This window comes from Leptospira noguchii serovar Panama str. CZ214 (assembly GCF_000306255.2).
Taxonomy (GTDB): Bacteria; Spirochaetota; Leptospiria; order Leptospirales; family Leptospiraceae; genus Leptospira; species Leptospira noguchii.
In genome coordinates this window covers 115,343-171,277 of record NZ_AKWY02000031.1, presented here as the reverse complement: position 1 = coordinate 171,277, position 55,935 = coordinate 115,343, and the positions used below count along the sequence as shown (strand labels likewise).

Genomic DNA, 55,935 nt, shown 5'->3' with positions numbered 1-55,935 from the left:
AAAAATACCGATAATAAAACACGATTCACATGCGCGAATGATTCTGTGTTATTTTTAAAAGTCAATGATAAATTCTCAACAAAAATATGCCAAAAATAATAATCCTTCCGATCGAATCAGGATTATTTTATCAGAGACAGGGTTTCGGCAAAACCAATTGGCTGAGGCGGGAAATGTCAAGCCTCCCACGTTAAATGGGTATTTATCAGGTGCGAGGCCCGTAGGCTTTGACTTTGCGTATGCGTTAATGAAATCACTCGGATATAACCCCTTTTGGATATTATTTGGGGATGGAGAGAAAAAGGTCCCAGCGGAAATATTCTCCGAACTGACTCCGGAAAATCATGATCGGTTTGAGGAAATTGAACGGGATAGAGTTTTTATCAGACAGATCGATGAATCGGGGATAAGAAAGGATATAGAAAGAATTTTGGAACTCAGTCGATCCGACTCAAAGCTGTTTAAGATTTTTTTCGACCGACTTTTTCCTGAAAAGCATGACTAATTTTTATGTGATATATCTCGATCAGCTCTTTGAGCGAGGCTGTTTCTTTTTTTAAATCTCTTGCAAAATTATAAAGAAGAGTTTTTAATTTGTCGTCTGTAGTTTTCATAATCGTCTCACATGAGATGAGACGATTCATTTTCCTTTTCTCTTCATTGCACTTTGTCAACGTATATAACAGGATAACGTTTTTCTGCATGAGCTACGGCGATCGCTCTTCCATGAATTTGAATATCTCTCGTCCGCGCGACAAGTTTATCAAAATCTTTGCTCATCCCTGATGGAATAAAAAGCAGAAATGTGGCAATCACGTTTTTGTCAAAGTATTCGGCTTCGGCAATTGTGTAACCGTTCCAATCGTCGCCGACCTGGATTCCCTCCCAGTTTTTTAAGTTGGTTTGTAAATCATTTGCGTTCCGCATGATTCGGAACTTCAGTTTTCCGTTTACGGTTCCGCCTTCCCACTTGTCTACTCGTTGGAGCGAGCGACATACAAAGTCGAGTTCAACTATAAAATATTTTCTGTCGTTCTTCCATTCTCCGGATTCGGTGGTTCCGTCTTCGCATTTGATTTTTCCCTGGCCGTGTTTCTTGCCATTTACAAAAGAGCCTTCGTAAACACACTGAACACTTCCATCCAGATACGTTAGCTTCCCTTTTCCGTGAGGATCCATTTTAGAATCAAAGAATCCTTCGTAATGATCTCCGTTATCAAACCAACTATAAACCAGTTTAGATGTATCGATCTTTCCATTGATAAAATACATCGTTGAAATTCTTTCGAGGTTATTTGCTTCATACACTTTTATTAAACCATGAAATTTTCCGTTCTTAAAATTACCTTCTCCGATTACACCTTCTTCATTTTGTAATTTCCCTTTTCCGTTTTGACAATCTCCTTCTATACACATACGGGTTTTCTCTTCCGCAAAAATCGGATTTAAGAAAAAGATAAATAAGATAATTGTGATACTGATTGATTTCATTTTTTACTCCAGATGAAAACAATCAATATCCAACCGGACTTGACAATTCGAAAACTTAGTTTTGGTCTGCCGTATGGCCAAAAAAAGTAAGACCTCTCAGAAATCTAATAAACAAAATATTAAACAAACTGTAACAGGATATACGACCGAAGGTTCTTTGTTTAAAAACATACCGATCCAAGAGTTAAAGCAAAAACGTTCTGCTACTTTACAAACGAATCCAGCAATACCCAAAGATCCGGAAGATACCATGACGCCGCAACAAGTTGCAGCTCTACTCAAGCGAAGCGTGCGAAGAATTAGCTATTATCGCCGCGAAGGACTCTTAGGAAAATTTTGGAAGTTTTACGATGGAACGGTTCTCTATTCTCGCATTGGAGTGGATGAATTTTTTCAAAGTCGTTTTTGCGATCGAGAAGAATCATAAACGAGCGGAAATCGCGGCACTTAGGGGGCAATGCCGACGTTGTGCATTCGATATTTCCCATGTTAGCATTGGTGACATGGATGAATTAAAAGCACTTCTACAAATCGATCATATCTCTCTATTTCTTGTTTCCATAATATTATTTTTTATGGTCCTTCTGGTTTATCGAAAGCCGCTTGGATCCATTTTCGGACTTCTTTCCAAACTCATCACAAAACGACTGGATTCAAAAGATACAATCTCTGTCGTTCAAATTCAGACGAACTCTCTTCCGGGTGCGCGGTTCATTCAGGAACACGTAACGTCTATACAATTCATAAACTCACTTCGAGTCCGCGACACAGAAATGTTTTATGACTTTCTTTTTAATCTTGTCAGCGAAGTCCGGGCAAAACTCGGTAACCCGTATCCGAATGTAAAGTTGACGTTCTCTCTTTTGAATGTTGATTACATATCCTCTGCGGCAGTTAGCGCACTCTCAAAAATCTTAATCGATGTAGTTCAGAAAAACGGAATTTTCTTGAACATAAACTTTCCGAAGGATCGATTCAAAAATCACGCCACCAATTTCCGAATACTCGCTGGGGATGCTGAGCACATTTCAATTTCGACCAAAGATCACGGAGGAGCAGGATGAAAAAGATTTCAGTTATAATTTTGCTTTTAGGTGCGTGCGCGGTTTTTCAAAAACTTCCGCCAACCGTAAGAGAAGACAGTAAACAAATTAAAGAAACGAAAACGGCTTTGATCGAGGATCGTCCAGGTGCAACGGAACGAGCAATGTCAGAACTGGATCGATGCGATGCGCGTAACATCGAAAACGCGAAAGAGATACGACGACTAAACGAAGCGTTGAATCGTTGTAACGTATCGAACGAGAAGAAGGACGTGCAATTAACTAAGGTATCTAAAGAAGCCGGAAAGGGTGAAGGAATTCGTTGGACTTACTACGCAATCCTTGGGTTTGGAATCTTTCTGTTGCTCGTTCTTGTTTTGGTTGTAGCGGCAATTCTGGCCTTGAGGCGCAACGGGCTTCCAGTTGTTAGTAGCCTTTTGGGAGGAAGAATCGTATGAATCCAATATTAGATTTTTTGAAATCCGCTTCATTTAAAATACAAAAACATTTTCTTGATTTCGACGCGATCCAGAAAACACAACACTACTGGAACGATTCGACTCTATCGAAAGCAAAAACGAATCGGATCGGTTCGGAAGCAAGTCTTCCAACATTTCCTCCAGTTTTCGGTCCGGTCTTTGTATGCCCAGTCGATGAACCACACATAACGTCTCCGTTTGGTTGGAGAATTCTGAGTATAAACGGAAAACCTTCGAGACAGTTCCATTTGGGGATCGATTTAGGAGGCGAAAGGAAAATCAAAATTCCTGAAGACTGTATTATTAAAACAGTTCTCAAGAAAGACGAAAAGTATCCGGTTCGATTTCGTTATGATTACGAATCCGGAACCTGGATGGATTTGATTTCTAAAAATAAGATTCCTAAAGGTAGAGCTTGGACTCCATACATAATCGCTGTTGGAATCCATACCAGAAATCAATACAAATTCAAACATGTCGATTCCATCGTTTCCGAGGGACAAAACGTAAAGGCCGGAATGATCATCGGAAGATCTGGAAATCTCGGTTATTCCATGGGACCACATTTACATTTTGAAGTTTGGCCTTGGAATAAAAAGGAACAGTCCTGGCCCAAACCGATGGACCCGGCGAAGTTTTTAAAATCCAAAAATCTAATATAAGGAGAGTATAATTATGGAAATTTTAACTCAGGCTATCATTGGATTATTCATTCCGCTCTACGTGGCTCTCGTATTGTTTTTGAGCCAGTGGGCGTTTCGTTTTTTCAACTCCGAATTTGTCCGCCGTGATAAAGCTCGGTTTGTTCTGATTCTTGCAACTGTGATAGCGCTCGTGTTCGAACTTGTAAGATTTGCATCTGGGGATTCCATTCCCGAACTCGGATACTATGCAGTGATTCTGCTTCTTAACTTTTGTTTCACGACAACGTTTTACGAAATTCTGATGAAGCGAGTATTCGCGGCAATCAATTACGCTCACGACACTCCGGTTGCATCGGAAGAACAACCAGATTAATCGTAAGAAAATAGAAATGAGCACAGAACCAGCTATAAGAGAACGCGCTTTTTTCCTCTATGCTATTTCCGGCTCTGGGTCTTCTAAAAATAGCGTAGCGAAACAAATCCGTTCTGAATATGGAACGAAGACTACCGCAAAAACTATCGATGAATGGTCGAAGGAAAAAGACAGGGATGGTTTAACATGGGATGATAAACGGAACCGTCTCGTCGCGAGGGCAGAAAAACAAGTAGAGGCCATCGTTGAAAATCGAATGGTAGAAATTCAAAAAAGAACTAAGACGATTGCAGACTTGTTGTATAAGAAAATTACGGAAGAGACTCCGAAACTTACGAGTCTTGATAACGCTATCTATGCTTATAAAGCAATCTCAGAACTTGAATTGACGTTGCCGCAAAAATATGGAGCACAACTGAATCCAAGTGAGATAATTGGAATCGTTTTAAAAATCTTTAAACGATGTGAACCAGTTGGAAGAGCAATCAGCGACCACTGGGAAAAGAATTTGGCTCTCGAAATTCATCAAGAAATCGAAGCATTTAAACTTTCTAAAGTAAATCAGGTTCCATGATGTCTTCGGGTTTAGAAATATTAGAGTCGATTCATGAACTTGGAACAAAAGAGTTTTCCAAAGTTAAGAAGAAAGATCGCAATTTATACGGAAAAAAGTATGGCAAAGAATCCTTAGCAGCTTTCGCACGCTTTATTGATCCAAAATTCGAAGACCCTCTCCACATAAAATCGATCATTCACCTTCTCGAAAAAATGGAGAAAGGGGAAGTCACGAGAAGCATTATTAACATGCCACCACGAAGGGGCAAAAGTCAGATTTGCACTCGAATCTTCCCTGCTTGGTTTATCGGTAGGCATCCAGATAAAAACGTAATATTACTTTCCTATTCAGATGAGAAAGCCGCGCGTTTTGGTCGTTGGGTTCGAGACTGTGTAGAATCAGAACAATTTTCTCAAATATTTCCAAAAGTAAAAGTTCGTCCTGACATGAGAGCGGCTGCTGAATGGGAAACGACATCTGGCGGACTCGTCTTGAGTGCAGGACTCAAGGGAGGATTCAACGGAGACGGCGCAGATTTGTTAGTTGTCGATGATCCGTATAAGAATCGAGAGGAAGCGACATCGGAGGTAATCTCTGAAAAAATCATCGAGAATTTTATGTCTGTTGGAGAAACGCGTCTTTCTCCTAACGGGATTATCTTGATTCCTCATACTCGTTGGTTGCGCAATGACCTTACCGGAAGATTAACCGGAGAAGATAAGGAGTCCGAAATTGAAGCTGTTTGAGCCTGAGATAAAAGGTGAATGGCATGTTCTCCGTCTTCCTGCAATTTTAGAAGACGGGACTTCTCTTTGGCCTGAAAGATTTAAAATTGAGAATGTTTTGAAACTGAGGTCTCGGATTGGAGAAACCCGATTCAGTGCTCTTTATCAACAAATTCCAATGGATGTTGCCGAAAGAATTTTCAGTGACCCGAAATATGAAGAAACTCCAAATGATGTAAAGATATTTGCGTTTTGGGACCCGGCGTTTCGTGAAGCGAATAGGAAAAAAGACTTCAATGCATTTTCTGCGGGTGGACCGAACGGAGAGAAGTTCTATGTTTGCGCTGGTGAAATATGGCGTGCAGGACTTTTAGAATCTTACGATCGAGTTGAGAAGCTTTGTAAACAACATAACGTAACTCGCCTTTTCATAGAAAACAACAAAGGGGAAACAGCATTAGAAATAGAAATGAATAGGCGAAACATTTCCAGTAAGGGAATTATGAGTTCCGGTTCGAAAGAGTTTAGAATTCAACAATACGTCCGAATGAACTGGGATAAAATTCGATTTTCTCGTTTTGTCTCTACGAAGTATATCAAGCAGATTTTAGAATATTCGGAAATCATAGAACGCCACGACGACGCCCCGGATTCGTTGGCTGGTCTCATCAAAGAAACAAAATTCGGCCCCCAGGCGGAAGGAATGAAAAATCGGATCGGATTTTTTGAAATGCTCCTAAACGAAGGAAGGTGGTAATGGCTCGTAAGCGTCGCAATTATTATAAGAACTTAGGAATCGATACATCCGTCCGCGTTGCAAAATTGGACGCATCTGAATCCGTTGCCCGACTCGATACCCTGATGCACATGGCATCCGGTAAAGGCATTACAGGAAGAGATAAACTACGAGGTGTTGCACCAAATCCCGAACGGATTTTTCCAGTGACTGCACGCGCGCTTTACGAATCAAACGGTTTCCTCGCCAACATAGTTGATTCCGTCTCGGAAGATGCAACCCGCGCATGGATCGAAATCGAAACAAATCGAGATAAGGATGATCCGGACTCAGGTATCAAAGGCCTAAACATATCCAGAATTTTGATGAATGAAATGGAGGAGTTCAAGCTTCAGGAAAAAATTACAGAACATATTCAAGGCTCTCGGATGAATCACGGTGGCTCTCTGCTTTTTTGGGGAATTAAATCGGATATTCCACAGACCGATTTCATGCTTCGTCAACCAATGCCCGAAACGATTCGGAATCTCGAATTCATAAACATAATCGATGCGAGTCGCTTTTCCGTCAGGAGAAAAACGAGCGATCCGCTTTCTAAGTTCTATAACGAGCCGATTTGTTCTGTATCTGGCGTAGAGTTAGATTCTTCCCGGTCACACTGGTTGGTCAATAGCTGGAACTGGGATTCTCAGAGGGGCATTTCCTTAGTAGAAAAAGTCTACGATGGGATTGTTGCAATCGATACGGCCCTTTGGTCGACGACTTCCATGATTTTTGAGATGGCCGTAAAGGTTCTTACAACGGACAAATTGGACTCTGCTTCTCCCGAAAAAACGATGGAGTTTCTTCGGCTGTTACGACATACGCTTTCCACTCAGTCCACTGCAATGCTCGGAAAAGACGAGACTCTTACTCGTCTTGGAAACTCGGGGATTTCTGATTCACAACTCGAAACTCTGTTTTCATTCATTTTTAAAGTCTTGTCAGGTCTCTCAAAAATACCTATTTCGAAAATTTTAGGGCGAACACAATCCGTAATCAATATTGGGAATAGTGATCCATCGGACGACGTAAGTTATTTCGAGGATGTTTCTCGCTTTCAGGAACTCAAAGTCCGTCCCATCATAGACCAATTTATCAAATTACGAATCCGATCGACTGAGGGACAGATTTACAGACTTCTAAATGGCGATTTCGCATCTCTCGACTGGAAGTTTAAATTTAAAACGTTGTGTAAATCTTCCCCTGCATCCGAAGCCGATACAAACCTCAAGAACGCTCAAGCGGATCAAATCTATGTAACAATCGGTTCCCTTTCACCTGGGGAGGTTAAGCAAAAGAGATTTCCTGAAATGGAAAATTTCGATTACTCTCGAGATGATAGCGGCCACTTAGATTTTAGCGAACCGGGTCTTTCAAACCCTGAAGAATTTAATCGTCCTGTTTAACAGTAATTTTGAATGTTCCAAGAATCGAATATAAGGCCATTTTCCGGGGTTTTTGGACTTTGGGGGTATCTTTGGCCAACTTGCGGTTTGCTGAACAATGCTGAACAAGTCCTATTTAAAAATAACAACCTGCCTTTTGCCGTCGTAAACCCATTTTTCCATCCTGCACTGAAAAAGGGGAAAAAACCGTGTATCCGCTAAGTTTAGAACTACAATATTCCAAACTTTGGAGAGATGAGGTTTCCCGTTTTGCCAAACAGGTAAACTCTGTAATCCTCAACGGTGTTCAAACCTATTCTAAAGAGGCACGTGCGGATGGCTATTTCTTTGAGCCTGTTGTTCGGTTGGATGTTTCCGATCTCCGAGTCTTGCTCAACCAACTCAAAAATCAATATGGGGATTTCGCTCCTCGAAAAGAATTCGAATCCCAGATCAAACAAAACGTTCAAATGATCGATGCGTGGTCTCGGGACAAAACGAATTCGTTCATTAACAAACAATATGAAAGTATGAACTTCCCGCCTCGCGCTGGGGTTGTAGGAGGTGATCGATCGTTGTTTCGCGTTCCTGGAATTCCAGTCTCTCAAAAAGAGTCCGGCGAAATTTGGGACCGAGTTAACAAGATGATAAAGGAACAATCGAGTCTTGCGTCCAACGCTTTCCGAGACCACTTCGAAGCTGTTCAGAAAATCGTAACCGATGGACTTACCAAAAGATTGAAGTATCAGGACATTGCTACCCAAATCCAAAACGCAACTGGAGTTTCCGAACGTCGTGCGGAGTTTTGGGCGAAAGACCAAACCGGAAAATTTTTCAGCCAACAAAACAAACTCAGGCAAACAAATGCCGGATTTCCCGGCTTCGTTTGGAGAACTCAAAAAGACTCTAAGGTTCGAGATTCTCATTCACATGTCGCAGATAAATTTTACAAGTGGGGAGAACTTCCCTTTGTTAATCGCAAAGGTGGGCTGCCTGCTCGACTGGCTCCCGGTGACGATTATCGTTGTCGGTGCTGGGCAGAACCTTCATGGGGACCACAGGGATCTAAAAAGAATAATCCGAAGCCTTCTGGTTCTTCCCCCAAAATTATACTTCCCCCACGTCCTCAAACTCAATCAATCGTTCCGATTTTACATTCAGTAAATCTGAATCTTCCCGATCCGACAGTTCACGCCAACATTCAAAAAACGATTTCCGATCTGGATTCCATTTTGAAATTTCCAAAGGATCGAACCAACATCGGAGTCCATTATCTCGCCGGATCTAATTTAAAGAAAAACATCGCGGGCCTTTTTAATCCGAATACGAATCGAATTGAAATCAACAGCGGATTGAAATTTAAAGACACATACCAATCGACTTTTGTTCACGAGTTCGCGCATGCAATGGACTATCGTTGGTTGGGTAAGGATGGACGATATGAAAGTCATTCCGGGCCTGATTTCGCGGAGTTTAAAAACGTAGTTCAAAAAACGGAGTTGTATAAGCGACTACAACAAATCGGTAGAGAGGGGCGAACAAAAGTTCCCGGCCTCGATGTTCCTGTTGCATTGAGCAGAACTCAAAAAAGCTTGATTCCTTATTTTCTTACGACGGAGGAGCTCTTTGCGAGAGCGACGGAGATTTGGACAGCAGAAAGAACCGGTTCTAAAAATCTCCTTGCTCAAATTCAAAAAAAGAATAGTATGAATTTCGTAAATCATTACTGGGATGAAGACGACTTCAAACCTGTCTTATCGGTTCTTGATAAGATATTTAAAACGATGGGTTACTTGAAATGAAACGAGTTTCAGATATACTTCCAACTTTAACACCGGATAAGGTCGCTGAACTTTATGGAAAACTGGGCGACCCCAGTGCACAAAGAAACGAAGTGGTCGCAGCAATTATGAAAGTTAAAAACGTTTCCGAAGACGAAGCCCAAAACATTTTTGATTTCAATCTCTCAATGGTATCTCAGATGGAATCGGATCTCGATTCTCGTAAGTAGTTTCCATCTCTAAAAAATCTTCCTCACCTCCACTAAAAACGTCGGAAATTGCGGTCTCTTGTGTGACCTTGCGACCTTGTTTCTCTGGTAGGTTTACGTTATTATTCAATGCGTGAAACCGGAAAACGGAATTCGTTACGATTCTGCAACTGTCGAGCTGGAAGGACTTATAGAGGATGAAGCCGTTCTTCGGTGCCCTCTCGTCCTCGCTCGTGTCGGTGTATTCCCTTATACTCACTCTGATGGAAGAATTGTTCGAGAGGCAAAATTACCGGAAGAACTTTTCTCTCCGGAAACTCTCGCGTCTATACCGGGGAGACCCATTACTAAAAATCATCCTCCTATTTCAGACAACGACGGGCTGATCAACGATACGAACTATTCGTTATATGCGAAAGGCTCTCTTGGTGACTCTGTAAAAGTGAAGGGCGACGGAATTTGGGTCAATGAAACTATCTGGGACGCAAAATTAAAAGATTCGTTAAAACGACGTGATAAGGTGCAAATATCGTCGGGCTTTCGTTCGAAACTCGATTGGACGCCAGGCACCTTCAGGGGACAACAATACGATGTAGTTCAGAGAGATATTCGTTTTAACCACGCCGCTCATGTTGACAAAGGCCGCGCGGGTGATTCCGTTCGCGTCTACCTCGACCATGCCGATTTTCCGGAAGATATAAACTTTGCCGTCATTGCGACGGATGAAAATCAAACAGGAGAAAATATGTCTGAAAAACGAGACCTGATAAAAGAATTTCGTAATTTTCTAAAGAACTTAGGAGTCGCTCGAAATGATTCCGAGCCTTCTACGGCAACAACTGAACCCGCACCGGAACCTATCGATAAAGGTAAGCAATCGCCTTCACAGGAACAAGAGCAAAATAAGACAAAAGATGATCTTATCAAATCTCTAACAGCACAAGTTGCAACTTTAACCGATGCCCTTGCGGAAATGAAAAAACTTCTGGCTTCCGCAATGGCACCAGCAACTCAGGACTCGATTGCTCAGAGCCGGATAAAGTTGATCGAGACTGTTAAGTCGATCAAGCCGGACGCGACGACGGACGGGGTTTCTGCAAGAGATCTAAAGACGCTGGTCATCAAAGAAACGTTACCTTCTGCAAAGCTTGATTCAATCGACGATCAGGAATTGGACATTCGCTATGAATCTGCCGTAGAGCTTGCTCGCGAAAAAGCGTCTGTTCGAGGCGGTTCGAATAACCAGGAACAACAAAAACCAACTCCAAGGCAAGATGCTGATGATTTGAAGAAAATTCAGGAAGCACGGCTGAAAATGAACAAAAGAGGAGATAAGTAACATGAATCTGAAAATTTTGTTAAGTTTTCTAACCTTGTTTTACATTGTGATTTTCGGGATTTCATATTTCGAAGTAATTCCGTCCGAATTCCTACAAGTATTTTTCCCAATCGGTGCATTATTCGCTCTCATTGGAGCTCCGGTTCCTGAAGGCGGATTGTATAACGAACAACCCGGACTATTGGGAACCTCCTCCAGAGATTCGAAAGACGAGCGTAAGCGAGGAAGCGTTGTTTCAATCGGCAAATTACCTTTTGGTTCCGCAGTGATGCTCGTCTCTGGCGGAGAAGGTATTTCTGTTATAGGTGCTGACGCGGTTCAAGTCTCTTCCAATTTGCGATTTGATGGGGTGACATCCTATTCTAATGCCGCAGGAGACCTGAAAAATCTTTCTTACGACGACGGTGAACTTTGCACCTTCTTTGATAAAGGATACGTTTGGGTTCCTTGCGAGGAAGCAACTACGGAATTCGATACGGTTCGTATTCGAGTTGTTCAAGAAGGCACAAATGTCGTCGGGTCGTTTCGTAGAACCGCTATCCCTGGAAAGACTGCCGTTATCACAGGGGTTAAGTTTGCATCAAACCAAAATGTCGGAATAGCGGAACTGAACCTCGTGTCAGGTTTCACAATCACATTGGATAACTAAGGAGATTATCGATGCCTGAAGCAATATTTAGAAAAGAAGACTCAGAACACATTAAGACAGAACTCTTGACTCCAAGAAAAAACGAACTTGTAGCAAGAAATGTTTTCAACGTGAATTCAGATACGCCAACCTACTCACATGCCTATTCGGCTGAAGGTGTAGAGGATACCGGTTCAGCAAGGATCAGGGAATCCGGTTCGGATTCAGACGGTTTGCCCTTAGTTGGAGAAAAAGCCACAAAGGAAACTGACAAGTTGTTGGTTATCGAGGCCGGCTTTCGGATCACACAGGATGATTTAGACGCGGCGGAAGCGCGTAGGCAATCCGGCAAAGGTAGCGAATACCCAGTGTCCGAAAAACGACTCAACGGAACGAGACGTTATATTGCCGAGAAGGAAAATCGGGTTATTTTTCACGGCTGGAGTCTGGCTGGTAAGAAAATTAAAAGCGGTCTTTTTAACTGGCCTGGAATTCAGGAAGATCAGATTTCTGAAGTAGAAAATGGCAAGACTGGAGTTTCTAAACGCATCTGGAAATATAAGACTCCAGAGCAGATCCTTGCAGACATCGTTGATGCTAAGGCGGAGTTGGAAGGAAGTGGTAAATTCTCAGCAGCAGGAATCCTGATCGATGATGAAGATTATCTTCGTCTACTCATGCCGGTTTCTAGTAGCTCAAACGTAACAACGCTGCAGTGGCTTCTTCAGAATAAAGAACTCTTTTTTCCGCGTGGTTTTATTCGAACGAAGGATTTGTCCTACAACATCCTGAACAAAAAAATCGGGAACGACTCCGTCGGTGGATTTTGCGTTTTCGACGATGCTTCCGATGTTGCGGAAATCATCATCGCAAGAGACTTGGAAGTGGCAGAAGAACCGTTCAGTTCTTACGCCGGACAAATGAAAGTAAGGGCCTATGAAAAGATCGGCGGAATTCACGTTTACCAATCCAAAGGTATCGTGATGCGCTATGGAACTCATACGGTTAAAACCGTATAAGGATCGTCAACCATGCCAAGAGCAAGTATAGCACAGCTTAGAGCGTATGTCGGAGATCCAATCGCGGACTTAACAGATTCAGAACTCCAGTTGTTTCTTGATGATGCTGTCGCAAGCGTCATTGGTAACACTACGCTTTCTGAATCTCACCCGCGATTCAATGAGCTTCAACGTGCCCGAGCGGCTTACTTGCTCTTCAATGCAAATCGTATGAAGAACGAAGTGATGGCAGAATCGGCGGACGGAATTTCTCGTAACTACGATACGAATATTTCACCGGGTATGCAAGTATCTTGGCTGGATCTATATAACCAAAAACGAACTGAAATCCTTGGATTCAGGGGACGAATCGGATAATGCCAGCGATAATTGAAGATAATACGAATCTGGATCAACTCATTAAGGATTTGGAATATATAGAATCGGCAACGATCACAGTCGGCCTTGTAGGTTCCGTTGATAGTGATTTATTGAAGAGTGCCGGGGCCAATGAATTTGGCGCAGTGATCAGGCCAAAGAATTCAAAATGGCTGACGATTCCTTTACTTCCGGAACTTCGCGGAAAGAGTCCTCGGAGTATCTCAGGTCTTAAATTCATTCCTCCGAAAAAAGGAAAATCATCGGCAATGCTCGCAAAGTCGGAAGGTGGTCATTTGGTCCCTCTCTTCATTCTTACTAAAAAGGTCGTTATCCCGGAAAGATCCTGGCTACGCGGAACCTTTGATTTGCAATCCTTCCAAGACGCTGTGATGGCAGAATTTGAAAAAGGAATTCAAGATTTCTTAAATGCGGAAATTGAGGCAATACAGGTTTTGCATCGAGTCGGGCTTAGAGCCGTTTCCGAAATCAAAAACCGAATTGTAAATAATGATCCTCCGTTCAAAGACCTTTCTGGATTGACTACAAATTTAAAAGGAAACGCAAAACCTTTGCGAGATCAATTAAGATTATTTAATGCGATCAACTACGCAATAGATGGGAAGGTGGCTACATGAGTCTTACGGGTGTTTCCGAATCTCTTAAACCGTTCATACGGCCGGTTGTGTATTACAAGAAGATGAAAACGAAGAACGCAAAGGGAGAAGTCATCACTACATACGAAAGCGGAGTTCCTTTGGATTTACCAGTGACCACTGTGAGCACAAGACTACTGATTGCGATGTCGGAAGGATCATATACATCGGAAGATAGAAACTTCTATCAGCTTGGGAACGCTCTTCCAATTGATTACGAGGATAAGTTCGAGTTCAACGGAGTAAAATACCTCGTCACGATGATTAAGGATATGACGTTTGAAGCTGGATACATTCGTTACGTCTGCAAAAAGGAGATTCGTAAATTATGAAATACGAATATATACGATCCGTGATGGATAAACTTCAGGCAGTCTTGGAAGTATCCTATCCCGGAATCAAAATTGAGTTAGGTGATCAGAATGTCGATACGCCTGAGTATCCTTTCGGCTCATATAAGATTCTTGTTTTAAATCAAGATCCGACAAAGTCCGCGTCTTCCTGGATAGAAGCAACGAGCGCGGAAGACTTCAAACAGGCCTTTCGGAAAAATCAAACGGCATCGATCAGTCTCGCATTCCTGCACAACTCATCGATTTCTACATGTTGGGATTTGTGCCAGATGGCTGTTGATTGGTTTGATTCGATTCAAGGGATGACAGAATGCGAAAAGTTTGGAATTACTCCGCAACTCATAACCGGAGATGTCCAAGACAGAACCACCGTTTTGGAATCAACGCAATACGAATACAAGGCGGGATTTGACGTTATGTTCAGATCCAGGAAGTTCAACGAAACACAGGGCAAAACAACCGCAAGCGCGCCTTCGGTTGAATTTCAGGAGGAAGCATGAGCGCACAGACCATTTCCAAAATCGATCCGATTTCAATCAATATTTTTCTTAGAAACACCCCCGTTTCTCAAATGGGATTCGGACTACCGATGATTTTGGGGATCAAAGCACCTATCTATTTTCTTCAAATCGGAACCGCTACGAGTGGGCTCGTTTGGAAATCCGCAACGTCGGGCGTTGTTTTTATCCAAGTAAAATACGTCATCAACGGAAACAATACGGCTCTCAGCGTAGTTCGCTCCGGAACCGGAACGGAAAACGATCCGTATACAATTACGGTCAACGTCGCAACGAACGGAAGCGGAATCGCAACCTCTACCGCCCATCAAATCAAACTCGCGGCGGAAGCAGTCTCCAACGTGGCAGGTGCGACAAAGATCGTAGACGTTGTAGAAGTTGCCAATACCGGAAGCGGTGTTGTTTCAGCGTTTGCTCAAGCACCTCTCTATTATGAAAGATACATGGAAATCACTTCCGCGGATGATCTTTTGGGACTCGGCTTTCTTTCTACGGATAAGGAATACATCCAAGCGACGCAGGTCTTTCGACAAACGCCAAGGCCAAAGACAGTCGCTGTTTTACTTTTGACTACATGGGCGAATGCGGCGACTGAGATCGCAGCTCTCAGAAACTCAGGACAAGACGCTTGGTTTAAAACCATTGCGACTACGCATAACAAAAATGAAATATACACGTTAGGGGACTATCTCGCCTCCATCGAGAAAATGTTCTTTGCTTGCACAGATGATTTGACCGCACTCGTGGGAAGAAATTCGATTTGGGAATATTTGATGATTCACAAGAATCCTGATTCTTTCCCGGAGGCCGCATGGGTTGGAAATACAGCTCCTCGAAGGGTTGGATCGTATAACTACGCATATTTGCCGTTGGATGGCGTGGAGAATTCCGGATACACGAACTCTCAAGCGAGTTCTATCCTTTCCGACAAGGGAAATCTGATCGTTGATTTCGGAGGAAGGCAAGTTCCCTATCCAGGAATTTCGACCGCTCAGGTTTATGCAGATGTGGTAGAAAATCGAGTTTGGTTGAAAGCACGACTCCGAGAGAACATCACAAGTCTCTTCCTAAACTCCGACGTAGTTCCTTACACGATTCAAGGAATTCAAATGATTGAAGCACGGATGCGAGAGGTTTTCGTTCAAGCCGGTGTTCAAGGAATCATCGCGCCTGTCGAAACGGATGCGGACAAAGCGCGCTCCGATTTAGGAGACTATCAATACAAAATCAACTTACCCGAAACGATCGATGAGATTCCGACGAACGATCGGAACAATCGTATTTTGCCTAACGTCACTTTTTCGTGTCGTTTGAGAGGAGCAATTAACGAAGTCGATATTGACGGTGAACTTACCTAAAAGGAGCAATCGAATGAATGGAATTTGGGACCCAAAGAAACTAAACGTAAACTGTAACGGACGTGAAGTTTCCGGAATGAGCCAAGCGGATGGCTTCTTTAAAATCGAACCCGTAACCAAAGAATACATCCTATCTCAAGTTGGCATCAAGGGCGATTGGAATATCTCAGAGGTGTATGACGGACGGGCCAAACTCACGATCGTCCTCATGGGAGATTCACCTGAGAATGAGTTCTTTTTCGCAATGGGAGAAGGAAGACTTCCATGTGTGTTTACGATGAAAGACCGATCCGATGGCGGTATGCTCGGCTTCTCCGCACAAGGGAGAGTTTGGGAAAGACCTACAATCGAACGCGGAAAGGAGTATAAGGATCGGACTTGGGTTTTTCTTCTTCCGGATTATAAAGGAGTTTTAACAGCATGAACAACGAACGAGACCCCATAGCAAAACGAAACGTAGCGGAATATACAGGTCAGACGGTTCAACGAAAATCCGAATCCAAAACAGAATCGATTCCGTCTGACGACCCAATTCTTGTTGAAATCGACGACGATGCGAAAGTCGCAACGATTCAATTCGTTGACGGACATAGTTACAAACTTCAGCATCCTGGAAATCGAAAAGCCCTTCGTTGGAGACAAGAATCGATATCCTTAACGGACGGTTTGAATCAAGACAAACTTCTGGATAAGTTCTTTAAGTTTTGTGTAAAACCAGTCTCACACAATTTTGAACCTACGTTAGACAACATCGAACCGAATCATGTGGAGGTGTGGCTAAGAATGGCTAACCGATTTCTTAAGTGGGAGTTGGAATAACCGGTTCCCAAATTTTGAAGAGGTCCCTTCGATCGAAGAATGGTTAAAATGGATAGACGAAGAAGTCGATCGGGAATTACAAATCTGGAAACCGTTTATTTTGGGAGCAGCACAGTTTAGCCAAAGCGAGATCGAAGACGCACCTACAATTCTATATGCGAAGATCATGGAGGTTGTGGATCGAAGGAAAAAACGAGAAGCGGAAGAGAAGACAGAGGAATTGAAGTTTTTGGCGAAGTTGATCAGAGGAGCCTGATCTTAATCGTATTAGAAAATTCGAATGTATAAAGGAAAAGTAAGAATAAATGGCAGTCAGAGAACTCAAGATAGCTCTTAAAACAAACCAAGGTGATGCTACAGACGCCCTGAAAGAGTATAAGGAAGAATTGAATACTGTAAAAAAACAATTCTCTGATCTGGGTGGTTCTCTCGATTTGTTCACGGATTCCCAGGCCGCCGCTTTTAAAGAGTTCGGTGAATCCATTGGAGACAGCCTTGCCGGAAAAGCTGATCCCGCAATTTCCGAACTCGCCAAAAAGTTTAAAACTACAGAATCAAACATAGAGCGTTTGATTTCAAAATCCCGTGAAGATTTAAAACTGGATTCGGAACTGATCGCAACCGCAAAAGCTGCAGGACTCACAGACAAAGAACTCGAAAAGCTTAATCAGGAAATGTCTGATACGGCGAATAGTGCGGGTTCCCTCTCCGGAATGCTCAAGCAAGTTGCGGCAATCGGAATCGCTTTCGCCGTTGGATCATTTGCTACAGCATCGATCGAAGCGGCTACTGCATTAGAAAAACAAAATGGAATTCTTCAGACTCTTTCTGGCACTCAATATCCAAAGCTACAATCTGCGATCACACAAACGATTCAGAATTCAAAAGGTCTGGCCTCGGAAGGGGGTCTTTCGCAAGTTGCGAATGACGCGATGAAAGCGGGGATGTCCGTTGATTTCATTTCCAAGAATCTTTCCGGGCTCTCGCAAGTTGCGGAAGTAGCTGGCAATGAACTTTCCGCTTCAATGAATGAAGCCTATCAATCTATTCAAACCGGCTCCGATGATTTTCTGAAAAAGAATGGTGTGCTTTTCTCTTCATATACCAAAGAGTTTAATCAGATCAACAACTCTGCAATGACTGAAGTCTCGAAACGTCTTGCCAGAGAAAGGCTGATCTCTACCGCACTCAAAGAAAATTCTGCGCTTCAAGATGCGTATGGATCACATCTAAAATCAGCCTCGGCAATCTTTCAAGCCTACAATCAAAGGATGGGAGACCTGAAGGCATTGTTTGGAAAAGTCCTTCTTGAAGGAATGAAGCCGTTTCTGTCTACGTTCGTTAGTATATTAGAATATTTTACTGTTGGAGAGGACGCACTCAATCGAGTAAAAGGAGCGTTGGTCATATTTGGTTCGGTGTTTACCGGAGTTTTGGTAGCCATTGCCGCGAAGATGGTTGTTGCAGCTTCCGCAACTGCCGGCGGAATGATTCCTGCACTGTATGGAATGGCAGTGGCTGGTTGGGCGGCTATTGCCCCTTGGCTTCCTTTTATAGCAATCGGCGCGGCTGTCGCGGCAACTATCGCCGCAATCGTTTTGATTGTAGACGACCTTCTTGTTTGGATGGATGGAGGCGAATCGATCATAGGGGATTTTCTCGGTCCATTCAAAGATTTTGATATTAAAAAAATATTTGGACAAGCATTTGATTATTTAATCAACCTCGCCAAAAAATACGGAAAGTTTTTGATCATGGCTCTCTTTCCGGTTAGCACTTTGTATTTTTATTTTGATGAAATCGTTGAGTGGTTTAAATCACTTCCCGAAATTATCGAAAACCTATTCAAAGGCATCGGCCCGAAAATCAAAGAAGCATTTTCTGGAATCTTACCTTCCGGGATCTTCAATTTTGGAGCACCTGGAAAAGCGGATAACGCGACAAGTGTTCAAGATGCAATCATTACAAAATCCGGAAAGGTGATTCACACACATCCGGACGACAACTTGGTTGCAGTAAAGGACTTAGGATCACTTGGAAGATCCAAATCTTCCGGAGGAATCTCGGTCAATATTGCAAATGTTACGTTAGGAGCGGGTTCACCACAGGAAAACGCTACGATCTTTGCAAAGTTTTTAGAGAGAGAGCTGGAAAAAATCGCAATCAAACTCGGTCTTTCCGCTGGACTCTCTCCGGAGGCGTTATAATGGAAAGCCCCTTAGCCCGAACTACAATCGCATTAACAGACGGCGACGATGAAATCGAACTCAATGTGTCTCTTGAGATACAACATTCGTATCCCGCCGAGATAACCGGACACCCGATCGAAAAAGAGAAAGGAAAGACCTCAGTCACGGATCACGTAATTCCAGGTCAAAGAGGAATCTCACTCAGTGCGATCCTTTCAAATTCTATCGCAATATTTTCTTTCCGTCGAGTGACTGTAGACGAAAAATTAGAAACGCTCATTCGTTGGCAAACGGAGGGAACGTTTCTAACAATGCTTGGTTATACAACCGGCGGGATTTTCACTAAAATCCTATCGATGCTTCCGTCTTTTTTTCGATACGTTCCGCCGGATGATCCAGACAAGCGATACTTAGGCAGATCTATCGATGAAATTCCAAATCTCTTAATCGGAGATATTACGTTTTCTGAATCTAAAGATATTGGAAATGATATTAGTATAACCTTATCGATTTATCCGGTCCAAATTGTAGAGGCAAAGACCAGGAATTTGAATGCTGTGAAATCAGGAGGGAAACAGCCGATCAAAGAAGTGAACGTAGACCCAAGTAAAAGAATCCTGCTAAAACAAAAGCCATTGTTAAATCATTCTTTTAAGGTTAAATCTTAATATGCCAACGTTTAAATACTTACAATTCAAACCAAACTCTTTTCCAATTCGAAATCAATGTGAAATTGAAGGAAAGGATTATGAGTTTGAGTTCAACTACAATTCAGTTGGTGATTTTATTACGGTTCTTGTAAGAGACTCGGAAGGTAATATTCTATTTTCAACAAAGCTTGTCTACGGAATTTCCTTGAATCACTTTGTAGTGGATGGGTTTCCAAACAATGTCAAACTCATCCCTTTAGATCTGGATGATCTGTATCGAGATGAGTTTGTGGAAATCTCTGTCAACAGAGACACGCTCGGATCTACGGTTCAAATTTATATCATTGAGAAAACGGTATGATCGGAAATCCGAAACTTTACGGCCGTGTTGTTTCTTTGGAAATTCTTCCGAAGACAGGTCTCGGAAAAGAGTTCACCTATCCTCCGTTTGACATCGAATTCGAGTCTGATTTAGAGAAGCTGAATATAACGAAAGTTTTAATCTATAATGTCAACGACGACACGATGGAAATGATAGGAGCAAAAGCCAGGGGAAAAGAATTCCTATATCCCACTGCGATGTTAAGCGCAGGGTATAAAGATGAAAACGGTTTGGTCGTGAGCGGGGAAGTTATTCTTCCCAAAATGAAACAGGAGGGGCCGAATAAGATTTTAGAATTCACTATCTCATCAAATGCCGGTTCCTGGAATAGTTTCTATATTATGAAAACGTATAGTAACCTTCCTGCACAAACTGTCATACTCGATATTCTAACTCAAGGCAACATCAAACCTGGATCTATAACATTAGGAGAAGATAAAGTAATCAATTTTAGCGCAACAAAGTCTTTAGGAGAATGCGTTAAAAGTTTCTGTGAGCTAACAAAATCTCAATACTGGATGCAAGACGGACTTTTACACATCTCCCCGCTCGATCCTCCTTCTAAACCAAGCACGATCTTCTTAGACAATCTTCCGGGCTTATTGGAGTTCCTGAGAAAAATCAAAAAACCTGGAAGGTTACAAGCCTTTTCCGTCACAAGCTCAAATTAAATCAGGTGATTGCAGTCAAAGGCGGAAGTTTAGATGGAGAATGTAGAATCGTAAAAGGAAAACATCGCTTCTCTACATTCCAACCTACGAACTATACCGAACTTGAGGTCCTTCCGTTATGATCACTCTGGACGACGTGATTCTCAAAGCGATCAAAAAGCAACTCGCAAACGTTCAGGTTGGACTTCCTGGAACGATCGAATCGTTTAATCCTTCGTTGATGACGGCTAACGTAAAACTTCTTTTTAAACAGATCAATGGACAAGGGGAAGAGATCGACTTTCCGGTTCTCTCGAATATTAGAGTCGGAACTCTTTGGGCGGGTGATTTCTTTATCAAGCCAGACTACAAACGTGGGGATAAAGTTTGGGTTTCGTTCTCGACGCATGATACGTCAGACGCAATTCGTGGAATCTCAACAGTAGCTTCTGAGTCTTTATTCGATCTTCAAAGCGCCTGTGTGCAATCCGGATTCAAAGGAGATCTTGACGCTCCGGCATTCACAGCAAATCTTCCAGGATTACTAATCGGACACAAACAAGGTCAATCTTTAATTCAATTGGATGACGATACGATCAAAATTCGAGGTGGGCTTATCGATCTTTCAGAGTCAGCCGTATTGGGTGAAACTCTATCACAATTTCTTAAAATGATTCTGGATGTCTTTATAAACAACGCGTCTGCATTTACAACGAATACGGTTCCTGGTTCTCCGGCGGGCCTATCGCCTGTGATCGTTGCAGCATTGACCGCGCGTAAAGCGGAAGTCGATCAGATTATTTCTCACAAGGTGAAGATCGGATGAAGGGCTTGATGGTTGAGAACAACGACATCGTTCGCATCAACGGAAAGCTGGTTGTAATCGAAGGTTTGGAATACTATTCACAACGTATCAGGCATTCAATACGACTGTGCCTCGGAGAATCTGTTTACGAACCATTGAAGGGCGTCGACTGGAATACAATTTTCTCAAAAAAAGTTCCAAAGGATAGAGTCCTCTTCGAAATACAAAAAATTTTACAAAGGGATCCTGAAACCGTTTCAGTTGAAAACATCGAAATCGTAGAAGAGCCAAGTGATAGCAGGAATCTGAATATTCATTTTTCTGCAATTACAGTTTACGGCTTAGTTACGGGAGCAGTATAATGTCCGGAGTTACTTCACAGGGATTCATACGCAAAACGAGGGACGAAATCATCTCCGATCTGGAAGCTAAGTATCGGACTGGGCTTGGATCTGACATCGACCTCTCAATTTTAAGCGAGGACGGAATCCGCATGAGAGTCCTCGCGGATGAGTTAGACGAAATTCATAAGCTTGCGGAAGATATTTTCTATTCCAACTTCGCTCATACCGCAACCGGCGTTTCGTTGGATCGAGTTTTGAATCCTCTCGGTTCCGAACGGCAACCAGCCAAACGGGCTAATCGTAGGTTTGCGTTTTTCCGGCGTAAACGGTTCGTTTGTGAATATAGGAACAATTTGTCAAACTGGTAGTGGAATCCAGTTTATTACGATCGAATCCGGAACTGTCTCCGGAGGAAGCGTTTTACTCAACGCACAAGCTCTCAATATTGAATATGGTATCTCGGGTAACGTAAGTGCAAATTTGATCACGACGATCAATACGGCTCTTACCGGAATCGACTCTGTAACAAATCCAGAACCTGCAAGAGGTGGCAGAGTGATCGAAACAGATTCAGAATATCTAAATCGATTTATTGATTCCGGAATCAACGGCGGAAGTTCGGCTGCAAACGTTCAAGGCGCATTAAATAATATTGAATCGGTTTTGTCCGCAAAAGTTTACGAAAACGTTACTGATTTCGTAGACGTTGAAGGCCGAAAATCCTCACTCTATGGAAGCAGTCATTGAAGGTGGAACTCCTACGGAATCGGAGATTGTTTTCTGAAAAACTGGCCGGGTGGTATCGAGTCGTTGGGATCGAATTCAACAACTCTCATTGATAACAAGGGAGTTGCGCGCACCTATTATTTCAATCGACCAACTGACGTTCCTATCTTCGTGAAAATCGATATTCTGCGAGACCTGACTCTTTGGGAAACCGGTTCCGAGACAATCGTAAAAACAAATTGTATCAAGGTGCTCGGTGGCGTTGATGCGATCGGTCCGATTTCCACTTCTTACAAAGGTGACGGAACCGGCGAAGATGTTTTCGCATGGAAACTGATCGCCGCACAAAGCGGTCTGTCCGAATACGATTCCGTTAAAGTTCATGGAATCAAATCTATGGCAGTTAGAGTCGGTCTGTCTGCTCCTGCGACGTTAGATGAACTTGTTATTAGCAGTCGACAAAGAGCAAAACTTGTTACCGCAAACATTCAGGTAAACTTTCTATGAAAAGCATTGATGCGATTCTGCAAAAATATCCTACGTCTCTCTTTAACCGTGATCCTGATTCTGAAATCGGTAGGAAATGGAAAGCGGATCTTGAATTGTTAAACGAAGTTCGAACAACACTCGAATCAATCAGAGGTGTTTCGGATTATAGAATTCGAAACGGAGCGATTCTCGACCTGATTGGTAAAAATCTCAAACAGCCTCGGAACGGAATGGATGATTTTCGTTATCGCATTTTCCTTTCCATAGCGAGACAAAAGCAGAAATCAAAGGGTGACATCTATTCGATGAACGAAATCGGTTCCCAGATTCTTGCGGGAACTGGAACGTTATACGAAATTCAAGAGCTTTGTTATTCAGGTGCCCCAATGTTCTTGGACGGTTCTCTGACACTCAATGGAGAGTATCCGCTTTCGGGAAGTTCTAAAAGACCGGCTACGATTCGAGTCATATTTTCAGGTTCAATCGATACAGTCGTTGTAAGTCCAGAATTCAATAAGGCGATCGCACAGATCCGCGCCGGTGGGGTTCGTTCGATTATAAACTATCGCTTTGAAACATCTACCTTATCAGGAAAATTATATGGCTTTGCTCTTCGTTCATCCATGTTTGACGGGACGTGGCCGCTAAACGGTTTCACAATTCTTTCCGGAGACAAGGTGGGAATTCAACCGTATGAAATCGCGTTCGGAACAGGTGGATTAATTTCTGGAATTCCTCGACCTCCTCAAGATTCGGATACGGGTTTGCAAAATGAAGTTTTTAGAAAGCTCGCCGAGATTCAAAACAATCCGGATGGGACAAGAAGTTTTAAAACGACAATCAAGCAATCCGAATTGATTGGGCAAAGTATCAACGAACTTGCACTTTTTGAAGAAGACGGCAATTTGCTTTTTCTTAAAACCTTCCCTTCTAAACCAAAAGACAATCTAATAGTTTACGATTTCGTAATAAATGAGGAATTCCAATGATTCAAATTCTTGTCAGAGAGACCATGATTGAAATTGCAGGGAAAGATAAAGCAAGAATCGAAATGATTCCGGTTGCAGTGTTTTCGGATCATTCTGAACTCTTGCAATATTGTGAGAAGAAAGGTTTTCAAAAAAATGGAAACGGACTTGAGTCTGAATTCTATCGGGAAATGGATTTGAGACAAATGAAAGAGCAAGTTCGATCCTATTTTAAGATCGAACAACCTTTTAAATTGCATGAACGATTTGTAATTTTTGAACAGGAGTTAAAGTAAAAAAATGGCAGTTTTTAATCCGACAAAAAACAAGAACTTGGTCCAAAAATACACCAGCGGACGGGGACCTAATCGACGACGAACTAGATCGTCTCTACGAGAACGATCAGTATGCAAAGGATCGCTCCGATGCAACCGATATGAATATATTGAATTTGTTGATTCCGCTGGGAAGTGTTATAGAAGACAATCTAAACATTGCTTCCACATCTATATTCAAAGATGCGAATGGACAATCTATTCCAAGAACTACTTTTTCAACCCTTTGGAACTTGGTTCATAAAACGGTAACTGGAATCGTTCCAGCAACGGATCGAATCACTGTAAATGCTCACGGCTTCACGGAAGGTCAGCTTGTAAAGTTTGCCTTTACTGGAGGAGGAATCACTGCATTAGTGAATTATTATGTACGAAATCCGACGACAAATGACTTTCAGATTTCTGTAATGGTGACTGGTTCCATACTCGATCTTACGTCTTCTCAAACTGGGGATATGATTACGAATTTGGAATATGGCTTTGGGGACGGTTCAACGACGTTTAATGTTCCTGATCGACGCGGTATATTCGTGAGAGGTGCAGGAGTTCATGGGACGAGAGCAAAGGCTGCGGGCGGAAATTATGACGGTGGACCGGTTGGGTATGCGGGACAGGATGCGATGCAGGACCACCGTCACAATTTTTCCTATAACAATCCAATGGGAATTATTGGAGGAGTCGGGGGATATTGGTTAGCCGGAGGCGGGACAAACGCAGGCAATACAAATTTAGTTATATTAGAACCAATGACCGACGGGGTCAACGGGACGCCACGCCGGGGGAATGAAAATACTCCAGCATATGTAGCAGTAAAATACAAAGTGAGGGTAGCATAATGAATTATATTATCGATAAACATTCTAAAAACGTAATTTGGATTAATACCGACCCGAATTCATTGGCGGGTAAAGACGCATGGAACGATTTCGACCCAAATGCCCATGAAGTCATTCATGCCTTGCATTATAATCCGAAAATCGGAGATATATTTCGAGCCAAGGTGGAAAATGAAACCGCACAAGATTTCGTTCCGAAAAAAGTTTACAACAAGACGACGATGTTTGAAAGGACTCTACAAAATTGGGAAGACGAAATTGATTTGGAAAAAGAAACGGAACGGGAACCGTTGAAAAATCCGAGCGGAAACTTTTTACCATATCAGAAATATACGAACTCGGGTTGGGTGATCGACTTGGAAGAACGAAAAGCTGGTCTTTTGGCGGAGAACCGTCTTATTTTTAACTCAAAATTAGAATCCTATCGGGGGAAAGTCGAATGTCGAAATTCGGTTTGGGATTCCGGAAAAAAATATTTGGAGAATATTCAAAAAACATTGAGTATCTACTCCAAGCAAAAAATTCAAATTCTTCCGGAGTGGAGAGACGCAAACGACACATTTCATACTATGAATGTTGAAGAACTTTCGGAACTGGCCGATACCATTGAAATGGATATTTTCGACGTAGGACGCATGCTCTATGCAAAAAAATGGGAACTGGAAATCAGAATTCAATCCTCTTCTTTAGAAGAATTTTTGGACTTAGCTACAGCTTGGAGCTGAAATGTTTTCAGTTGCGTCTTGCGTGCGTTTTCGCAATTTAAAACGCGCGCGCAAACAAAGATACATCTTTATTTTTAAAGCTTGATTTTTTTACAGATGACCTTTCCTCCTTTAGACAAACAAGATCGGAAGTCATAAAGGAACTTTTAAATTCCACAGAGGCCACATCAATTACCAAACCGTCTGCTCCAACGGAAAATCAATTTTTAAATTAAAATTTTATAATATTCTTATGTTTTTTTGTAGGAAGATAAAAAGTAATTTTGAGGTATGGAATTATTTTGTATATGGCAAGAATGACATATCATTTAGAATAAAAACAAAAAGCCGTCACGAAATTTTCGAAGACGGCTTTATAAAAAATTTGGAATTTAGACGGAAAAGCCTAACCAAACCTGTCGCTTAACAATTTTACTACTTGATCCGGTCTCATGTTTGCTTGTGCGAGCATTGCCGAACCACTTTTTGTCAGGATCTGATTTCTAGTATAATCTACAATCTGTTCTGCCATGTCTGCGTCCCTTACGCGACTTTCTGCGGCAACCATATTCACATAACTAGATTGTAAACCCTGAGAAGTAATTTCTAAACGATTGTAATAGGCTCCTAAATCAGCTCTTTGTTGATTCACTTTGGAAATGGCCGTATCTAAAAGTCCAATCATTGCATTAGCGCTTGCGGGAGAAGAGAGGGCTTGTTTTTTTCCATTGGCAACTAATTGTAAACCAGTAGCATTCATAGAATCTATAAAGATATCTAACTTCTCGTTTTGGTTAGGTCCTACTTGAAGTTGGATCGGTTTGTTCGATTGTTTAGAGTGATCTCCGGAAAGAGGTTTGATATGATTGAACTCTGCAGATTTTCCAATTCGATCTACTTCTTCTATCAGCTGATCCACTTCAAGTTGAACTAATTTGCGATCTTCGTTGGAATAAATTCCATTGGAAGTTTGGATGGAAAGTTCTCTCAATCTTTGTAGTATGTTGTTTACTTGTTCGAGAGTGCCTTCCGTAACCTGAATAAAAGAAACTCCATCCATTACGTTTCGTTCCGCTTGAGCCAGTCCTCGGATCTGAGTCCGCATTTTTTCCGACATTGCAAAACCTAGAGCGTCGTCTCCAGCGCGATTGATTCGCAAACCGGTGGAAAGTTTCTCCATTGTCTTGTCTAATTCTTTATTTACACTTTTCAGTACGTTATTCGTCCTGAGAGCGCTAATGTTGTGATTGATAATCATTGTCACAACCTCCCTGTATTATGTTACCCGGATCCGTCCGAGTCGAAGTTTTTTGGGCAGTAACTGCCTTTGTTTTTCCACTGCGAACTTTCACTCTGTTTTTAGGACGAAGGTGAAAGTTTTATATTTTTTTCCTAAAGTGTTATGCGGAGGGAGCCGATACTTAGTTTAGGAAACTTTTATCAAAATAGTAACTAAATTATTTTTGAAAGCAACTCTTTTCCTTCAGTTTATAAAAAAAGTCCTTTCTTTCCGTACTTTATTCTCATTGTTTTGATCTTATTTTGTCTCTTTTTTCAAAAATTGAAAAAGAGACGGTTTATGAGTTAGCAAATTATGAAAATCTACACAAAAAAAGGCGATTTTGGACAGACGTCTTTAGCAACTGGCGTAAAGGTTCCTAAATCGGATCGTAGAGTGGAGTTGTATGGAACCGCTGATGAACTCAATTCTACGATTGGAGTCGTAAAATCGTTTTTGCGAAAAGAGTCCGTGCTTCATTCTACTTTGGAAATGATTCAAAATCTTCTTTTTGAATTAGGTGCGGAATTAGCTGGCTTTCAACCCAAACAAGAATCCTGTATTTTAGAAGAAGACATTGCATTTTTAGAAAATCAAATTGATCAAATGCAGGAAAAATTAGAACCGTTGAAAAAATTCATTCTTCCTGGTGGAACTAAAGCGGCTGCATTTTTACATATTTCTAGAACCGTTTCCAGAAGATTAGAAAGAGAAATGGTGAAGTTTAAGGAAGAGGGCCTTGAAATTCTTTCTTCTCCTATGGTCTTTATGAATCGTCTTTCGGATTATTTTTTTGTGGCCGCTCGTTTTGCAAATTTAGAAGAGAATATTCAGGAACCCTTATGGACGTCCAGAACAAAGACGTAAATTCTCATCCTAAGGGTCTTACGGTTTTATTTTTTACAGAGACTTGGGAAAGATTTAGTTTTTATGGAATGCGCGCCTTACTCGTGTTATTTCTTACTAAGGTTTTTCATTTTTCCGATGTGGATGCAAATCGAATCTATGGAATTTACACTGGTCTTGTTTATCTAACTCCTCTTATAGGTGGTTATCTCGCGGATCGTTATTTAGGTTTTAAAAAATCTATCTTTTTAGGAGCCACGTTGATGATGTTCGGGCATTTGAGTCTGGCCTTTGAAACAAAACCGTTTTTCTTTTTAGGTTTGGGATTGCTTATCCTTGGAGTTGGTTTTTTTAAACCAACTATCGCTACGGTTTTAGGAAGAATCTACGAAGAAGACAATAAAACTAAAATGAAAGATTCTGGTTTTACGATTTTTTATATGGGAATTAATTTGGGAGGTTTTTTAGGTCCTTTATTTTGCGGTTATTTTAGTGAATCTTGGGGTTGGGGATATGGGTTTGGAGTGGCTGCTTTTGGAGTGTTATTTGGAATTTTAATTCTTCTTTTGGGTCAAAAACAATTTCCGGAACGAGTTTTCGATCCGGGCAAGAAAAATCATATCGCTGAAGGAAAAAAACATTCTACTTTGAAAAAAGAAGAAAAACAAAAACTTGCAGTAATTTTTATTTTTACCTTATTTGTGATCATTTTTTGGGCCTCTTTTGAACAGATAGGCTCTTCTATGAATCTTTTTATAGATCGTCATGTAAACCGTAATTGGTTCGGATACGATATTCCTACACCTTTTTTTCAGTCTTTAAATCCACTTTTGATTTTGATTTTTGCTCCTATAATCGCTTCTTTTTGGACTGCGCTTGCAAAAAATAATTGGAAACCGGATACTTCCACAAGGTTTGCATACGGTTTTTTTATTTTGGCTTTGGGTTTTTTAGTTTTAACGTTAGTCACTCTTGATTTTAGGCCTGGTCATAAGATTTCGGCGGTTTGGCTTTTGTTAATGGTAGTTTGTATTACTGTAGGGGAACTATTTACGTCTCCTGGAGGTTTAGCTTTAGTCACTAAGTTGTCTCCTAAACAACTGGGCGGTTTTATGATGGGGGTTTGGTTTCTTTCTAGTTTTTTTGGTAATATTCTCGCCGGAGAATTGGCTGGTCTTATGAAAACGGATCGTTTTCCTACTTTTTTTGGGATGTTTGCAATACTTGCATTTGTAGGCGGAATGATTCTTTATATTACAAGAAAAAAACTTCAAACCTGGATGCACGGAGCTGATCAGTAAAATATGCAATTTTTAATATATTCTAAAATTTATATATTGGGTGATGTTGATGTTTAGAGTTATTGGAATCTTTTTTGTTTTGGTTTGGATGCCCGTTTCCGTTTTTGCGGACCCGTTTTCAGATCTTCTCAAGGAAGATTTTGAAGCGGGGCAGACTCTACTAATCCGAAATTCCGTCTTTCAAAAGTTAGGTGGTAAATCTAAGGACCCGAAAGTGATTGAAATCACAAAAAACACGATCCCTTGGGCCATCATGGAGGGTTTGGCTCCGGACACGATTGCAGATTTGATCGTAAATCAATACTACGTGTCTCTTTCCGGCTTACGTTTTACGGAGGCGGAAGACGCAATTCCGATTCTTTCCAAACAAAAACTTTCCGAAAAGGATTTTGTTTTAGTTTCTTTATTTGTAAAGGAAACGACTCAGGCAGGAATCAGAGAAGAAATCAGAAACGTTTTTTTATCTACCGCTTTAAAATCTCGCTGGGACGGATTTGCAATTTTAGCGGGGGGTAGAGCTCTCATCGCTGGAAAATTTGTAGGGATTCCTGAAAATAGACTCGCTTCTAGAATATTGGGTTCTTTTCCAAACAGAGGAGCAGCGGTTTCTTTTGAAAAGACTGATTCTGCTTTTAGGCAGTCGATTTTTTTCAATCCAACAAACGATCGTTATACGTTTGCTTCGGATCTTTTATCTCAACTTAAGTTATTACACGAAGGAACTAAAAGTAAATCTTTGAGTTCTTGGACCGAAACAATTTCTCAGGCTCGAACCTTGGATAGAAATTTAGATTCTGCAGGTGAAATTGTAATCGGAGATAGGCCAAAATTCGGATTTGAGGAAAATATTCCAGAACCTCCTTTGGTTCCAGAAGTAGAACCGGAAACTCCAATTCAACCCGGTAAAATAGAATGGGAGATATTAACTTCTTCTAATTTAGTTTCAGTCGTTAAGGAATGGTTGGGGACTCCTTATTATTGGGGAGGGACTTCTAAAAAAGGTGTGGATTGTTCTGGATTTACGTTCAGTTCTTTGACGGATAAACGTGTGGGAGTTCCCGCAAAAATACTCCCCCGACTTGGGAGAGAACAAGCCAATTCTGGAAGTAAGATTTCTCATCAGAATTTAAGAGCGGGGGATTTGATTTTTTTCTCTGCGTCTCCCAATCAAAGTAAAATTACTCACGTTGGTCTTGTAATCAACGAGAAAGAATTTGCACACGCTTCTTCTACGAGGGGAGTTGTAATTGATAAAATTTCTATGAAGTGGTGGATCGATCGTTATGTGACATCGAGAAGGCTGTTTAAAAAAGTTTTATAAGAAAAACGTTATAAAAAGAATTTTTAATTTGCCATTGTTTGTAGAACGAAGGATTGTATTCGAAAATTTGAATTTAAGATCGTTATCTTTCACTATAATGTGTGTTTAAATTTTATCGTAAGTCCTCTTTAGGTGGTGTAAATTACAGTTATTTTCGGCATTTTATTTTATAATCAAACGACCGTTATTCTACATCATTTAAGATAACTTTTATTCTCTTAGGTTTAGTTCTTCCGCGATTTGCATTAAAATTTTCATCTTTTCCATTGGATTTGGATCTACTAGAATTTCTTGTTTTTTAGAAAATTCAAAGTTGAGAATAGAAGCGATAAAATCGATTGGAAAAGGATGTGTCATTAGTTCGTTCATCCTAAGAATCAAATCTTCTCCGGCGCCTTCTGAAAGTAGTATTCTTTTAGTAAGAAATAAAAGTCTTTCAAAGCCCTTTTTAAAATTTTCATGTTTTAGATATTCGAAGTTAGGTTCAATCTTTTCGACTTTTCCTACTCGAAAAGGTTCCATCGTTTCGTAATCGATCAATTTAGCGATTCCTTTTCCTTCTAAAAGAATATTGGACCTTCCATCTGGCAGAGGATCTCTTCTTACAATTTTTCCCCAACCGAATACGGTTTCAATTTCAGGATGTAAAGATAACATTTTAGATTTACTAAGTAGGGGAGCAATGGCTAGTTCTTCGCTCGATTCCATACAATAGTCTAACATCAATCTATATCTAGGTTCGAAAATATGGAGAGGTAAGTATGTCCCTGGAAACAGAATGATTTCCGGTAACGGAAAGATTGGGACAGTAGTGATTGACACAGGAAGCATACTATAACTGCTTAGACAAAAACCGTAAATCAAAATCCCAAGGATCGGTAGAATTTGTATTATCTAAATAGAAATCGTTTTCAAACTTCAACGGCCAATCTTAAAAATTTAAAAGTGATCGTGATTGGAGATTTCATCTTGGATGAATATCTCATTGGGGAAGTAAATCGAATTTCTCCGGAAGCTCCCGTTCCTGTAGTCTGGGTTCGTACAGAAAAAATTACCTTAGGTGGAGCGGGAAACGTAGTCAAAAATTTATCAAGTTTAGGTGTAAAGTCAGTTGTTCTTGGAAGAACCGGAAAAGATGAAAGAGCTAAAAATCTCGCTGGTCTTTTACTTCACGAAAACACAGATAAGGACCAGAACTTTTTGATTGCATCCGAAGGTGTTCCTACGATTGTGAAAACAAGGGTGATCGCGGGACATCAACAAGTTTGTAGGATTGATAAAGAAGAATTAAAACCAATCAATTTAAATGAAGAAGACGAACTTCTTGGGGCTTTTTTAGAAAGAATTGATTTGGCGGACGCAGTAATTCTTTCTGATTACGATAAAGGGACTTTAACTCCTAGGATTATCAGCGAAATTTCTAAAATTTGTCTGGATAAAAAAAAGATTGTAACAGTGGACCCGCAGGTCAGTCATTTTTTTCTATACAAAGGAGTCAGTATTCTGACTCCAAATCATCACGAAGCCGGCAAGGCCATCGGAAAAAAACTAGAAAACGATTCTGAAATTTTAAATGCAGCGGAAGAAATTTCCGAAAAACTTTCTTGTCCTTCTCTTATGATTACAAGAGGGGAAAAAGGGATGAGTTTATATCTTTCTTCTAATAAAGAAATGTTTCATATTCCAACGGTTGCAAAAGAGGTATTTGATGTTACCGGTGCTGGTGATACAGTTATCAGTACTTACACCGCTTATCACGCCGCGGGATTAAACGAACTAGACGCAAGTATCGTTTCTAATGCGGCCGCTGGAGTCGTAGTTGGAAAGTTAGGTGCAGAAACGGTAACTCCAGAAGAATTAGAACTTTCTTTACAATCTATGGGGAGTTTTGAAAATTAAATGGACTTAAAAAATCACGTCGTTTCCTGGGAAAACGTCGAGGCTTTTGCGGATCGGATTCGAAAAAATAAAAAAATTGTTTTTACGAATGGTTGTTTTGATTTAGTACATAAAGGTCACATAACGTATCTTTCTCAGGCGCGCGAATTAGGTGATTTTCTTTGGATAGGACTCAATTCGGACTCTTCTGTAAAACGGCTGAAAGGTGAACAAAGACCTCTCGTTTGTGAAGACGATAGAGCAATTCTTCTTTCGAATCTGAGATTTGTGGATGCGGTCACAATTTTTACTCAGGATACTCCTTTGGATCTGATTCGTTTGATCAAACCTAAGATTCATGTAAAGGGTGGAGATTACAAAGTAGAAGAGTTGCCTGAAACTAAAGTAATCAGAGAACTAGGAGGGGACGTTCAAATTTTACCCTTTGTTCCTGGAAAGTCCACCTCTTCAATCGTCGAAAAGATTTTAAAACTCTGAAGTAAAATCTTTTTCATTTTCTCATAATCTCATTTTCAAGTTAGTTGGATTTGAATCCAATTTTGATTTTTTGTAAGTTACTCATAATATCTAACGTTTTTGGAAAGTTATTCTATAACGGGAAAAATTATTTTTACGAATAGGTTCTACAATTTCTATCAATTTGATATTAAAACTCTTTACTCATTTTTTAGTCGTACGGATTCCAGTCCTTAAATTGACTTGGGTCTACTTTTTAGAAATGGAATTCACGGAAATTCCGGTTTGAATTTCTAAGAAACACTCGAAACTCTGTTCTTAGAAGGTGGAATATAAGTTGTCGAGAACTAAGTTTATCTTTGTAACCGGAGGGGTGAGTTCCTCGCTTGGAAAGGGAGTCACTGTTGCGGCTCTAGGTTGTTTATTGGAAAGTAGAGGATACACTGTTTCCCTCCAAAAAATGGATCCTTATATCAATATAGATCCTGGAACTATGAGCCCTTATCAGCATGGAGAAGTCTATGTAACCGCAGACGGAGCCGAAACAGATCTTGATTTAGGTTATTATGAACGTTTTACTCATTCTAAATTGACTCGAAAAAATTCAGTATCCACCGGCCAGATTTACAATACAGTCATTCAAAGAGAAAGAAAAGGAGATTACCTAGGTCGTACGGTTCAAGTTGTTCCTCATATCACAAACGAAATTCGAAATCGGATGTATATCGTAGCTAGAGAAGAAAATCCAGATTTTATCATTGTTGAAATTGGAGGAACCGTAGGTGATATTGAATCGATTCCGTTTTTAGAGGCGATCCGTCAAATGCGTTACGAACATGGAAGTTCTAACGTATTGTTCGTTCACCTAACACTTGTCCCAACGATCACCGCCGCGGGAGAAGCAAAAACAAAACCAACTCAGCATTCCGTCAAAGAATTACTCGGACTTGGAATCCAACCGGATATTCTAGTCTGTAGAGTTTCTCAACCGATGACAAAAGAGATGAAAAATAAACTTTCTCTTTTTTGTAATGTCAAAGAAGAAAACGTAATCTCAGCAAGCGATATTTCCACTTCTATATACGAAATTCCTAAAATGTATAAGGAAGAAAAATTGGACGAAGTAGTTCTGAAAACTATGGGGTTGGAACTTAGAGAATCTAATTTTTCAGAATGGGATAAAATGGTGAAAGGTTTGTTAACCACCAAACAAACCGTTCAGATTGCAGTTGTTGGAAAGTATATTTCTCTACAAGACGCATATCGTTCCATTTATGAAAGTCTTTCTCACGGTGGAATTGCACACGATACAAAAGTAGAGTTTGTTAAAGTGGATCCGGAAAATTTAAATAAGGATTCTTATGTAGAGATTCTTAAAAACGTACACGGTATTTTAGTTCCGGGTGGTTTTGGAGATAGAGGAATCGAAGGAAAAATTTTAGCCATTCAATTTGCAAGGACCAAAGGAATTCCTTTTTTTGGAATTTGTCTTGGAATGCAGTGTGCGGTTGTGGAATACGGAAGAAACGTTTTAGGACTTAAGGACGCAAATTCTACTGAAATCAGACCTGACACCGAACATCCGGTAATTTCTCTTTTAGAAGAACAAAACGACATAGAACAAATGGGTGGAACGATGAGGTTAGGTTCTTATCCTTGTAAGGTTAAAGAAAATACTCTCTCTTATTCCGAATATAAATCGCTTCTCATTCATGAACGTCATAGACACAGATTTGAATTCACAAATCGTTATAGAAAACAATATGAAGAAAATGGAATGATCATAGCAGGTACTTCGCCGGACGATAACCTAGTTGAAATCGTGGAAATTCCGAAACACAATTGGTTTATAGGAGTTCAGTTTCATCCTGAATTTCAGTCCAAACCTACTTTACCTCATCCCTTATTCGCTGGATTTATCCGCGCCGCCGTGAAATACTCCAAAAAAGGATGAACATGAAAGACAATACCTGTACAAAAAGAGATTTTTTAAATGGAACTAAAATCGGAGGAGACGAACCTTTTTTTCTAATTTCCGGCCCTTGTGTTATGGAAAACAGGGACCTATTGGATCGGGTCTGCGCCGAAATGATAGAAATTTGCGGAGAATTAAAAATTCCTTATATTTTTAAAAGTAGTTTTGATAAGGCCAATCGTTCTTCCGTAAATTCTTATCGTGGGCCAGGGCTTGCGGAAGGTATTAGAAATTTAGAATATATTAAAAATAAATATAAGATTCCGGTTTTGACGGACATTCACGAAACATCCCAGATTCTTCCTTTAAAAGATGTGATAGACGTATATCAGATTCCTGCGTTCTTGTGTAGACAGACGGATCTAATTTCACAATCCGCTCAAACAGGTAAATGGGTGAACGTAAAAAAAGGTCAATTTCTTGCGCCTTCAGATACTCGCCATATCGCCGTTAAAATGAATGAATCCGGAAACGATAAATTACTTGTTACCGAAAGAGGGACTTCGTTTGGTTACGGAAATTTAATATTCGATGGAAGAGCTGTGCCTATCATTCACGGATTTGATATACCTCTTGTATTTGACGCAACTCATTCTGCACAACTTCCCGGAGCCGCTGGAAACAGTACGGGCGGACAGAGAGAATTCATTCCGAGTATTCTTCGTTCTGCTGTTTCTCTCGGTATTGAAGGTATTTTTATGGAAGTACATCCAGATCCGCAAAATGCTCTTTCTGACGCGACCACTCAGTATCCTCTTTCTCAGATTAAGAATCTTTTGAAAGAAATGATCGGTTTAGATCGTTATATTAAAAAAGAGATTTTAGTTTCCAGAAGTGGATTATAATCAAGTTTTGTCATGAAAAATAGAAGTAACAATCGGATTTTAATTTTGGTTGTTTGCGGATTTTTTCTAATCACATTCGAAAATTGTAAAAAAGTAAATTATGAAAGAGTGGAGAAGGAGAAGGAAAGTGGTTCTTCAATTTCGATTCGAAACTTTAAAAGAGAGGCTTATGATTCAAGCGGACAATTGCAGTGGGAATTACGAGCAAATGAGTCTTTTGTTTATGTAAACGAGAATAAAACCACCTTTTACGACATCGATTTTGATCAGTATGAGGGAGGAAAATTTAAATCTAAACTTTTGGCCGAAAAAGGTGAAATCAATCATAAGACAAGATTGATGTTCTTGGAAGGAAAAATTTTACTAAAAACAGACGATAACAAAATTTTGACTGCAAAGACGATGGAATACAACATGGATACTAAAAAATTAGTATCCGATTCGGAAGTGACTGTAAGCGCGGACGGAACTACGATTAGAGGAATTGGACTCAGAGCGGATAAGGACCTAAATAAATTTACGATTCTAAGACCTACCGCCATTACTCAGGGCGGCACGAATCCTTTGAAGGCGGCCGGTTCCCCATGATCCGTAAAGTTCTAATATTCTTTTTTATATGTATTCCATTGATTGCATATTATGGAAATGTAAAACCTCCTCTGCTCGTAGGAAGTGAAACTGCAGATAGAAAGTTTATAAATGTAACACCCGAAAATACGGAAAAGAAAAATTCAACTCCAAACTTTCCAACTTTTTGGGGAGGATCTTCTTTAACTCAAGAAGATAAAACGGTTTCCGGTTTGAAAATCACTTCTTTTACTTTGGAGGGAGGGGCTTGGATTCAACACAAAAAGGTAAAACTTTCGGCAAATCAAATTGAGGTTTATGGAAAAGACGCGTTTAAAGGATTTTTACGTGGGGGAGTTTTTGTTCAAGACGGAGACAACGGAGTGACCTTACGAGCTGGAGTAGGTGAATACGATAAGTTTGAAGAAAAAGTAACTATCAAAGATCGTCCTAGATTGTTTCATACGGATAAGAGCGGATTAAAAACGGTTATATCTGCAAAATTTATCGAAAGAAATCTTTCTAATAAAATTACTCTTTTAAAAGAAAATGTAATTATCGCACATCCTCAAATTACAATTCTTTGTAAAGATGCGGTTTTTGAAGAAGATTCTGACAAGATTACCACTGATCCAGATCCAATCTTAATTGCAAAAGATCGTTATCTGACAGGAAAACAACTTACGTTTTATACAAATATCAACAAAGTAGAGTTAGTTGGAGATAGTATCCTTTTTCAAAATTATACTGATAAAGAAGTCGTAGAAAATAAAAATAAAAAAGATTCTCAGGAAACGATCAAAAAGGAAGTGACTAGGGTTGCAGTTTTTAAAGGGGACAAGGTAGTAAGCGACAAGGATGAAAACGGAGAAACTAGAGTAGGTTTGTACGGAAACGCAACCATTTACAGACACAAATTAAAAATGAACGCTGAAAAGTTGATAAGCTACGGCAAAAATTCTTCTAAGATTGAAGCCAGAAATCAAATTACGGTTCACGATCGTGAAAACGCATTGATCCTCTCTGGGAATGTCCTTGACTACTTTAAAAACGATGAATACATTCATTTGACCGATTCAGGAAAAATTGATTTTTTAGATAAAAAAACGGAAGCGGTCACAAGTACAATGACCGCCGTAGAGTTTGAACGGTTTATGGATAAAAATGAAACCGTTATCCGAGGAAACGTTTTTATAGAAGGTAAGGATTCTTCCGCAACAGGGGAATACGCCACTTATTTTGAAAAAGAGGAAAAAGTGTATCTTGAGGGAAATCCTACTTTGAGAAAAAATGGAAGAGACATTCATGCAGGAAAGATAATATTCTTTCCGAGAGAAGGTAGAGCTCTTTTGACTGATGGAATTCTTCCTGGAAAGTAAACAATTAAGAATATGAGTAAAACCTTCCGAATGGACAACTTGATCAAGGTCTATAACAAAAGAAAGGTAGTAGACGGAGCTAGTTTTAATATCAAAAAAGGAGAAGTTGTAGGGCTTTTAGGTCCGAACGGCGCGGGCAAGACTACTTCTTTTTATATGTCCGTAGGTTTTGTAAGACCAGATTCCGGAAAAGTTTTTATAGACGGACAAGATGTTACCGATTCTCCCATGCATATACGCGCAAGACTCGGAGTCGGTTATCTTGCACAAGAAGCGTCTATCTTTCGTAAGTTGACGGTTGCTGAAAATTTAGAAGCGATTTTAGAAACGATGAATCTTTCCAGAGCCGAAATTATCAAACGAAGAGATGAACTGCTAATTGAACTTCAGATTATGAGGGTCGCCAACCAAAAGGGTTATACACTTTCTGGAGGAGAAAGAAGACGTTGTGAAATTGCAAGAGCTCTTGTTACCAATCCCGACTTTATCTTGTTAGACGAACCTTTTGCCGGTGTGGACCCGATTGCTGTGAAAGATATTCAAACAGTAATTGGTTCCTTAAAGGAAAGAGGACTTGGAATTTTAATTACGGATCACAATGTAAGGGAAACTTTAAAGATTACGGATCGCGCCTATATTATGTATAGCGGTAGAATTTTGATTTCCGGATCTACACACGATCTTGTGAACGATCCTGAAACAAGAAGAATCTATCTGGGCGAGGATTTTACACTGTGAATCTAAGTCAGTCACTGGTTCAAAAACAAACCCAGAAACTTGTGATGACCCAGGACTTAAGACAGTCTATAGAACTTTTACCTCTATCTACTTTAGAACTTTCTGATAGAATCAATTCTGAACTTGTAGAAAATCCTATGCTCGAAGAAGAATATACATCGGAAAGAAATAGAACTCCTGATTTGTATAGTAGGGACGATTTAAAAAGAAAAGAAAAGAATGACTTTCTTAAAAATTCAGACGTGAGTTGGCAGGATCATTTTTCTTTGGATAAGGCCGGGAGCGCAGGAACTGACGCTTCGGATCGAAATCAAAAATACATAGAATCTTCTCCGGAAAAAAGTTCCTTACCCGAACACCTTCTTTGGCAACTTAGACTTTCTAATCTAAAACCTGATGAAATTTCCATCGGAGAAATTTTGATTTCCATGTTGGATGATCATGGATTTATTCCGATTCCTATTCCGGATCTTTGCACCGAAATGAAGCTGAACGAAAAAAAGGTTCGTAAGGTTTTAGATCAGATTCATAGGTTGGACCCTATCGGAATCGGAGCCAAAGACGTTCAAGAAACTCTTCTTATACAATCTAAGATACTAAAACCGGAAGATTCAAATTTGCATACTTTGATTCGGGATCATATCAAGGACTTAGAAAAATTGGATTATAAGTCTATTTCCAAAAAGATGGAAATCTCACTCGAGTCGGTTGAATCTTTGGCGTCTGAAATCAAAAAGTTAGAACCTTATCCCGCCACGTTGTACACTCCAAACAAGCCGGATTATGTTATTCCAGACGTAATTGTAAGGGAAGTAGACGGTGAATTTGACATTTATATCAACGACGAATGGATTCCCAGACTTAAGGTTAATAAAGAATATAAGAATATTCTAAAAAACGCGAAAGAGTCGGATAAGGAATATATCGCCACAAAACTAAGTTCGGCGGAATGGTTGATCCGTTCCGTAAATCAAAGAAGACAAACCTTGTTTAAAGTCACGTCAGCAATTATAGAAATGCAAATTGCATTTTTTCAAAAAGGGATTCAGCATATTAAACCACTGACTCTTAAAGACATTGCAGAAAAGTTGGAAATGCACGAGTCCACAATTTCCAGAATTACTTCTAATAAATACATTCAGACTTCGCGCGGAATCATGGAGCTAAAATGGTTCTTTTCTTCTGGAGTTCGTTCTACAGAAGGAGGGATCGAATCTTCTAAAAAAATACACGATCTCATCCGAAATTTAATCCGAGAAGAACAATCCGAAAATCCTCTTTCTGATCAAGAGATAGTAGAAGCGATCGGAAAACAAGGAATTGAAATTGCAAGGAGAACGGTGGCTAAATACAGAAAAATTTTGAAAATTCTACCTTCCAGCCAAAGAAAAAAAGTTAAGTCTTTGGAGTCCAGATAGTTCATGTCCATGCCTGGTATCAACGTTTCTAATCTTCTCAACGAACACGAAGAATTAGGTCTACGTTTACTCGCGGGTCAAAAAGGTCTTATCAATCGGATCAATATGTCGGAGATCAATCGTCCTGGACTTTCTCTTACCGGATTTTACGAAAGTTTTGCACACGACAGAATTCAAATTTTTGGTAAGGGGGAATGGGCTTATATCACTTCTAGAACTCCGGAGGATTTAGAAAAAATAGCCGCGGAGTTTTTCGGATTTCATCTCAATTGTATCATATTCACTCATGGAAATATGCCTCCTCCTATTTTTATGGAGAATTGCGAGAAACTAGGAATTCCACTGATGATCTCGGAAGTTTCCACCCATAAATTTATCACTCTGATTTCTGGTATTTTAGACCGAAGTCTTGCGCCAAGAACGATGAGGCACGGAGTTTTGATCGAGGTTTTTGGAATTGGAATTTTACTTTCTGGAAAAAGTGGAGTAGGTAAAAGTGAAACCGCTCTCGAGTTGATAGAAAGGGGACATCGTCTTGTTGCAGATGATATGGTGGAAATCAGAAGACTTTCTGAAAGTTATTTAATTGGAACTTGTTCTGATCTACTTAGACATCATATGGAAATCAGAGGATTAGGAATTTTGAATATTAAAGATATATTCGGGATCGGATCTGTAAGAGATCATAAACTCATTGAACTAATTATTCATTTAGAAGAATGGACAGAAGATAAAGATTTTGACAGAACAGGTCTTGAAAATCCTACAGAAGAACTTTTAGGAGTCCAAATTCCACTGATTCGAGTTCCTGTGCGACCCGGAAGAAATATTCCGATTATTGTGGAAACCGCGGCGATGAATCAACGTCTTCGTAAATTGGGCAAAAACGCAGCGCAAGAATTCAATCAAAAGTTAAGTCAATACTTACAGCAGGGTAAAGTTGAAAGAAATCCTACTCAAAATCAATGAAAACGGAACCGGAATGCACGCAAGACCAGCGTCTGTTTTCGTGAATTGTGCATCCAAGTTTCCCTGCGAGATTACTGTTGTCAAAGACGACGTCGTAGTAAACGGAAAAAGTATCATGGGACTTATGATGCTCGCACTTGCGCCTGGAAACGAATTTAAAATTCAAGTAGAAGGTGAAAAGGAAGACGAGGCACTGGAGGCGCTAAGCAATATCGTAAACAACGATTTCGTTTAATAAATTCGAAACCATGAATGACGAAACCAGATATTATCTAAGAGACTTACTCATCTTAGGTCTAATCATTTTACTTTCGGTGGTTCTCGCCGAGGCGATTCAGTTTTCGGATCAAAAAACTATTCCGGACGATATAAGTTTTTTAGATAGAATTGTAGTTTATATTTTCTTTTTTATTCCGCTTTTTTCTCTTTCACTTCTTATTTCTTACTTTTATAGAAACAAACGCAACTTAGAAACTGGAAGACTCAAAAGTTCTATTCGATATCGTCTAACGTTATCTTTTATCTTTGTGGCGTTTTTACCTTCTTTGCCGATTCTATTTCTTTCTTCCAATGTAACCGGAAAACTCTACGAAAGATTTTACGGAATTGATATTGAAGAAGCGCTTTCTTCCGGAGAAACTTTGATCTTAAATGAGGAAAAACCTAAAAAACGATTACTCGTAGAAAAGACCAGGCTTTTGGAAAGTTTTTTAAGAATACAACCTCTCCACTTAGAATCTTTAGTTGCAGGCGCGTCTAAACTCAATTTGATTCAAAGTGACGAGTTTTATGTAGGAATTTATGAAAATGAAAAACCGATTTTAGAAAATAGAGCTTTGAAATACAGGCCCTTAGAAAAAAATTTTAAACTTTTTTCAAAAACTTCTAATTGGAAAGAATTTGCAAGTTATCGTCCCGATTATTGTATGTATTTTATTCAAATCCCTTTTCCAACAGGGAATTATAATCTTCAAACTGGAATTCGAATTCATAAAGATTCTGAGCGGAACGTATATTCAGTAATTTCTACGAGAAGAAATTACGATCGTGCCGATCTAACCAAAGAAAAACTTCCTTATCGAATTCGTCTAACGTTTAGTATCATCACCGTTTCTATCTTTCTACTCGCCATTTATTTTTCCCTTCTTTTTGCCAGAAAAATTTCTAGACCGATCATAGAATTAGCAAATGCGACTCAAAAAATTTCTATGGGAGATACTGACATCAATCTTGAAATTAGAGAAGCTGGAGAGATAGGGGCTCTTATAGATTCTTTTAATCAGATGGTGAAAGATTTAAAGTCGAAGGACGCGGAACTTATGCAAAGTCAAAGGATTGCAGCTTGGAAAGAAGTGGCACAAAGAATGGCACACGAAATCAAAAATCCACTAACACCAATTCAACTTTCCGCAGAAAGGATTCGTAGAAAAATGAATTCTGAAAATAAAGAACAATTTAGTGAAATTGTTTCTAGCGGGACTGATACGATTATCAAACAGGTTCGTGTGTTAGAACATCTTGTGAACGAGTTCTCTGACTTTGCTCGTATGCCAGCTCCTAAACTCATCAATCAAAATTTAGAACCTATTCTTGTCGAAGCGGTGAAGTTATTTGAACATACTCCTAAACTCAAAATTACTGTGAATATCTCAAAAGGATTTCCGCAGTTATTTTTAGATCAAAAAATTATTTTAAGAGTTTTTACAAATCTACTGAAAAATTCAATCGAAGCCATAGAAAGAAAAAGAGAAAAAGAAGAAACACCCGAATACGAAGGTTCAATTCGGATCTCAGCGATTCTATCAAGAAAAATTATGAGAAAAGTAGCAGTGATTTCTATAGAAGATAACGGAATCGGAATTTCACCTGAACTAAAACAAAAAGTTTTCGAACCGTATTATTCCACTAAGAATAACAATACTTCTGGAATTGGTTTAGCAATCGTTCAGAAAAGTGTGATTGACCATAACGGCCATATCTCTGTAGATTCTTCCAGTATGAGAGGATGTAGTTTTCAAATAGAACTTCCAGTGTCTTAAACGATCATGAAAATTTTTATCGCAGACGATGAACCAGAAATCAGAAAGTCTCTTAAAGAAATTTTAGAAGACGAAAATTTTGAAGTAGAAACTTTTGCTACTGGCAAAACCTTACTCAAACAACTCAAAAACGAGAGACCTTCTTTAATTCTTCTGGATGTATGGTTGGGCAAGGAAGACGGTATTACCATTTTAGAAGAGTGTAAAAAAATCTATCCAACTCTTCCTGTACTTATGATTTCGGGTCACGGAACGATAGAAATTGCTGTGACTGCTACAAAAAGAGGAGCGGTGGATTTTTTAGAAAAACCTCTTTCGATTGAAAAAGTTTTACAAGCGATCGATGGTATAGTCAAATCCGATCAGAAAAATTTGACTTCCGATATTAAATTAGAATATGATGAAATTCTTGGAAACTCTCCTGCCATTCAAAAAGTAAAATTTGCAATCGCTCAAGCCGCGTCTACAAACGCTCGAGTTTTTATCTACGGCGAAAACGGGACCGGAAAGGAACTCGTTGCGAAAACTATATTTAAAAATTCTAAACGAAAAGATTCTCCTTTTGTAGAGATGAACTGTGCTGCAATTCCAGAGGAGCTGATAGAATCTGAGTTATTTGGATTTACAAAAGGCGCTTTTACAGGGGCGACCGATTCTAGAATTGGAAAATTTGAAGCCGCCAACGGTGGCACCTTGTTTCTGGACGAAATTTGTGACATGTCACTTTCCACGCAGGCAAAAGTTTTGCGGATCCTTCAAGAACAAAGATTCGAAAAATTGGGAAGTACGGAAACAATCACCGTAGACGTTAGAATTATCGCGGCGACAAATATTCCAGTGGAAGAGGCGATTCGAGACGGAAAGTTTAGAGAAGACTTATATTATAGATTGAATGTGATTCCGATTACGATTCCACCTCTTAGAGAAAGAACCTCCGATATTCCGTTACTCGTAGATTATTATATTTCTAAAACCTTGGAAGAAAATAATTTACCTACTAAAAAAATAGAATCCGAAGCGGTTTCTATCTTACAAAATCATTTTTGGCCGGGAAATATTCGGGAGCTAAAAAACGTAATGGAAAGACTTTGTATTATGACCGTAGGTTCCACAATCACTGCAAACGACGCAAGAGATGCTCTCAAAGGTTTTAAAACCGCAAACGAAATGGTAGAATTGGGTGATTTTAGAAAAGCTAAAGAAGAATTTGAAAGACAGTATATTATAAAAACATTACAAACAAACGAAGGAAATGTGACCAGAACTTCTCGAGTTTTAGGAATTGAACGTTCTCATTTATATAGAAAAATGAAGTCGCTTAACATTTCTTCGGATCAGTACACAGATGGATAAAAAAAAACTATCTGAACTTGGAAGAATATTAGGCGATCTCCGCTTTTTGATCCAAAAAAAACAGATCCCTATCTTACAATTTTCTGGAGAAAAACCTCCTGAGACAACTGAACTTGTTTGGAAGGAAGGTTGGGGACAGTCGGATGATTTAGAACTGGAAGCAGAAGGAATTCAAGTTCGAAGATCCGCAAAAGTAGCGGAAAGAAATTTCCTATGTAAACTATGTAACGATCGAATTAGCGCTGTTCGTAATTTTCTGATCAAGGGTAGAAAGCCTATATTAGTACTTCATTATACTGGAGAAATTGTTCCCGGAAAACCTGCGTTTTCTAAAACCTTTCCGGATCAGATTTTTAGAACCAAGGAGGCGGAAGAACTTTTTGGAAGAATGATCCAGAAACAATTTGGGTTCAGTCATAGAGAATTTTATTATCAAGAATATCCCGCTTGTATTTTTGCTCATTCAAAGTCGAAAGCGGATGATTGGAAAATTAGAACCGAAAAATGTGAAACCCAAGTGAAGGATACGATCGAATCAGAAAAGATCAAAGGGATTATTCTGTTAGGAACGAGCGCTATTGCAGTCTATGGAAAAGAAAAAGCTCTCGAAATGATGGGAAGAACGTTAGACTTTCTTCCTGGGGTGCCAATGATCGTTCTTAGATCTCCGGAAGCGATTTCTGCGATCGAAAACAAAAGAATGAATTTTAAAGGAGCCAAAGATTCTTTTGAATTCGAGACGATCAAAAAAGAAGAAATTTCGATCAAAGAAAGTATTCTTTCTCAATTGGCAATTTTTCAAAATAGACTCAAGGATATACTTTGATTTATTACGCAGAAATTGCGTTTGATCTTCCAATCGAAGAAGACACTTTTACATACGAGGTTCCACCTAACACTCCGGTAGGTGTTCGAGTTTTGGTAAAACTACGCAACCGGGAAGAAGAAGGGATTATCGTTTCGATTCATCAAAACGAACCAAATTATAAAGTTTTTCAAATAGAAAAAATTATAGATAAAACTCCGATCGTTCTTAGAGAACAAATCGATTTAGCCTATTGGATGAAAGATCAATACATCGCTTCTCTTGGAGAATGTATTTATAAAATGATCCCTGCAGGAAGAAGACAGGTAAAACTAGAAACCTTTCCTTCAGACGCAGAAGGTAAACCGGTTACTTTGAACGAAGAACAACAAGTCGCAACTCAAAATATACTTTCTACTTTTGGTTCCGCCGCGATTCATTTGTTATTTGGAATTACAGGTTCCGGAAAAACGGAAGTTTATATTCATCTTATACAAAAGGTTCTAGAAACCCCAAATCGTTCCGTAATTTTACTTGTTCCAGAAATCAGTTTAACATTTCATATTATTCGAAAGTTAGAACTTATCTTTCCGGGACAATTGGCGGTGCTTCATTCTGCTCTTAAAGTTTCCGAAAAGTTTAAGGCATATAACGAACTTCTCACAGGTAAAAAAAGAATCGCCGTCGGAACTAGAAGCGCTGTATTCGCACCTGTTTCTAATTTGGGGCTTGTCATCATAGACGAGGACCATGATTCTTCTTTTAAGGAACATTCTAATCCTCGTTATCACGCAAGACAAATCGCCTTACAGAGATGTAGAACTAACGAAGCGGTTCTTGTGATGGGAACAGCAACGCCTTCTTTAGAAATTTATCATCTTGCAAAAGAAGGGAAAATTTATCTTCATACTTTGACTAAAAGACCGGAAGGAGTGTTACCTCCTACGGCTCGAATTGTGGAGAATCAAAAGGAGTCTAACGTTCTTAGCTCAGAACTTTCCTTTGCAATTAAGCAGAGATTGGAAAAAAAAGAACAAATTATTTTACTTTTAAATAGAAGAGGTTATAGTCCTTTGATCTATTCTCCGTCAGCTTCTTCTTATGTGCCTTGTCCAAACTGTACTACTAATCTTTGTTATCATAAAAAAGGAACCACGATTTGTCATCTCTGTGGACATACAGAAACTTTAGATTCTTTGGAAAAAAGAATGGGTGAAAGTCTAACCCTCAAAGGAACCGGAACACAAAAACTGGAAGAAAATCTTTTAGAAGCGTTTCCGCAAACTAGGGTGGAAAGACTTGATCAAGATTCTATTCAAGATCGTAGTTTGTTAAATGAAGTCATATCTCGTCTTCTTGGAGGAGAAATAGACATTCTTACCGGAACTCAAATGATTGCAAAAGGATTGGACGCTTCTAGGGTAACATTAGTCGGCGTTTTAAATGCAGGAATCGGACTTGGACTTCCAGATTTTAGAGCTAACGAAAGAGTATTTTCTCTTTTAACTCAGGTGGCCGGAAGGGCGGGGCGTTCTAAGTTAAAAGGAGAGGTGTTGATAGAAACTAACACTCCCAATCATCCAGTCATTCAAATGGCTATGAACCAAAACTATATTCAATTTTATGAATCTGAAATTCCGGTTCGAAAGGAACTTTTTTATCCTCCGTTTTCTAGACTGATTCGGATCGTTTCCCGTTCTAAAGATGAACAGATTTCACTCGAAACAATTGAGTTAGCATTCGGGATTCTTAAAAAATTTTTTCCTTCTAAAGATACGGTTTTACTTGGACCGGCTCCTTGTCCTTTTTATAAAATCGATTCTAATTTTAGAAATCATATCATTCTCAAAACTTCTTCGCCGAACGTTTGGAGAGAAATTTTTAAAAAAGAAATTCGCACTTTAAAACTATCTAAAAAAGTGTATTTAGAAATAGATTTTGACCCTTTGGATTTGGTATAACATGAAAATCGGATATTTTGGAACCCCGGAACATTCCGCAAAACTTTTACAGGCTCTCGTCGATTCTAAACTTGTAGAAGTATTATTTGTAGTCACCAATCCAGATCGCCCCAAGGGCAGAAGTAGAATTCCCGAAGCCGGTCCAGTAAAAAAGAAAGCTCTCGAATATAATCTTCCAGTATTTCAATACGAATCCATTAAAAAGGAAAAAGAAAAAGCTCTCTCCGACTTCGGTTTATTTCCTGCAGATCTTTATGTGGTTTTTGCTTATGGATCTATTCTTCCAAAGGAAGTATATACGCATTCAACTTTGACTTCGATCAACTTACACGGATCTTTATTGCCGGATCTACGTGGAGCGTCTCCTGTTCAAACCGCACTCTGGAAAGGTTATACTAAAACCGGAATTACAATTCAATACATTGGAGAGAAAATGGACGAAGGAGATATTCTTTTAACAAAAGAAGTTGAAATCGTTTCGGAAGATAACACAGGAACTTTGATGGATAAAATCACAGAAGCAGGAATCGAATCCATTCTTCAATTATTAAAAACATACGATGGAAAACCTTTTCCTTCCATTCCACAAGTTCATGATAAAGCAACCTATTGTGGAAAAATTAAATCGGAAGATAGAATCTTAGATTGGTCTTTAAAATCGGAAGAGTTACACAATAGAGTTCGAGCCTTGTATCCGGATATGATTGCAACTACTACCTTTCGAGAAAAAAGGATGAACATTTTAAAAACAAAACTTTCTTCTTTATCACTAGAAACCAATCCTGCGCCAGGCAAATTGAAACGGTTGGACAAAAAATGCCTTCTTACACAGTGTGGTGATGGTAGATTTCTAGAGATTCTGGAATTGCAACCGGAAAATAAAAATAGGATGACTGCATCCGATTTTCTCAACGGTTTCAGAATTCAAGAAGGGGAAACATTCGGGTGAATCAGGAACAAATCAGAGAAAAGTATCTTCCGATAGGAGGTTACATTTTATTTTTAGCGGCCGGTCTTCTTTTATTTTTTAGCGCAGCCTTCTTGGTAGTATTCGTAAGAACCAAAAGTACCGCAAAGATAATTGTTCCAGATCTGATCGGAAAATCTTATCCGGAAGTTCATAATGAATTAGGTCGTCTTCAATTGAAAGTGCGTCTGGAAAACAAACGTTATCCGGATAAGACGGATGGAATCATTTTATATCAATCTATACGACCTGGAAAAGAAATAGAAGCGGGAAGTAAAATTGTACTTACCGTAAACACCGGACTGGATCGAGTTATTGTACCGGACGTAAGAGGACAGTCGATTGATTCTGCAAAAGCAAATCTTCAGAAAGTTCTTTCCGAAGAAACCTATGTAGAAATGCAGATCGGTGGAATTACTTACATTGAGCCACAAGCTGATCAACTTCCAAATACTGTTATCGATCAAATTCCAGAACCTGGAAAAAATACTTCAGCAAGAGAAAAAGTATTTTTACTCGTAACTAAGGTTCCGAGTAAAACTAAGGAAGAATTTTCTCCTACTTCTTTTCAAGGTGCGTCGTTTCCACTTGTTCAAAAAAGTTTAATTCGTTCCGGAATCAAAACTAGGGTAGAAGAAATTGTAAATACTAGAGTTCGTTCCGAAAACGGACTTATATCTTCCGCAAGACTAGAAGGAGATGAGATTCGTTTTAAAGTATTCTATTTTGAACCGGAACTTGCAGTAGAAAGTGGTTATGAATTATTTTCTTATGAAGTAGGGAACGATGGAAATTACAAAGCGGTTTTAAAATCTTCCAATCAAGTAGAAACGGATGTTTTAACTCTTCCTATTTCACTTAAGGACGGAGAAAAATTCCAAACCGTATTTTATCGAAAAGGAAGTGTAAAACTTACTCTTTTAGATGCGTCCGATTCCAAAGTAAAATCCAAATCTTATGAGAGTGAGCTTTGAAAATTTCTGCATCCATACTTGCAACTAAACTCACAGAACTTGCAAAAACAGTTCCTAACTACGATCCGACCGGTATAGATCTTATACACATGGATGTTATGGACGGTAATTTCGTTCCACAAATTAGTTTCGGAGAAGCTCTTACTAAGGAAGTAAAATCTCTCACATCAATTCCATTAGACGTTCATTTGATGGTTTCCAAACCAGAGAATCATGTTTCTAAATACTATGAACTTGATCCTTATTGTATTACGTTTCATATCGAAACGACTGATTTTCCTGTACGTCTTGCACAAGAGATCAAAAGCCATGGAACAAAAGTAGGAGTTTCTTTAAATCCAGGAACTTCGGTTTCTTCTTTGGAAAACGTTTTACCTTATGTGGATTTAATTCTATTGATGACGGTGGAGCCTGGTTTTTACGGACAGAAATTCATCGTAAATGGAATGGACAAAATTTGTAAGGTAAAAGAACTGATTGGTTCTAAATCGATTGAACTCGAAGTAGATGGAGGAGTCAACGATACCAATATCCAAGAACTAAAAAAAAACGGAGTGGATATAGTAGTTGTTGGAGCTGGACTTTATAAAACTGGAAATCCGGTAGAAAATGCAAAAAATTTAAAGTACTTAGCGACAAAGATTTAAAAAACTATATTAAATCATTCGTTTTTAGTAAGTTAACTTGAGTTCAATGTAAGAAAATTTTGACGAATTGCTTACGACCGTTTCTCGCTCCAATTCTTTCGGAATTTAAACCAATGCTACTTTTTGAATGTCGATCTACAGAGCGGGTCATAGAGTTCTGTACTAATTCGAGAGGGTTGGTTGACTCGCCACACTTTGGTTTGCGATGGCCGATTTAGATTGGATTGTGGTCAAAAGCGCCAAGACAGTTGATAATCTGTCACCGGGCCTATTGGCTCCGACGAATCAAGAATATTATACTTCGAACTGTCTTACGTTCAAAAAGCATACTAATCTGCAAGTCGTTTGGTGAGACGCAACATGATAATCGCTTTCGTATTGGTTACACGAAAGTTGCACTCGAATGTATGAAAATAATATTAAAAATTAACAATCGATTTCATAAAGATGTATAGGTTCTCAAAAATTGCGTCTAACCCGGAATTGTTTTTTTGAAGGAGTTCTCACAAATTCATTATTTTTGAATCTTATTCTTTTACCAAATGTAAAAGTTCCTACGGAAACCGTCGTATTGTATGATTTATAGTTTTTAGTATTTTTTTTAATTATAGTTTCTGTATGGAGTTCTCACATTGGGGCATCATTTGTCTAAGTTGTTAAAATGTGGGAACTATCACAAAAAGTTTGAGTATTCCGGAGAGATACCATATCAAACCTTTATAATATTAGTTCTGAATTGATGTTTTCTTGACAGTGGGACATATGGCACGATATTGGTAAAAATCATACATTCTTTTTTCGGTCGTATAAAATCCGAAAGGTCAGAATGGTTTAAAAGGAAAAAATCCCTTGGTAAAACTTAGATTACAGAGAACCGGAACCAAGCACGATCCTCATTATAGAATTGTTGCTGCTGATAGCAGAGCACCTAGAGATGGAAAGTTTGTAGATATCGTAGGTCATTACCACCCGGCGCAGATTAAAGAACAGACTACTTTTAATAAAGAAAAAATTCTTACTTGGCTAAAGAACGGGGCCCAACCTACCGGAACCGTTTTAAACCTGTTCAAAAATGCAGGAATTTGGGCGGAATATAAAACCACTCTCAAAAAGTAATGGAAGAATTACTGAAGTACATCGTTGCTTCCCTTGTTGAATTTCCCGAAGAAATTGTAATTCGTGAAATTGAAGGAGAAGAACAAAATATCATTGAACTACGAGTATCCCCAAAAGATGTGGGAAAGGTAATCGGTAAGAACGGTCGTATTGCGAAGTCTCTGCGTGCGATTCTTACTGCGGCGTCTGTAAAAGCAGGAAAAAACTTCTCCTTAGAAATCATTGACTAAAGAGTGGATCTTACTTGGGCAGTTAGGTAAACCGTTCGGAATCAAAGGTTGGTTGCACCTGAATGTCCGGGAAACGATACTTTGCGAACTTAAAACCCCGGTTTCGCTCAAACTCAATAAGTTAGATTTGCATTTTCCCGAAAAAGAAATCACCCTTTTAGAAATTCGCCCTCACAGTGGAAAATTTATCCTTCGTTTTGAAGGAGTTTCCACGCCCGAAGCGGCCGAAAAATGGATCGGAGGTTTTCTTTTTTTACCTCAAAAACTTCTCCCTAAAATCAAAACTAAAGACGAGTTTTATATTACTGATCTCATTGGTTTACAAGCGATTGATGAATCCGGAAAAAAACTGGATTGGAAACTGAAAGACGTTCAAGACAATCCGGCACATCCTATTTTAGCTTTTGTAAAAGAAAATGGAGAAGAAATTCTCATTCCGTTTCTACACGTTTTTGTAGGTGATTTAGACCTGGAAAAGAATACAATCGTTTTGATACGACCGGAGATTTGGAATGAGATTTAATTTTATCACTCTTTTTCCAGACAAAATTCAATCGTATTTCTCAGAAGGACTTCAACAAAAAGCGATCGAGTCTGGAGTATTTTCTGTAAATATAATTCAACTTAGAAATTTTTCCGGAAACAAACACAACAGAGTCGATGATACGATTTATGGCGGTGGTCCGGGAATGCTTCTCCGAGTCGAACCGATTCACAAAGCGATTTTATCTTTGGGAGAAAATAAGGGAACTGTAGTCTTAACTTCTCCATCTGGAATTCCATTTAACCAGAGTATTGCTATGAAGTTAAAAGAGAACGGAAAACCTCTGACGTTTATTTCCGGTTATTATGAAGGTGTGGATCATCGTGTTGCAGAACATCTGGTTGACATGGAAATGTCCCTTGGAAATTATGTATTATCTGCCGGGGATTTGGCCAGTATTTGTATCGCGGATGCGGTGTCCAGGCTTCTACCTGGATTTTTAGGGGCAGATGAAAGTCTCCTGGACGAATCTCATAACCATCCGGATATTTTAGAATATCCACAGTTTACGAAACCTTCGGAATACAATGGATGGAAAGTTCCTGACGTACTACTCAGCGGCAATCACGCTTCCATTTTAGCGTGGAGAGAACAAAATAGAAAGAAGATCGAAAGAGGAAATTATGAATCAACTTTTAAGAGAAGTGCTGACTCCGGATGCTGAAAGAAAACAAAATTTTGCGGTAGGAGATACCGTTAAAGTACATTATAAAATTGTTGAGTCCGGAAAAGAAAGAGTTCAGATTTACGAAGGAGTTGTAATCTCCGTTGCAAACGAAGCAAACGGAAAAACTTTTACCGTTCGTAGAGTTTCCTATGACGTAGGCGTAGAAAGAATTTTCCCTTTGTTTTCTCCTAAAATCGCAAAAATAGAACTGATTCGTAAAGGTAAAGTAAGAAGAGCGAAACTTTACTACTTGAGAAGCCTTGCCGGAAAAGCGGCACGTATCAAAGAACTCAAAGGTGGTAAAGCTCTTGTAAGTGAAGACAGAAAAAGACAACAAGCGGCGGCCGCTACAGCAAAGTCTACTACTGCGACGGAATAATCCGGTTTGCCGGAGCCAAAACTTTCCAGTTATTTTGAACCAGAAGAATACCGATTTTATTCGGAGTCGATTCCATGTGGAATCGATGAGGCAGGAAGAGGTCCTTATGCGGGGCCTCTTTCTGTAGCTTTAGTTTCTTTTTCTCAAAATTCTCTTACTCAAATCCTAAAAGGAAAAATTCTCAAAGGATTGACCGACTCCAAAAAACTTTCCGAAAAAAAAAGAGAATCTCTTTATCCCGAAATTTTAAAAACCGCACAATTTTCGTATCGAACTTTTATAAGCCCGAATTATATCGATCGGGAAGGTATCAATCGAGCCGTTTTAGAAGGAATCCTAAAATGTGCAAAATTGATAAACCGGTCTACTCAATCTAAGTTTCCTCTAAAACTACTAATTGACGGGAATTATAACTTCAATCGTTACCCTGAATGGGCTGATCTTAAAGGTTATTCCACTTTTTATACAAAAGGGGATCTCAGAATTGTAAGTATCGCCGCCGCTTCTATTCTCGCTAAAGTTAGCAGAGATCGTTATATGATTTCCGTTTCTAAAAAATATCCTATTTATCGTTTTGATCAACACAAAGGTTACGGTACAAAACTTCACGAGGAATTGATTCTTCTACATGGTCTTTCCGATATTCATAGAAGAAGTTTTACCAGAAAGTTTCTGGAACAGATCTAAGAGTCTAATCTTTAAAAGATGTAAAATTATCCGAAAATTTTCGAGTGAGAGTGATGTCTAAGTGAGATAGTTTAAAAGCAGGCCTTATGAAACTTTCAACTGATTTTTCTGCGCGAAATTTGAGTCTTATTTTGGAAAAACAAGTAGGGCGTTTCAATTTTGCAGATGTGATTTTGAACCAAAATTTTAAAAGTAGAGTGTTAGAAGTTTTTCCGGGCGGGGCTTGGCTTTCTATTGGAGGTAAGAGACTGAAAACATACTCACAGTCTAATATTTTGTTTATGGGAGAAACTCTTACATTAGTAGCAAAACATAGCCCAAAAGGAATGGAGTTACGTATTTTAGATCGCGAATTGAAAGGTAAAGAAGATATTCCTTATAGACTGGAGAGTATGGGGATGAGCGTTCAGGAACTTTCCGAAAAAATTGCAGGCTCTGATCGTCAAGAGGTTTTTACGGAAGACTCTATATTCAAGATTTTGAAATCGTATTATCCTTTTTTAGAATGGACCTCGGATTTGCCTTACTTTTGTTGGGAGTTTGATGGAGGAAATACGGAAGGAGTTTATGAATCGAAAGGAGAAACTAAAAAATTTTTATTTCGAATTCAAACGAAGAATACTGGAAGAACAGTTGTTCTATTTCTTTGGAAGGAAAACTTAGGAGGAGATCTGCAAATCAACGTCACTTTTGATAATTTGAAAATGTACTTGCATGCTTGTCAAAACAGGGAAAAATTTAAGCAGATTTTAGCCGAATCTTTGGTGAGTTTTCAGGGATACAATTTATCTTATAAACCATCTCTGATTAGAAAAGAATGGAAAGCTTAGATGATTAGCGTGGCTCTTAAATTCATTCCTAAAAAAGACAATGCGCCTGTAATTACGGCCACCGCTTCCGGTTTGTTAGGTGATATTGTTCGTAACATTGCGCAAAAAAATTCGGTTCCGACGGTAAAAAATCCGATCCTAGCAGAATCTCTCTCTGAATTACCCGTTGGTTCAGAAATTCCAGAAAATCTATATAGGGCAGTAGGTGCAATTTTTTCGATGATCATGGATTCTGATTCCAGAAAAAGGGAAATGTTACAATGAGAAAATTTGCCGTATCCGAACTAAAACCGGGAATGAGATTTTCCAAACCCGTTTATTTAGATAAGGAAAATTTATTTATTACTTCTAATACTCCGGTCACTGACAGCGATTTAGATCGATTGAATCGATTTGGAATCCAAGAAGTGATGACTGCTGGAGAACTTCTACAATTAGAATCCCAATATGATCCAAACGTTTTAGAAACGAGCTTAGACGACATGATCGTAAATACTGTCGTAGATGATGAATTACAACCCCTCAAAGCGGTTTACGATAATCTAAATCGAATTAAGATTACTTTTGGAAATTTATTTAGAGAATCTACTCAAGTCATCCAAGACGTGTTTAAGAAAACAATGGATGAAAAACCTTTAGAAGTTACCCCGGTCCGAGAAATTGCTGAAAGGTTGACCGATTTTGTACGTTCTAATCAGAATATATCCTATTTGATTTTAGCGCACAATCCTCCTGGGTATTATTTATACAATCAGATTGCAAATGCAACTTTCTATTCTTTAATTTTAGGAAAACTTTTAGAATATTCTAGACCAAAAATGGTCGATCTAGGGATTTCCTGTTTGCTTGCAGATATAGGAATGTCAAAGGTTCCCGCGGTGATTTCGGAAAAAAACGAACAACTCACCGATGAGGAATTTAAGACGATCATGAAACATACGATTTTAGGGTATCAAATTCTTTCCCAAAAAATGAAACTGAAAAATAACCTTGCGATCGTTGCTCTTCAACATCATGAACGTTACGATGGAAACGGTTATCCTCAAAAATTAGCTGGTAGCGCCATTGAAGAACAAGCCAGAATTTATTCTATTTCGGATAACTTCTCCGCGCTTGTCACAAATCGTCCTCATAGAAAGAAAATTTTACCCCACGAAGCAATCAAATCCATGATCAGTATGGACGTAGGAAAGTTCGATTTGAAATTGGTTCGAACTCTCCTCAATCATCTTTCTTTATATCCCGTAGGTTCCTGCATAGAGTTATCTGATAAAAGAATAGGTGTCGTTTTAGGTCCAAATTTGGATAAACCAATTCGCCCTTTTATTCGTATTATAAAAGATGAATATGGTAAAATGGTCCGGAATTTGATCTTAGTAGATCTTTTAAAAGAAACAAATCTTTTTATTTCTCGTCCCGTAGATCTACAGGAAATTTCAGCTTAAAAAATATTACCGAACAGATTAATATGAATTCGGTTTAAGAAAATTGAATTTTTTTTATAATCGGAAATATTAAGATGTTTAATTTTTTAGTTTTTGAATAATGCTAATAGTTATAGTAAATACTCAACATTTTATTTTGGAATCTGATTTTGCAATAAAAACTTAAGGCAATTAATTTTATAGAAATCAATAAAATAAGGGATTCTACACTCATTTTTATTTTTTCACTATAAAACAAATTTTTAAGAAACGAATTCTTTATATTAAATTTGCATTAAGTATATTGATAAATTATCATTTTTTTAATTATAAAATCTGCATAATCTTTGTCTCTTGATCATCCTAAAATGAAAAATTTATTTTAAAGAGGTCTTTTTGAGTAAATTCAAAAAAAGAAAAGGTAATGAAGGAGAGTTTATAGCATCTAACTTTTTGATCAAACTAGATCATGAAATTCTAAAACGAAATTATCGTTTTCTTCATTGTGAGATCGACATAATCTCTGTAAAAGAAGAAGTTTTGTATTTTTCCGAAGTGAAATTTTGGAAAGAATTTGAGTTTTTTGATCCTAGATTTACATTTAACCTTGCAAAACAAACGAGAATGAGAAAGGCGGCTAATGGTTTTCTTGCCGAAAATCTTTCCTTTCAAAATCATTTTGTCTCATTCTGTCTTGTCTCCATAAATGAAAAAAAGGGATGTGAATATT

Annotated in this window: 63 protein-coding genes and 5 pseudogenes (1 of these 68 running past the window's edge); 65 read left to right on the top strand and 3 right to left on the bottom strand. The window is 39.2% G+C overall.

Annotated elements, in window-relative coordinates:
• The first annotated feature begins 64 nt into the window (after positions 1–64).
• Positions 65–505 (top strand): helix-turn-helix domain-containing protein, encoded by a 441-nt coding sequence (locus LEP1GSC059_RS16730; RefSeq protein WP_017213674.1) that lies wholly within the window; start codon positions 65–67, stop codon positions 503–505.
• Positions 506–657: 152 nt separating this feature from the next.
• On the opposite strand, the gene LEP1GSC059_RS16725 is transcribed toward LEP1GSC059_RS16730, so the two are convergent.
• Positions 658–1,491 (bottom strand): MORN repeat-containing protein, encoded by an 834-nt coding sequence (locus LEP1GSC059_RS16725; RefSeq protein WP_017213675.1) that lies wholly within the window; start codon positions 1,489–1,491, stop codon positions 658–660.
• Positions 1,492–1,564: 73 nt separating this feature from the next.
• Here LEP1GSC059_RS16725 and LEP1GSC059_RS16720 point away from each other — a divergent pair, with 73 nt between their 5' ends.
• The 33 genes and pseudogenes from LEP1GSC059_RS16720 (at position 1,565) to LEP1GSC059_RS16555 (ending at position 25,610) form a co-directional block, all read left to right on the top strand.
• Positions 1,565–1,918 (top strand): MerR family transcriptional regulator, encoded by a 354-nt coding sequence (locus LEP1GSC059_RS16720; protein WP_017213676.1) that lies wholly within the window; start codon positions 1,565–1,567, stop codon positions 1,916–1,918.
• Between the two features lie 76 nt (positions 1,919–1,994).
• On the top strand, positions 1,995–2,555 hold the full coding sequence (locus tag LEP1GSC059_RS16715; protein WP_036057227.1) for a hypothetical protein: 561 nt from the start codon (positions 1,995–1,997) through the stop codon (positions 2,553–2,555).
• Complete coding sequence (locus tag LEP1GSC059_RS16710; RefSeq protein WP_017213678.1) at positions 2,552–2,992, top strand: hypothetical protein; 441 nt, start codon at positions 2,552–2,554, stop codon at positions 2,990–2,992. The genes LEP1GSC059_RS16715 and LEP1GSC059_RS16710 overlap by 4 nt, the downstream gene beginning before the upstream one ends.
• Complete coding sequence (locus LEP1GSC059_RS16705) at positions 2,989–3,675, top strand: M23 family metallopeptidase (RefSeq protein WP_017213679.1); 687 nt, start codon at positions 2,989–2,991, stop codon at positions 3,673–3,675. The genes LEP1GSC059_RS16710 and LEP1GSC059_RS16705 overlap by 4 nt, the downstream gene beginning before the upstream one ends.
• A 13-nt stretch (positions 3,676–3,688) precedes the next feature.
• Positions 3,689–4,030 (top strand): hypothetical protein, encoded by a 342-nt coding sequence (locus tag LEP1GSC059_RS16700; RefSeq protein WP_017213680.1) that lies wholly within the window; start codon positions 3,689–3,691, stop codon positions 4,028–4,030.
• Between the two features lie 16 nt (positions 4,031–4,046).
• Positions 4,047–4,604 carry a hypothetical protein gene (locus LEP1GSC059_RS16695; RefSeq protein ID WP_017213681.1) on the top strand — a complete coding sequence of 186 codons (558 nt, stop codon included), beginning with the start codon at positions 4,047–4,049 and terminating at the stop codon, positions 4,602–4,604.
• Positions 4,604–5,332 carry a terminase large subunit domain-containing protein gene (locus LEP1GSC059_RS16690; protein ID WP_017213682.1) on the top strand — a complete coding sequence of 243 codons (729 nt, stop codon included), beginning with the start codon at positions 4,604–4,606 and terminating at the stop codon, positions 5,330–5,332. The genes LEP1GSC059_RS16695 and LEP1GSC059_RS16690 overlap by 1 nt, the downstream gene beginning before the upstream one ends.
• Positions 5,319–6,068: a hypothetical protein gene (locus LEP1GSC059_RS16685; RefSeq protein ID WP_017213683.1), complete on the top strand. Its 750-nt coding sequence runs from the start codon at positions 5,319–5,321 to the stop codon at positions 6,066–6,068. The genes LEP1GSC059_RS16690 and LEP1GSC059_RS16685 overlap by 14 nt, the downstream gene beginning before the upstream one ends.
• Positions 6,068–7,495 carry an anti-CBASS protein Acb1 family protein gene (locus LEP1GSC059_RS16680; protein ID WP_017213684.1) on the top strand — a complete coding sequence of 476 codons (1,428 nt, stop codon included), beginning with the start codon at positions 6,068–6,070 and terminating at the stop codon, positions 7,493–7,495. The genes LEP1GSC059_RS16685 and LEP1GSC059_RS16680 overlap by 1 nt, the downstream gene beginning before the upstream one ends.
• A gap of 188 nt (positions 7,496–7,683) precedes the next feature.
• A complete protein-coding gene (locus tag LEP1GSC059_RS16670) occupies positions 7,684–9,276 on the top strand; it encodes a minor capsid protein (protein WP_017213685.1) in 1,593 nt (530 codons plus the stop codon).
• Positions 9,273–9,485: a hypothetical protein gene (locus LEP1GSC059_RS16665; protein WP_017213686.1), complete on the top strand. Its 213-nt coding sequence runs from the start codon at positions 9,273–9,275 to the stop codon at positions 9,483–9,485. Before LEP1GSC059_RS16670 ends, LEP1GSC059_RS16665 begins: the two co-directional genes overlap by 4 nt.
• Positions 9,486–9,597: 112 nt before the next feature.
• Complete coding sequence (locus LEP1GSC059_RS16660) at positions 9,598–10,803, top strand: DUF2213 domain-containing protein (RefSeq protein ID WP_017213687.1); 1,206 nt, start codon at positions 9,598–9,600, stop codon at positions 10,801–10,803.
• Between the two features lies 1 nt (position 10,804).
• Positions 10,805–11,452, top strand: coding sequence for a structural cement protein Gp24 (locus LEP1GSC059_RS16655; RefSeq protein ID WP_017213688.1), 648 nt, complete (start codon positions 10,805–10,807; stop codon positions 11,450–11,452).
• An 11-nt stretch (positions 11,453–11,463) separates the two neighbouring features.
• Positions 11,464–12,450, top strand: coding sequence for a major capsid family protein (locus LEP1GSC059_RS16650; RefSeq protein WP_017213689.1), 987 nt, complete (start codon positions 11,464–11,466; stop codon positions 12,448–12,450).
• A 12-nt stretch (positions 12,451–12,462) separates the two neighbouring features.
• Positions 12,463–12,807 (top strand): hypothetical protein, encoded by a 345-nt coding sequence (locus LEP1GSC059_RS24905; protein ID WP_017213690.1) that lies wholly within the window; start codon positions 12,463–12,465, stop codon positions 12,805–12,807.
• A complete protein-coding gene (locus LEP1GSC059_RS16640) occupies positions 12,807–13,445 on the top strand; it encodes a hypothetical protein (protein ID WP_017213691.1) in 639 nt (212 codons plus the stop codon). The genes LEP1GSC059_RS24905 and LEP1GSC059_RS16640 overlap by 1 nt, the downstream gene beginning before the upstream one ends.
• The gene (locus LEP1GSC059_RS16635) at positions 13,442–13,795 is read left to right on the top strand and encodes a hypothetical protein (RefSeq protein ID WP_017213692.1); all 354 of its coding nucleotides are present in this window, start codon (positions 13,442–13,444) and stop codon (positions 13,793–13,795) included. The genes LEP1GSC059_RS16640 and LEP1GSC059_RS16635 overlap by 4 nt, the downstream gene beginning before the upstream one ends.
• The gene (locus tag LEP1GSC059_RS16630) at positions 13,792–14,316 is read left to right on the top strand and encodes a phage neck terminator protein (RefSeq protein WP_017213693.1); all 525 of its coding nucleotides are present in this window, start codon (positions 13,792–13,794) and stop codon (positions 14,314–14,316) included. Before LEP1GSC059_RS16635 ends, LEP1GSC059_RS16630 begins: the two co-directional genes overlap by 4 nt.
• Positions 14,313–15,692, top strand: coding sequence for a DUF3383 family protein (locus LEP1GSC059_RS16625; RefSeq protein WP_017213694.1), 1,380 nt, complete (start codon positions 14,313–14,315; stop codon positions 15,690–15,692). Before LEP1GSC059_RS16630 ends, LEP1GSC059_RS16625 begins: the two co-directional genes overlap by 4 nt.
• A 13-nt stretch (positions 15,693–15,705) precedes the next feature.
• Complete coding sequence (locus tag LEP1GSC059_RS16620) at positions 15,706–16,116, top strand: phage structural protein (protein ID WP_017213695.1); 411 nt, start codon at positions 15,706–15,708, stop codon at positions 16,114–16,116.
• Positions 16,113–16,511, top strand: coding sequence for an LIC_12613 family protein (locus LEP1GSC059_RS16615; RefSeq protein ID WP_017213696.1), 399 nt, complete (start codon positions 16,113–16,115; stop codon positions 16,509–16,511). Before LEP1GSC059_RS16620 ends, LEP1GSC059_RS16615 begins: the two co-directional genes overlap by 4 nt.
• A 31-nt stretch (positions 16,512–16,542) precedes the next feature.
• Complete coding sequence (locus tag LEP1GSC059_RS16610) at positions 16,543–16,767, top strand: hypothetical protein (protein WP_036057207.1); 225 nt, start codon at positions 16,543–16,545, stop codon at positions 16,765–16,767.
• Positions 16,768–16,816: 49 nt separating this feature from the next.
• Entirely contained in the window at positions 16,817–18,718 is a 1,902-nt protein-coding gene (locus tag LEP1GSC059_RS16605) for an LIC12611 family phage tail protein (RefSeq protein ID WP_017213698.1), read from the top strand.
• Positions 18,718–19,355, top strand: a pseudogene (locus LEP1GSC059_RS16600) (phage baseplate protein). The gene LEP1GSC059_RS16605 and the pseudogene LEP1GSC059_RS16600 overlap by 1 nt, the downstream one beginning before the upstream one ends.
• 14 nt (positions 19,356–19,369) lie before the next feature.
• A complete protein-coding gene (locus LEP1GSC059_RS16595) occupies positions 19,370–19,711 on the top strand; it encodes a phage baseplate plug family protein (protein WP_017213700.1) in 342 nt (113 codons plus the stop codon).
• A pseudogene (locus tag LEP1GSC059_RS16590) lies at positions 19,708–20,525 on the top strand (phage protein). Before LEP1GSC059_RS16595 ends, LEP1GSC059_RS16590 begins: the two are co-directional and overlap by 4 nt.
• Positions 20,525–21,208 carry a Gp138 family membrane-puncturing spike protein gene (locus tag LEP1GSC059_RS16585; protein WP_201028171.1) on the top strand — a complete coding sequence of 228 codons (684 nt, stop codon included), beginning with the start codon at positions 20,525–20,527 and terminating at the stop codon, positions 21,206–21,208. The pseudogene LEP1GSC059_RS16590 and the gene LEP1GSC059_RS16585 overlap by 1 nt, the downstream one beginning before the upstream one ends.
• A complete protein-coding gene (locus LEP1GSC059_RS16580) occupies positions 21,205–21,549 on the top strand; it encodes a contractile injection system sheath initiator (RefSeq protein ID WP_017213703.1) in 345 nt (114 codons plus the stop codon). The genes LEP1GSC059_RS16585 and LEP1GSC059_RS16580 overlap by 4 nt, the downstream gene beginning before the upstream one ends.
• Positions 21,549–22,764 (top strand): annotated as a pseudogene (locus tag LEP1GSC059_RS16575) (baseplate J/gp47 family protein). The gene LEP1GSC059_RS16580 and the pseudogene LEP1GSC059_RS16575 overlap by 1 nt, the downstream one beginning before the upstream one ends.
• Positions 22,761–23,735 carry a hypothetical protein gene (locus LEP1GSC059_RS16570; protein WP_017213183.1) on the top strand — a complete coding sequence of 325 codons (975 nt, stop codon included), beginning with the start codon at positions 22,761–22,763 and terminating at the stop codon, positions 23,733–23,735. The pseudogene LEP1GSC059_RS16575 and the gene LEP1GSC059_RS16570 overlap by 4 nt, the downstream one beginning before the upstream one ends.
• On the top strand, positions 23,732–24,010 hold the full coding sequence (locus LEP1GSC059_RS16565; protein ID WP_017213184.1) for an LA_1064 family peroxide-responsive upregulated protein: 279 nt from the start codon (positions 23,732–23,734) through the stop codon (positions 24,008–24,010). Before LEP1GSC059_RS16570 ends, LEP1GSC059_RS16565 begins: the two co-directional genes overlap by 4 nt.
• A gap of 4 nt (positions 24,011–24,014) precedes the next feature.
• Positions 24,015–24,885, top strand: a pseudogene (locus tag LEP1GSC059_RS16560) (hypothetical protein).
• On the top strand, positions 24,885–25,610 hold the full coding sequence (locus LEP1GSC059_RS16555; RefSeq protein WP_017213187.1) for a DUF4376 domain-containing protein: 726 nt from the start codon (positions 24,885–24,887) through the stop codon (positions 25,608–25,610). The pseudogene LEP1GSC059_RS16560 and the gene LEP1GSC059_RS16555 overlap by 1 nt, the downstream one beginning before the upstream one ends.
• Positions 25,611–25,995: 385 nt before the next feature.
• Here LEP1GSC059_RS16555 and LEP1GSC059_RS16550 read toward each other — a convergent pair whose 3' ends face one another.
• Positions 25,996–26,847: a flagellin N-terminal helical domain-containing protein gene (locus LEP1GSC059_RS16550; RefSeq protein WP_004430742.1), complete on the bottom strand. Its 852-nt coding sequence runs from the start codon at positions 26,845–26,847 to the stop codon at positions 25,996–25,998.
• 52 nt (positions 26,848–26,899) lie between these two features.
• On the opposite strand from LEP1GSC059_RS16550, the pseudogene LEP1GSC059_RS22370 reads away from it, so the two are divergent.
• From LEP1GSC059_RS22370 to LEP1GSC059_RS16535, 4 genes and pseudogenes are all read left to right on the top strand, one after another.
• A pseudogene (locus LEP1GSC059_RS22370) lies at positions 26,900–27,251 on the top strand (hypothetical protein).
• The gene (locus LEP1GSC059_RS16545) at positions 27,184–27,735 is read left to right on the top strand and encodes a cob(I)yrinic acid a,c-diamide adenosyltransferase (protein WP_020981074.1); all 552 of its coding nucleotides are present in this window, start codon (positions 27,184–27,186) and stop codon (positions 27,733–27,735) included. The pseudogene LEP1GSC059_RS22370 and the gene LEP1GSC059_RS16545 overlap by 68 nt, the downstream one beginning before the upstream one ends.
• Positions 27,711–29,015 (top strand): peptide MFS transporter, encoded by a 1,305-nt coding sequence (locus LEP1GSC059_RS16540; RefSeq protein ID WP_020981093.1) that lies wholly within the window; start codon positions 27,711–27,713, stop codon positions 29,013–29,015. Before LEP1GSC059_RS16545 ends, LEP1GSC059_RS16540 begins: the two co-directional genes overlap by 25 nt.
• A 49-nt stretch (positions 29,016–29,064) precedes the next feature.
• Positions 29,065–30,336: a C40 family peptidase gene (locus tag LEP1GSC059_RS16535; protein WP_002176652.1), complete on the top strand. Its 1,272-nt coding sequence runs from the start codon at positions 29,065–29,067 to the stop codon at positions 30,334–30,336.
• A gap of 210 nt (positions 30,337–30,546) precedes the next feature.
• Here LEP1GSC059_RS16535 and LEP1GSC059_RS16530 read toward each other — a convergent pair whose 3' ends face one another.
• Entirely contained in the window at positions 30,547–31,167 is a 621-nt protein-coding gene (locus LEP1GSC059_RS16530) for an LON peptidase substrate-binding domain-containing protein (RefSeq protein ID WP_017213189.1), read from the bottom strand.
• A gap of 54 nt (positions 31,168–31,221) precedes the next feature.
• On the opposite strand from LEP1GSC059_RS16530, the gene rfaE1 reads away from it, so the two are divergent.
• The 27 genes from rfaE1 to LEP1GSC059_RS16395 all read left to right on the top strand — a co-directional run.
• On the top strand, positions 31,222–32,235 hold the full coding sequence (gene rfaE1, locus LEP1GSC059_RS16525) for a D-glycero-beta-D-manno-heptose-7-phosphate kinase (RefSeq protein WP_017213190.1): 1,014 nt from the start codon (positions 31,222–31,224) through the stop codon (positions 32,233–32,235).
• Positions 32,236–32,712, top strand: a complete 477-nt coding sequence (gene rfaE2 / locus LEP1GSC059_RS16520) for a D-glycero-beta-D-manno-heptose 1-phosphate adenylyltransferase (protein ID WP_017213191.1) — start codon at positions 32,236–32,238, stop codon at positions 32,710–32,712.
• A gap of 316 nt (positions 32,713–33,028) precedes the next feature.
• A complete protein-coding gene (locus LEP1GSC059_RS16515) occupies positions 33,029–34,645 on the top strand; it encodes a CTP synthase (protein ID WP_004436381.1) in 1,617 nt (538 codons plus the stop codon).
• Positions 34,642–35,511: a 3-deoxy-8-phosphooctulonate synthase gene (kdsA, locus tag LEP1GSC059_RS16510; RefSeq protein WP_017213192.1), complete on the top strand. Its 870-nt coding sequence runs from the start codon at positions 34,642–34,644 to the stop codon at positions 35,509–35,511. Before LEP1GSC059_RS16515 ends, kdsA begins: the two co-directional genes overlap by 4 nt.
• A 12-nt stretch (positions 35,512–35,523) precedes the next feature.
• Entirely contained in the window at positions 35,524–36,099 is a 576-nt protein-coding gene (gene lptC / locus LEP1GSC059_RS16505; protein WP_002176687.1) for an LPS export ABC transporter periplasmic protein LptC, read from the top strand.
• Positions 36,096–37,457 carry an LptA/OstA family protein gene (locus LEP1GSC059_RS16500; protein WP_002176750.1) on the top strand — a complete coding sequence of 454 codons (1,362 nt, stop codon included), beginning with the start codon at positions 36,096–36,098 and terminating at the stop codon, positions 37,455–37,457. The genes lptC and LEP1GSC059_RS16500 overlap by 4 nt, the downstream gene beginning before the upstream one ends.
• 12 nt (positions 37,458–37,469) lie before the next feature.
• Complete coding sequence (lptB, locus tag LEP1GSC059_RS16495; protein ID WP_017213193.1) at positions 37,470–38,195, top strand: LPS export ABC transporter ATP-binding protein; 726 nt, start codon at positions 37,470–37,472, stop codon at positions 38,193–38,195.
• Positions 38,192–39,613 (top strand): RNA polymerase factor sigma-54, encoded by a 1,422-nt coding sequence (rpoN, locus tag LEP1GSC059_RS16490; RefSeq protein WP_020981085.1) that lies wholly within the window; start codon positions 38,192–38,194, stop codon positions 39,611–39,613. Before lptB ends, rpoN begins: the two co-directional genes overlap by 4 nt.
• 3 nt (positions 39,614–39,616) lie before the next feature.
• Positions 39,617–40,582: an HPr(Ser) kinase/phosphatase gene (gene hprK / locus LEP1GSC059_RS16485; protein WP_002176592.1), complete on the top strand. Its 966-nt coding sequence runs from the start codon at positions 39,617–39,619 to the stop codon at positions 40,580–40,582.
• Positions 40,554–40,817 (top strand): HPr family phosphocarrier protein, encoded by a 264-nt coding sequence (locus LEP1GSC059_RS16480; RefSeq protein ID WP_000658909.1) that lies wholly within the window; start codon positions 40,554–40,556, stop codon positions 40,815–40,817. Before hprK ends, LEP1GSC059_RS16480 begins: the two co-directional genes overlap by 29 nt.
• 13 nt (positions 40,818–40,830) lie before the next feature.
• Complete coding sequence (locus LEP1GSC059_RS16475) at positions 40,831–42,621, top strand: LIC_11548 family sensor histidine kinase (RefSeq protein ID WP_002176777.1); 1,791 nt, start codon at positions 40,831–40,833, stop codon at positions 42,619–42,621.
• Positions 42,622–42,627: 6 nt separating this feature from the next.
• Positions 42,628–43,974 (top strand): sigma-54-dependent transcriptional regulator, encoded by a 1,347-nt coding sequence (locus LEP1GSC059_RS16470; protein WP_017213195.1) that lies wholly within the window; start codon positions 42,628–42,630, stop codon positions 43,972–43,974.
• The gene (locus LEP1GSC059_RS16465) at positions 43,967–44,800 is read left to right on the top strand and encodes a hypothetical protein (protein ID WP_020981070.1); all 834 of its coding nucleotides are present in this window, start codon (positions 43,967–43,969) and stop codon (positions 44,798–44,800) included. The genes LEP1GSC059_RS16470 and LEP1GSC059_RS16465 overlap by 8 nt, the downstream gene beginning before the upstream one ends.
• The gene (priA, locus tag LEP1GSC059_RS16460; protein WP_020981079.1) at positions 44,797–46,740 is read left to right on the top strand and encodes a replication restart helicase PriA; all 1,944 of its coding nucleotides are present in this window, start codon (positions 44,797–44,799) and stop codon (positions 46,738–46,740) included. The genes LEP1GSC059_RS16465 and priA overlap by 4 nt, the downstream gene beginning before the upstream one ends.
• 1 nt (position 46,741) lies before the next feature.
• Positions 46,742–47,689, top strand: coding sequence for a methionyl-tRNA formyltransferase (fmt, locus tag LEP1GSC059_RS16455; RefSeq protein ID WP_017213197.1), 948 nt, complete (start codon positions 46,742–46,744; stop codon positions 47,687–47,689).
• Entirely contained in the window at positions 47,686–48,681 is a 996-nt protein-coding gene (locus LEP1GSC059_RS16450) for a PASTA domain-containing protein (protein ID WP_002176719.1), read from the top strand. The genes fmt and LEP1GSC059_RS16450 overlap by 4 nt, the downstream gene beginning before the upstream one ends.
• On the top strand, positions 48,678–49,328 hold the full coding sequence (rpe, locus tag LEP1GSC059_RS16445; RefSeq protein ID WP_020981065.1) for a ribulose-phosphate 3-epimerase: 651 nt from the start codon (positions 48,678–48,680) through the stop codon (positions 49,326–49,328). Before LEP1GSC059_RS16450 ends, rpe begins: the two co-directional genes overlap by 4 nt.
• Positions 49,329–50,177: 849 nt before the next feature.
• Positions 50,178–50,444, top strand: a complete 267-nt coding sequence (gene rpsP / locus LEP1GSC059_RS16440) for a 30S ribosomal protein S16 (RefSeq protein WP_002176633.1) — start codon at positions 50,178–50,180, stop codon at positions 50,442–50,444.
• Positions 50,444–50,674, top strand: coding sequence for a KH domain-containing protein (locus LEP1GSC059_RS16435; protein WP_000391865.1), 231 nt, complete (start codon positions 50,444–50,446; stop codon positions 50,672–50,674). Before rpsP ends, LEP1GSC059_RS16435 begins: the two co-directional genes overlap by 1 nt.
• Entirely contained in the window at positions 50,667–51,197 is a 531-nt protein-coding gene (gene rimM / locus LEP1GSC059_RS16430) for a ribosome maturation factor RimM (protein ID WP_017213199.1), read from the top strand. The genes LEP1GSC059_RS16435 and rimM overlap by 8 nt, the downstream gene beginning before the upstream one ends.
• Positions 51,187–51,882, top strand: a complete 696-nt coding sequence (gene trmD, locus LEP1GSC059_RS16425; protein ID WP_002176640.1) for a tRNA (guanosine(37)-N1)-methyltransferase TrmD — start codon at positions 51,187–51,189, stop codon at positions 51,880–51,882. The genes rimM and trmD overlap by 11 nt, the downstream gene beginning before the upstream one ends.
• Complete coding sequence (gene rplS, locus LEP1GSC059_RS16420) at positions 51,842–52,264, top strand: 50S ribosomal protein L19 (RefSeq protein WP_002176699.1); 423 nt, start codon at positions 51,842–51,844, stop codon at positions 52,262–52,264. The genes trmD and rplS overlap by 41 nt, the downstream gene beginning before the upstream one ends.
• 6 nt (positions 52,265–52,270) lie before the next feature.
• Positions 52,271–52,951 (top strand): ribonuclease HII, encoded by a 681-nt coding sequence (locus LEP1GSC059_RS16415; RefSeq protein WP_017213200.1) that lies wholly within the window; start codon positions 52,271–52,273, stop codon positions 52,949–52,951.
• 86 nt (positions 52,952–53,037) lie between these two features.
• Positions 53,038–53,781: a hypothetical protein gene (locus LEP1GSC059_RS16410; RefSeq protein ID WP_002176635.1), complete on the top strand. Its 744-nt coding sequence runs from the start codon at positions 53,038–53,040 to the stop codon at positions 53,779–53,781.
• The gene (locus tag LEP1GSC059_RS16405) at positions 53,782–54,045 is read left to right on the top strand and encodes an EscU/YscU/HrcU family type III secretion system export apparatus switch protein (RefSeq protein ID WP_017213201.1); all 264 of its coding nucleotides are present in this window, start codon (positions 53,782–53,784) and stop codon (positions 54,043–54,045) included.
• Entirely contained in the window at positions 54,042–55,226 is a 1,185-nt protein-coding gene (locus LEP1GSC059_RS16400; RefSeq protein ID WP_002176732.1) for a cyclic di-GMP phosphodiesterase, read from the top strand. The genes LEP1GSC059_RS16405 and LEP1GSC059_RS16400 overlap by 4 nt, the downstream gene beginning before the upstream one ends.
• Before the next feature lie 375 nt (positions 55,227–55,601).
• Positions 55,602–55,935 carry the 5' portion of a YraN family protein gene (locus LEP1GSC059_RS16395; RefSeq protein WP_002176681.1) on the top strand. The gene runs 17 nt beyond the window's last position, so the window shows 334 of its 351 coding nt (coding positions 1–334); it begins with the start codon at positions 55,602–55,604; its stop codon lies beyond the right edge, outside the window.

Excerpts from the sequence above, each read along its gene's own strand:
- LEP1GSC059_RS16540 (WP_020981093.1), top strand. The coding sequence starts at position 27,711 with ATGGACGTCCAGAACAAAGACGTAAATTCTCATCCTAAGGGTCTTACG.
- LEP1GSC059_RS16565 (WP_017213184.1), top strand. The coding sequence starts at position 23,732 with ATGATTCAAATTCTTGTCAGAGAGACCATGATTGAAATTGCAGGGAAA.
- LEP1GSC059_RS16640 (WP_017213691.1), top strand. The coding sequence starts at position 12,807 with ATGCCAGCGATAATTGAAGATAATACGAATCTGGATCAACTCATTAAG.
- LEP1GSC059_RS16630 (WP_017213693.1), top strand. The coding sequence starts at position 13,792 with ATGAAATACGAATATATACGATCCGTGATGGATAAACTTCAGGCAGTC.
- LEP1GSC059_RS16695 (WP_017213681.1), top strand. The coding sequence starts at position 4,047 with ATGAGCACAGAACCAGCTATAAGAGAACGCGCTTTTTTCCTCTATGCT.
- LEP1GSC059_RS16535 (WP_002176652.1), top strand. The coding sequence starts at position 29,065 with ATGTTTAGAGTTATTGGAATCTTTTTTGTTTTGGTTTGGATGCCCGTT.
- LEP1GSC059_RS16580 (WP_017213703.1), top strand. The coding sequence starts at position 21,205 with ATGAAGGGCTTGATGGTTGAGAACAACGACATCGTTCGCATCAACGGA.
- LEP1GSC059_RS16405 (WP_017213201.1), top strand. The coding sequence starts at position 53,782 with ATGATTAGCGTGGCTCTTAAATTCATTCCTAAAAAAGACAATGCGCCT.
- LEP1GSC059_RS16470 (WP_017213195.1), top strand. The coding sequence starts at position 42,628 with ATGAAAATTTTTATCGCAGACGATGAACCAGAAATCAGAAAGTCTCTT.
- LEP1GSC059_RS16705 (WP_017213679.1), top strand. The coding sequence starts at position 2,989 with ATGAATCCAATATTAGATTTTTTGAAATCCGCTTCATTTAAAATACAA.
- LEP1GSC059_RS16635 (WP_017213692.1), top strand. The coding sequence starts at position 13,442 with ATGAGTCTTACGGGTGTTTCCGAATCTCTTAAACCGTTCATACGGCCG.
- fmt (WP_017213197.1), top strand. The coding sequence starts at position 46,742 with ATGAAAATCGGATATTTTGGAACCCCGGAACATTCCGCAAAACTTTTA.
- LEP1GSC059_RS16400 (WP_002176732.1), top strand. The coding sequence starts at position 54,042 with ATGAGAAAATTTGCCGTATCCGAACTAAAACCGGGAATGAGATTTTCC.
- LEP1GSC059_RS16570 (WP_017213183.1), top strand. The coding sequence starts at position 22,761 with ATGAAAAGCATTGATGCGATTCTGCAAAAATATCCTACGTCTCTCTTT.
- LEP1GSC059_RS16680 (WP_017213684.1), top strand. The coding sequence starts at position 6,068 with ATGGCTCGTAAGCGTCGCAATTATTATAAGAACTTAGGAATCGATACA.
- lptC (WP_002176687.1), top strand. The coding sequence starts at position 35,524 with ATGAAAAATAGAAGTAACAATCGGATTTTAATTTTGGTTGTTTGCGGA.
- LEP1GSC059_RS16710 (WP_017213678.1), top strand. The coding sequence starts at position 2,552 with ATGAAAAAGATTTCAGTTATAATTTTGCTTTTAGGTGCGTGCGCGGTT.
- LEP1GSC059_RS16530 (WP_017213189.1), bottom strand. The coding sequence starts at position 31,167 with ATGCTTCCTGTGTCAATCACTACTGTCCCAATCTTTCCGTTACCGGAA.
- hprK (WP_002176592.1), top strand. The coding sequence starts at position 39,617 with ATGTCCATGCCTGGTATCAACGTTTCTAATCTTCTCAACGAACACGAA.
- LEP1GSC059_RS16545 (WP_020981074.1), top strand. The coding sequence starts at position 27,184 with ATGAAAATCTACACAAAAAAAGGCGATTTTGGACAGACGTCTTTAGCA.
- LEP1GSC059_RS16700 (WP_017213680.1), top strand. The coding sequence starts at position 3,689 with ATGGAAATTTTAACTCAGGCTATCATTGGATTATTCATTCCGCTCTAC.
- LEP1GSC059_RS16605 (WP_017213698.1), top strand. The coding sequence starts at position 16,817 with ATGGCAGTCAGAGAACTCAAGATAGCTCTTAAAACAAACCAAGGTGAT.
- LEP1GSC059_RS24905 (WP_017213690.1), top strand. The coding sequence starts at position 12,463 with ATGCCAAGAGCAAGTATAGCACAGCTTAGAGCGTATGTCGGAGATCCA.
- LEP1GSC059_RS16665 (WP_017213686.1), top strand. The coding sequence starts at position 9,273 with ATGAAACGAGTTTCAGATATACTTCCAACTTTAACACCGGATAAGGTC.
- LEP1GSC059_RS16410 (WP_002176635.1), top strand. The coding sequence starts at position 53,038 with ATGAAACTTTCAACTGATTTTTCTGCGCGAAATTTGAGTCTTATTTTG.
- LEP1GSC059_RS16550 (WP_004430742.1), bottom strand. The coding sequence starts at position 26,847 with ATGATTATCAATCACAACATTAGCGCTCTCAGGACGAATAACGTACTG.
- lptB (WP_017213193.1), top strand. The coding sequence starts at position 37,470 with ATGAGTAAAACCTTCCGAATGGACAACTTGATCAAGGTCTATAACAAA.
- rfaE2 (WP_017213191.1), top strand. The coding sequence starts at position 32,236 with ATGGACTTAAAAAATCACGTCGTTTCCTGGGAAAACGTCGAGGCTTTT.
- LEP1GSC059_RS16715 (WP_036057227.1), top strand. The coding sequence starts at position 1,995 with ATGGATGAATTAAAAGCACTTCTACAAATCGATCATATCTCTCTATTT.
- LEP1GSC059_RS16650 (WP_017213689.1), top strand. The coding sequence starts at position 11,464 with ATGCCTGAAGCAATATTTAGAAAAGAAGACTCAGAACACATTAAGACA.
- LEP1GSC059_RS16655 (WP_017213688.1), top strand. The coding sequence starts at position 10,805 with ATGAATCTGAAAATTTTGTTAAGTTTTCTAACCTTGTTTTACATTGTG.
- LEP1GSC059_RS16465 (WP_020981070.1), top strand. The coding sequence starts at position 43,967 with ATGGATAAAAAAAAACTATCTGAACTTGGAAGAATATTAGGCGATCTC.
- LEP1GSC059_RS16615 (WP_017213696.1), top strand. The coding sequence starts at position 16,113 with ATGAACAACGAACGAGACCCCATAGCAAAACGAAACGTAGCGGAATAT.
- rplS (WP_002176699.1), top strand. The coding sequence starts at position 51,842 with ATGAATCAACTTTTAAGAGAAGTGCTGACTCCGGATGCTGAAAGAAAA.
- LEP1GSC059_RS16725 (WP_017213675.1), bottom strand. The coding sequence starts at position 1,491 with ATGAAATCAATCAGTATCACAATTATCTTATTTATCTTTTTCTTAAAT.
- LEP1GSC059_RS16475 (WP_002176777.1), top strand. The coding sequence starts at position 40,831 with ATGAATGACGAAACCAGATATTATCTAAGAGACTTACTCATCTTAGGT.
- LEP1GSC059_RS16620 (WP_017213695.1), top strand. The coding sequence starts at position 15,706 with ATGAATGGAATTTGGGACCCAAAGAAACTAAACGTAAACTGTAACGGA.
- LEP1GSC059_RS16720 (WP_017213676.1), top strand. The coding sequence starts at position 1,565 with ATGGCCAAAAAAAGTAAGACCTCTCAGAAATCTAATAAACAAAATATT.
- LEP1GSC059_RS16435 (WP_000391865.1), top strand. The coding sequence starts at position 50,444 with ATGGAAGAATTACTGAAGTACATCGTTGCTTCCCTTGTTGAATTTCCC.
- LEP1GSC059_RS16690 (WP_017213682.1), top strand. The coding sequence starts at position 4,604 with ATGTCTTCGGGTTTAGAAATATTAGAGTCGATTCATGAACTTGGAACA.
- LEP1GSC059_RS16625 (WP_017213694.1), top strand. The coding sequence starts at position 14,313 with ATGAGCGCACAGACCATTTCCAAAATCGATCCGATTTCAATCAATATT.
- LEP1GSC059_RS16500 (WP_002176750.1), top strand. The coding sequence starts at position 36,096 with ATGATCCGTAAAGTTCTAATATTCTTTTTTATATGTATTCCATTGATT.
- LEP1GSC059_RS16595 (WP_017213700.1), top strand. The coding sequence starts at position 19,370 with ATGCCAACGTTTAAATACTTACAATTCAAACCAAACTCTTTTCCAATT.
- LEP1GSC059_RS16730 (WP_017213674.1), top strand. The coding sequence starts at position 65 with ATGATAAATTCTCAACAAAAATATGCCAAAAATAATAATCCTTCCGAT.
- LEP1GSC059_RS16555 (WP_017213187.1), top strand. The coding sequence starts at position 24,885 with ATGAATTATATTATCGATAAACATTCTAAAAACGTAATTTGGATTAAT.
- kdsA (WP_017213192.1), top strand. The coding sequence starts at position 34,642 with ATGAACATGAAAGACAATACCTGTACAAAAAGAGATTTTTTAAATGGA.
- trmD (WP_002176640.1), top strand. The coding sequence starts at position 51,187 with ATGAGATTTAATTTTATCACTCTTTTTCCAGACAAAATTCAATCGTAT.